The sequence below is a fragment of the Ancylobacter sp. VNQ12 genome (genome assembly GCF_049445835.1).
Classification (GTDB): Bacteria; Pseudomonadota; Alphaproteobacteria; order Rhizobiales; family Xanthobacteraceae; genus Ancylobacter.
Window position 1 is genome coordinate 1 of record NZ_JBMSDU010000027.1, and the last position, 43,807, is coordinate 43,807.

General features: G+C 64.1%; 45 protein-coding genes and 3 pseudogenes. 23 read left to right on the forward strand and 25 right to left on the reverse strand.

The genetic code is table 11. The features are described 5' to 3' along the window. Nucleotides 1–329: 329 nt before the first annotated feature. The 3 genes from ACO2RV_RS22555 to ACO2RV_RS22565 form a co-directional block, all read right to left on the reverse strand. Nucleotides 330–1,058, reverse strand: coding sequence for a hypothetical protein (locus tag ACO2RV_RS22555; RefSeq protein WP_423296483.1), 729 nt, complete (start codon nt 1,056–1,058; stop codon nt 330–332). 52 nt (nt 1,059–1,110) lie between these two features. Further along, on the reverse strand, nt 1,111–1,719 hold the full coding sequence (locus ACO2RV_RS22560; protein ID WP_423296484.1) for a hypothetical protein: 609 nt from the start codon (nt 1,717–1,719) through the stop codon (nt 1,111–1,113). A gap of 72 nt (nt 1,720–1,791) precedes the next feature. Further along, a complete protein-coding gene (locus ACO2RV_RS22565; RefSeq protein ID WP_423296485.1) occupies nt 1,792–2,466 on the reverse strand; it encodes a CerR family C-terminal domain-containing protein in 675 nt (224 codons plus the stop codon). Between the two features lie 120 nt (nt 2,467–2,586). On the opposite strand from ACO2RV_RS22565, the gene ACO2RV_RS22570 reads away from it, so the two are divergent. The 9 genes and pseudogenes from ACO2RV_RS22570 (at nt 2,587) to ACO2RV_RS22610 (ending at nt 9,919) form a co-directional block, all read left to right on the forward strand. Then, the gene (locus tag ACO2RV_RS22570) at nt 2,587–3,669 is read left to right on the forward strand and encodes an efflux RND transporter periplasmic adaptor subunit (protein WP_423296486.1); all 1,083 of its coding nucleotides are present in this window, start codon (nt 2,587–2,589) and stop codon (nt 3,667–3,669) included. Then, entirely contained in the window at nt 3,666–6,989 is a 3,324-nt protein-coding gene (locus ACO2RV_RS22575; RefSeq protein ID WP_423296487.1) for an efflux RND transporter permease subunit, read from the forward strand. The genes ACO2RV_RS22570 and ACO2RV_RS22575 overlap by 4 nt, the downstream gene beginning before the upstream one ends. A 35-nt stretch (nt 6,990–7,024) precedes the next feature. After that, nucleotides 7,025–7,225, forward strand: a complete 201-nt coding sequence (locus ACO2RV_RS22580) for a HAMP domain-containing protein (protein WP_423296488.1) — start codon at nt 7,025–7,027, stop codon at nt 7,223–7,225. Between the two features lie 49 nt (nt 7,226–7,274). Then, a complete protein-coding gene (locus ACO2RV_RS22585) occupies nt 7,275–7,763 on the forward strand; it encodes a hypothetical protein (RefSeq protein WP_423296489.1) in 489 nt (162 codons plus the stop codon). Between the two features lie 352 nt (nt 7,764–8,115). Continuing rightward, a pseudogene (locus ACO2RV_RS22590) lies at nt 8,116–8,397 on the forward strand (DUF736 domain-containing protein); the annotation flags it as partial. Between the two features lie 82 nt (nt 8,398–8,479). Then, nucleotides 8,480–8,677: a hypothetical protein gene (locus ACO2RV_RS22595; protein ID WP_423296490.1), complete on the forward strand. Its 198-nt coding sequence runs from the start codon at nt 8,480–8,482 to the stop codon at nt 8,675–8,677. Nucleotides 8,678–8,943: 266 nt separating this feature from the next. Then, complete coding sequence (locus ACO2RV_RS22600) at nt 8,944–9,108, forward strand: hypothetical protein (protein ID WP_011993093.1); 165 nt, start codon at nt 8,944–8,946, stop codon at nt 9,106–9,108. A gap of 131 nt (nt 9,109–9,239) precedes the next feature. Continuing rightward, nucleotides 9,240–9,509 (forward strand): type II toxin-antitoxin system prevent-host-death family antitoxin, encoded by a 270-nt coding sequence (locus ACO2RV_RS22605; RefSeq protein ID WP_423296491.1) that lies wholly within the window; start codon nt 9,240–9,242, stop codon nt 9,507–9,509. Continuing rightward, nucleotides 9,506–9,919, forward strand: a complete 414-nt coding sequence (locus tag ACO2RV_RS22610; protein WP_011993095.1) for a hypothetical protein — start codon at nt 9,506–9,508, stop codon at nt 9,917–9,919. The genes ACO2RV_RS22605 and ACO2RV_RS22610 overlap by 4 nt, the downstream gene beginning before the upstream one ends. On the opposite strand, the gene ACO2RV_RS22615 is transcribed toward ACO2RV_RS22610, so the two are convergent. The 5 genes and pseudogenes from ACO2RV_RS22615 to traC all read right to left on the reverse strand — a co-directional run bounded on the left by ACO2RV_RS22615 (nt 9,903) and on the right by traC (nt 12,894). Further along, entirely contained in the window at nt 9,903–10,166 is a 264-nt protein-coding gene (locus ACO2RV_RS22615; protein ID WP_203196828.1) for a WGR domain-containing protein, read from the reverse strand. The two genes, ACO2RV_RS22610 and ACO2RV_RS22615, sit on opposite strands and share 17 nt — an antisense overlap. Before the next feature lie 84 nt (nt 10,167–10,250). Continuing rightward, a pseudogene (locus tag ACO2RV_RS22620) lies at nt 10,251–10,460 on the reverse strand (thermonuclease family protein); the annotation flags it as partial. Nucleotides 10,461–10,501: 41 nt separating this feature from the next. Beyond that, complete coding sequence (gene traG / locus ACO2RV_RS22625) at nt 10,502–12,427, reverse strand: Ti-type conjugative transfer system protein TraG (RefSeq protein ID WP_423296492.1); 1,926 nt, start codon at nt 12,425–12,427, stop codon at nt 10,502–10,504. Next, on the reverse strand, nt 12,414–12,629 hold the full coding sequence (traD, locus tag ACO2RV_RS22630; RefSeq protein ID WP_423296493.1) for a type IV conjugative transfer system coupling protein TraD: 216 nt from the start codon (nt 12,627–12,629) through the stop codon (nt 12,414–12,416). Before traD ends, traG begins: the two co-directional genes overlap by 14 nt. Before the next feature lie 4 nt (nt 12,630–12,633). Beyond that, complete coding sequence (gene traC / locus ACO2RV_RS22635) at nt 12,634–12,894, reverse strand: conjugal transfer protein TraC (RefSeq protein WP_423296494.1); 261 nt, start codon at nt 12,892–12,894, stop codon at nt 12,634–12,636. A gap of 249 nt (nt 12,895–13,143) precedes the next feature. Here traC and traA point away from each other — a divergent pair, with 249 nt between their 5' ends. Genes traA through ACO2RV_RS22655 form a run of 4 tightly spaced genes read left to right on the forward strand, consistent with a single transcriptional unit; the run spans nt 13,144 to nt 18,756 of the window. Beyond that, nucleotides 13,144–16,455: a Ti-type conjugative transfer relaxase TraA gene (gene traA / locus ACO2RV_RS22640; protein WP_423296495.1), complete on the forward strand. Its 3,312-nt coding sequence runs from the start codon at nt 13,144–13,146 to the stop codon at nt 16,453–16,455. Nucleotides 16,456–16,505: 50 nt separating this feature from the next. Next, nucleotides 16,506–16,982: a conjugative transfer signal peptidase TraF gene (gene traF / locus ACO2RV_RS22645; RefSeq protein WP_423296496.1), complete on the forward strand. Its 477-nt coding sequence runs from the start codon at nt 16,506–16,508 to the stop codon at nt 16,980–16,982. Continuing rightward, nucleotides 16,936–18,138 carry a conjugal transfer protein TraB gene (locus ACO2RV_RS22650; RefSeq protein ID WP_423296497.1) on the forward strand — a complete coding sequence of 401 codons (1,203 nt, stop codon included), beginning with the start codon at nt 16,936–16,938 and terminating at the stop codon, nt 18,136–18,138. Before traF ends, ACO2RV_RS22650 begins: the two co-directional genes overlap by 47 nt. 15 nt (nt 18,139–18,153) lie before the next feature. After that, nucleotides 18,154–18,756, forward strand: a complete 603-nt coding sequence (locus ACO2RV_RS22655) for a TraH family protein (RefSeq protein ID WP_423296498.1) — start codon at nt 18,154–18,156, stop codon at nt 18,754–18,756. Nucleotides 18,757–18,817: 61 nt separating this feature from the next. Here the strand turns inward: ACO2RV_RS22655 and ACO2RV_RS22660 are convergent, their stop codons facing one another. Together ACO2RV_RS22660 and ACO2RV_RS22665 are read right to left on the reverse strand one after the other, a co-directional pair. Continuing rightward, nucleotides 18,818–19,033: a type II toxin-antitoxin system RelE/ParE family toxin gene (locus ACO2RV_RS22660; protein WP_423296499.1), complete on the reverse strand. Its 216-nt coding sequence runs from the start codon at nt 19,031–19,033 to the stop codon at nt 18,818–18,820. Nucleotides 19,034–19,116: 83 nt separating this feature from the next. Then, nucleotides 19,117–19,356, reverse strand: a complete 240-nt coding sequence (locus tag ACO2RV_RS22665) for a ribbon-helix-helix domain-containing protein (RefSeq protein ID WP_423296500.1) — start codon at nt 19,354–19,356, stop codon at nt 19,117–19,119. Nucleotides 19,357–19,555: 199 nt separating this feature from the next. On the opposite strand from ACO2RV_RS22665, the gene ACO2RV_RS22670 reads away from it, so the two are divergent. Beyond that, a complete protein-coding gene (locus tag ACO2RV_RS22670; protein WP_423296501.1) occupies nt 19,556–19,822 on the forward strand; it encodes a type II toxin-antitoxin system ParD family antitoxin in 267 nt (88 codons plus the stop codon). Further along, nucleotides 19,819–20,115: a type II toxin-antitoxin system RelE/ParE family toxin gene (locus ACO2RV_RS22675; RefSeq protein ID WP_423296502.1), complete on the forward strand. Its 297-nt coding sequence runs from the start codon at nt 19,819–19,821 to the stop codon at nt 20,113–20,115. The genes ACO2RV_RS22670 and ACO2RV_RS22675 overlap by 4 nt, the downstream gene beginning before the upstream one ends. 84 nt (nt 20,116–20,199) lie before the next feature. Here the strand turns inward: ACO2RV_RS22675 and ACO2RV_RS22680 are convergent, their stop codons facing one another. Then, nucleotides 20,200–20,916: an autoinducer binding domain-containing protein gene (locus tag ACO2RV_RS22680; protein ID WP_423296503.1), complete on the reverse strand. Its 717-nt coding sequence runs from the start codon at nt 20,914–20,916 to the stop codon at nt 20,200–20,202. A gap of 337 nt (nt 20,917–21,253) precedes the next feature. Between ACO2RV_RS22680 and ACO2RV_RS22685 the strand changes: the two genes are divergently transcribed. Then, complete coding sequence (locus tag ACO2RV_RS22685; RefSeq protein WP_423296504.1) at nt 21,254–22,258, forward strand: sensor histidine kinase; 1,005 nt, start codon at nt 21,254–21,256, stop codon at nt 22,256–22,258. After that, complete coding sequence (locus tag ACO2RV_RS22690) at nt 22,243–22,956, forward strand: LytR/AlgR family response regulator transcription factor (protein WP_423296505.1); 714 nt, start codon at nt 22,243–22,245, stop codon at nt 22,954–22,956. Before ACO2RV_RS22685 ends, ACO2RV_RS22690 begins: the two co-directional genes overlap by 16 nt. A 27-nt stretch (nt 22,957–22,983) precedes the next feature. On the opposite strand, the pseudogene trbI reads toward ACO2RV_RS22690, so the two are convergent. From trbI to traI, 12 genes and pseudogenes are all read right to left on the reverse strand, one after another. After that, nucleotides 22,984–24,288 (reverse strand): annotated as a pseudogene (trbI, locus tag ACO2RV_RS22695) (IncP-type conjugal transfer protein TrbI). A gap of 14 nt (nt 24,289–24,302) precedes the next feature. Next, nucleotides 24,303–24,767: a conjugal transfer protein TrbH gene (trbH, locus tag ACO2RV_RS22700; protein ID WP_423296506.1), complete on the reverse strand. Its 465-nt coding sequence runs from the start codon at nt 24,765–24,767 to the stop codon at nt 24,303–24,305. Beyond that, nucleotides 24,767–25,564: a P-type conjugative transfer protein TrbG gene (gene trbG, locus ACO2RV_RS22705; protein ID WP_423296507.1), complete on the reverse strand. Its 798-nt coding sequence runs from the start codon at nt 25,562–25,564 to the stop codon at nt 24,767–24,769. The genes trbH and trbG overlap by 1 nt, the downstream gene beginning before the upstream one ends. 59 nt (nt 25,565–25,623) lie before the next feature. Next, nucleotides 25,624–26,286, reverse strand: a complete 663-nt coding sequence (locus tag ACO2RV_RS22710) for a conjugal transfer protein TrbF (protein ID WP_423296508.1) — start codon at nt 26,284–26,286, stop codon at nt 25,624–25,626. A 39-nt stretch (nt 26,287–26,325) separates the two neighbouring features. Continuing rightward, the gene (trbL, locus tag ACO2RV_RS22715; RefSeq protein ID WP_423296509.1) at nt 26,326–27,504 is read right to left on the reverse strand and encodes a P-type conjugative transfer protein TrbL; all 1,179 of its coding nucleotides are present in this window, start codon (nt 27,502–27,504) and stop codon (nt 26,326–26,328) included. Next, nucleotides 27,498–27,707 carry an entry exclusion protein TrbK gene (gene trbK, locus ACO2RV_RS22720; RefSeq protein WP_423296510.1) on the reverse strand — a complete coding sequence of 70 codons (210 nt, stop codon included), beginning with the start codon at nt 27,705–27,707 and terminating at the stop codon, nt 27,498–27,500. Before trbK ends, trbL begins: the two co-directional genes overlap by 7 nt. Further along, on the reverse strand, nt 27,701–28,522 hold the full coding sequence (gene trbJ, locus ACO2RV_RS22725; RefSeq protein WP_423296511.1) for a P-type conjugative transfer protein TrbJ: 822 nt from the start codon (nt 28,520–28,522) through the stop codon (nt 27,701–27,703). The genes trbK and trbJ overlap by 7 nt, the downstream gene beginning before the upstream one ends. Next, complete coding sequence (locus ACO2RV_RS22730) at nt 28,494–30,950, reverse strand: conjugal transfer protein TrbE (protein ID WP_423296512.1); 2,457 nt, start codon at nt 30,948–30,950, stop codon at nt 28,494–28,496. The genes trbJ and ACO2RV_RS22730 overlap by 29 nt, the downstream gene beginning before the upstream one ends. A 2-nt stretch (nt 30,951–30,952) precedes the next feature. Next, nucleotides 30,953–31,252, reverse strand: coding sequence for a conjugal transfer protein TrbD (locus ACO2RV_RS22735; protein ID WP_423296513.1), 300 nt, complete (start codon nt 31,250–31,252; stop codon nt 30,953–30,955). After that, nucleotides 31,245–31,622 carry a TrbC/VirB2 family protein gene (locus ACO2RV_RS22740; RefSeq protein ID WP_423296514.1) on the reverse strand — a complete coding sequence of 126 codons (378 nt, stop codon included), beginning with the start codon at nt 31,620–31,622 and terminating at the stop codon, nt 31,245–31,247. The genes ACO2RV_RS22735 and ACO2RV_RS22740 overlap by 8 nt, the downstream gene beginning before the upstream one ends. Continuing rightward, nucleotides 31,612–32,583 carry a P-type conjugative transfer ATPase TrbB gene (gene trbB, locus ACO2RV_RS22745; protein WP_423296515.1) on the reverse strand — a complete coding sequence of 324 codons (972 nt, stop codon included), beginning with the start codon at nt 32,581–32,583 and terminating at the stop codon, nt 31,612–31,614. Before trbB ends, ACO2RV_RS22740 begins: the two co-directional genes overlap by 11 nt. Nucleotides 32,584–32,593: 10 nt before the next feature. Next, a complete protein-coding gene (gene traI / locus ACO2RV_RS22750) occupies nt 32,594–33,220 on the reverse strand; it encodes an acyl-homoserine-lactone synthase TraI (RefSeq protein WP_423296516.1) in 627 nt (208 codons plus the stop codon). 392 nt (nt 33,221–33,612) lie between these two features. On the opposite strand from traI, the gene repA reads away from it, so the two are divergent. The 3 genes from repA (at nt 33,613) to repC (ending at nt 37,478) form a co-directional block, all read left to right on the forward strand. Next, a complete protein-coding gene (gene repA / locus ACO2RV_RS22755; RefSeq protein WP_423296517.1) occupies nt 33,613–34,827 on the forward strand; it encodes a plasmid partitioning protein RepA in 1,215 nt (404 codons plus the stop codon). After that, nucleotides 34,827–35,858 carry a plasmid partitioning protein RepB gene (repB, locus tag ACO2RV_RS22760; protein WP_423296518.1) on the forward strand — a complete coding sequence of 344 codons (1,032 nt, stop codon included), beginning with the start codon at nt 34,827–34,829 and terminating at the stop codon, nt 35,856–35,858. Before repA ends, repB begins: the two co-directional genes overlap by 1 nt. A 279-nt stretch (nt 35,859–36,137) precedes the next feature. Then, nucleotides 36,138–37,478 (forward strand): plasmid replication protein RepC, encoded by a 1,341-nt coding sequence (repC, locus tag ACO2RV_RS22765; protein WP_423296519.1) that lies wholly within the window; start codon nt 36,138–36,140, stop codon nt 37,476–37,478. 28 nt (nt 37,479–37,506) lie between these two features. Here the strand turns inward: repC and fic are convergent, their stop codons facing one another. After that, on the reverse strand, nt 37,507–38,622 hold the full coding sequence (gene fic / locus ACO2RV_RS22770) for a protein adenylyltransferase Fic (RefSeq protein ID WP_423296525.1): 1,116 nt from the start codon (nt 38,620–38,622) through the stop codon (nt 37,507–37,509). 256 nt (nt 38,623–38,878) lie between these two features. Then, on the reverse strand, nt 38,879–39,928 hold the full coding sequence (locus ACO2RV_RS22775) for a site-specific integrase (RefSeq protein ID WP_423296520.1): 1,050 nt from the start codon (nt 39,926–39,928) through the stop codon (nt 38,879–38,881). A gap of 166 nt (nt 39,929–40,094) precedes the next feature. Between ACO2RV_RS22775 and ACO2RV_RS22780 the strand changes: the two genes are divergently transcribed. Genes ACO2RV_RS22780 through ACO2RV_RS22790 form a run of 3 tightly spaced genes read left to right on the forward strand, consistent with a single transcriptional unit; the run spans nt 40,095 to nt 43,313 of the window. Further along, nucleotides 40,095–41,714 carry a Mu transposase C-terminal domain-containing protein gene (locus ACO2RV_RS22780; RefSeq protein ID WP_423296521.1) on the forward strand — a complete coding sequence of 540 codons (1,620 nt, stop codon included), beginning with the start codon at nt 40,095–40,097 and terminating at the stop codon, nt 41,712–41,714. Continuing rightward, complete coding sequence (locus tag ACO2RV_RS22785) at nt 41,704–42,588, forward strand: TniB family NTP-binding protein (RefSeq protein WP_423296522.1); 885 nt, start codon at nt 41,704–41,706, stop codon at nt 42,586–42,588. The genes ACO2RV_RS22780 and ACO2RV_RS22785 overlap by 11 nt, the downstream gene beginning before the upstream one ends. Nucleotides 42,589–42,617: 29 nt before the next feature. Further along, nucleotides 42,618–43,313: a TniQ family protein gene (locus ACO2RV_RS22790; protein ID WP_423296527.1), complete on the forward strand. Its 696-nt coding sequence runs from the start codon at nt 42,618–42,620 to the stop codon at nt 43,311–43,313. The last annotated feature ends 494 nt before the right edge of the window (nt 43,314–43,807 follow it).

Here is a 43,807-nt window from a genome sequence, read left to right on the forward strand (position 1 = left end):
AGCAGAATGACGAATGGGCGGTCCAGCGCGCCCGCTACATGACGCTGGAAACCATCGCCCCGCTGGGCAATGATCCCCTCATCAGCATGCCCGCCGCGGCATCCTGATCAGCAAGGCCCGCGCCGAACAGCACGGCGACCGCCAGCGCCACCTACACCACTTGGTGGGACACGATCGACGCCCGTCCCATCGTGAGCGACCCTCCACAAGCCGAAACCTCCCCGCCCGCCGCAACATCGACCGCGCCAAACCCGGCCCGCATCCGACTCACAGAGCCGACGCGGATGGAGCCTGAGCAATTACAATTTTCGACGCCGAAACACACATTTTTACTTTGACGCGTCGTCGATCGCCTTTCGAATGGAACGATAGGTCTCGTAAAAGAGAGCCCTGGCATCGGCGTAGCTCTTCTGTACAGCCTTCCAAGCTGTACTCGAGGCTTCTTCGAGCCGCGCGAGCCTGGCCTGAGCGTCATCGACCTGCGCCTTCAGCGCGGCGATGCGCGCCTCGATGGCCGCGCGTTGGTCGTCCGAGACCTTATCTGCTCGTGTGCGCAGGTCCTCGATGGATTGCAGCCAGGCTGTCCGCCGAGCCTCCAATTCCGCCTGGAGCACGGCCCGGCGCGTCGCGAGGTCCGCCTTGGCGGCATCCAGATAGGAATCGCGTGCCGATTGGAATGCCGCCCAGCTCGCATCAAGCCCTTCTTGAGCTGCACTCACCTGCGCATCGGTCCAAGATTTCGCATTGGCTATCGCCGCGTCGGCCTGCGCCCGATAGGCGTCGCGCTGCTCGCGCAGCGCCTTGATCGCAGCATCCACCCTGGCGCGTGCCTCGCCCGTGAGTGCTGCGGCACTGCGCTCCAGCGCGGCGATGGTCGCATCGGCCTCCGCTAAGCGATCCTGGGTCCATTGGATGGCTTCGCGCGCCGCCGAGGTCCTTTCGACGTCCTGTGTCGGCGCCGGCGGCGCAGCGCCCTCGGCAAGCGCACGCGGGGCGGCGAACGCGAGGGCGGGAACCAGGAACACGAGCCCGGCGATAGTGGTGCGCATGTTCTTCATTGTGATCTCCGCAGCAGGAGGAAGGGGCCAGAAAACCCGCACGTCGCGTGCTTCAGAACAGCTTGGCGAAGGCACCCTTAATCTTGTCGATGGTGCGGTCGTGAACGGCCTTCGCCTCGGCGAGGCCGCTCTTCACAGCCTCCCATGACGCATCACGCGCATCCTTGACCTCACCGATCCTGGCCTGAAACGTATCGGCCTCGTCCGACAGGCGCTTGATGGCCGCATCCAGGTCCCCGCGCGCCTGGTCCACCGTCTCGGCGGCCTGATCGCGCAACCCCTTCAGAGAATTGTCCCAGGCCTGGCGCTGGGCCTCGACGCGCGCGGCCACGATGCCGCGCACCGTGTCGGCCTGATCGGCGAGTGCCCCGAGGAAGGACTGGAAGGATGTTTCCACCTCGACCCATTCGTCGTCCAGGGCGTTCTGAACGTCCTCCGCGGTGCGCTTGAGATCCTCCGTTTCGGTACGAAGCGCATCGTAGGATTTCTGCAAGCCGACGCGGGACGCCTCAAGACGCGCAAGCGCGGCATCCGCCTCCGCGCGGACACTGCCGCTCAAATCCTTGGATGTCTTCTCCACCTCGGAGATGATCGCATCCAGCTCATCAAGACGTTGCTTCGCCCAAGCTATGGTTTCGTGAGGATATGATTTATCGCCCATTGGACACACCTTCTCAAGATTAAAAGAGGATTGTCAGCATATTCTGTATATTTACATATTTGTACGTCATTGTTATTGATCTATATTAAAGTCTACCAGAAAATTGCTTCGATACAGATCGCGAACCATCGCCTCGAACTGGGCAACGTGCTCGTCCTGGAAGTCGTCCCACTCGATGCTGCGGAGCACGATTCCGCGGAGAACCCTGAAGCTCATGATCGCGGTCACGATCGCACTCACGCGCAGCCGGATCGCCTCATCCGTCGCCTTCGGGTCGGACATTTCGCGCGCCGCCAGAGCGAGCCGATCCACCAGCGGCTTGATGGCTTCCTTGTGAATGAGTTCGAACGCCTTGTCATTGTCGTACGTGCAACGGGCGAGAAACGACGTCCAGGAATGCGGCTCCGCGTCCTCCAGGACGATGTGCAGCAGATGGATGAGTGCGTCTTCGAATCGGCTCCTCGGCTCGGCATCTACGCGCCCGTCCAACAGGGCGCCGACTTCCTCGAACCGGCTCCGCGCATAGTCGGCGATCATCTGCGCCGCCGCGAGGTAGAGCGCCTTCTTTCCCCCGAAATGATAGGGAATGGCCGACAGGTTCGCATTCGCGGCCTTGGCCAGGATACGCGTGCTCGCCGCCTCATAGCCGACCGATCCGATGACCTCGATCGTTGCCTCCAAGAGGTGTTCGCGGGTCTTGGCGCTGCGGGCGTCATGACCGCTCGGTGCTTTCAGTTTCGATGCCATTGCAATTTCCTCTCTTAAGAATTAGTACATTCGAATGAACTTATCAAGTGGGAAGCCGCGTCGGTCGTGGCCGGCCCGCTCCAGATCGAAAGTTCGAATCTTATTTCAAAAGGATCCGTCATGCGTGACATGGCCGCGAGGCCCCACGCCGCCTGCCTTGCGGCGCTGCTTCTTCTCTTACCGTCAGTCGTCGCCGCCCGGGCGGAGCCTGCCGCCGAACCGTCCGCTGGCCTTTCCGCCGCGCCGGTCGTGGAAACCGAGGTTCCGGTGACCTACAGCGTGCCCGGCTCGGTGGTGTCCGACGGGCGCATCAACGTGTCATCGCGGGTTGTCGGCTTCATCCAGCAGCTCGACGTGCGCGAGGGGCAGAAGGTGTCGCGCGGCGACCTCCTCGTGCGCATCGATCCCTCCGACATCGACGAAGCCATCCGGCAGGCGGAGGCCGGCGTGCGGGCCAGCCGCGAGGATATCAACGACGCCAGGGCGGACGTGGAGAAATATTCCAAGCTCGCGGTCACGGGCGCCATCGCCGCTGAAACCTTGCGCAAGGCCAAGGTGCGCGTGGATGTCGCCCAGGCGGGCTTCGACAAGGCACAGTCCGCGCTCGCCGCCGCCAGGGCCCAGAAAGGCTATGCCGCCATCACCAGCCCCGTGGACGGCTTGGTGGTCGCCGTCACGCGGCGCACCGGCGAGATGGCGACCGCCGGCACACCCTTCCTGACGGTGGAATCCCGCGAAGTTCTCCTGTTCAAGGCTTTCGTCGCGGAGAGCAAGCTCAGTGAGATCAACCCGAAAGCCATGGTCCAAGTGCGGATCGATACGCTGAAGGGCAAGGCTTTCCAAGGCCGCGTGCGCGGCATCGTGCCGTCCGGAGACGACATCACGCGGCGCTACGAGATCAACGTGATCCTGCCCGCCGACCCGGCGCTGATACCGGGCATGTTCGGGCGCGCGGACTTCGTCTTCGGCGCCCGCACGGCGCTGCTCGTGCCACGCGCCGCCATCGTGCGTCGCGGCGGGCTCGACGGGGTGTTCGTGCTGGACGGCAACTCGGCGCGGTTCCGCTGGCTGCGCACCGGCAAGGAGATCGACGAGGCCGTGGAGGTCAATGCCGGGCTCGCGGCCGGCGAGACCGTTCTCGTCGGCGCCACCGACACACTTCGCGACGGCGCGACGGTCAACATGGTCGCGGGGACGAAATGAGCCTGCCGCGTCTCAACATGGCCGGGCGCCTCGCCCAGACCTTCATCACCTCCAAGCTCACCATCGTCTTCATCGTCGCAGTGGCGCTGATCGGCGTCGTGGCGGTGCTGAAGACCCCGCGGGAAGAGAACCCGCAGATCATCGTGCCGGCGGCCCTCATCACGGTGAGCCTGCCCGGCGCGTCGGCGTCCGAGGTGGAGCAACTCGTCGTCAGGCCGCTCGAAGGCATCATGAGCGAGATGTCCGGCGTCGACCATGTGGAGAGCATGGCGCAGAACTCCCTCGCCATGATCCAGGTGCAGTTCAAGGTGGGCCAGCCGAAGGAAGAGTCGCTGGTGAAGCTCTACGACCGGGTCCTGGCGAGCCGCGCCCGCCTGCCAGCAGACGCGAGCACGCCCTTCGTGCGCAGCATCGATGCGGACGACGTGCCTATCGTCACCGTGACCCTCGCCTCCCCGCGCTATGACGACTATGCCCTGAAGCGGCTCGCCGAACGCATGGCGGAGCACCTGCGCAGCACGGACAACGTCTCCGTCGTCTCGGTGAAGGGCGGGCAGACGCGGGAGATCGCCATCGAGCTCGATCCCGACCGCCTTCAGGCCTTCGGCGTGACGCTGAGCCAGGCCTATCTGGCCTTCGGCGCCAGCAACCTCTCCGTGCCCCTTGCGCCCACCGTGCGCGGCGGAAAGGTGGAGGCCATCAAGCTTTCAGCCGACTTCACCTCCGCAGACGACGTGCTGAACCAGATCGTGGCCATCCATGATGGCCGCCCGGTCTATGTGCGTGACGTGGCGACGCTGACCGATGGTCCCCCGCCCGAACTCTCCACCTTGAGCCGCTTTTCCTTCGGCCCCGGCGACCCGCGCTTCGGTGGACCGGACGCGGCGGATCTACCGGCAGTGACCATCGCCGTGGCCAAGAAGAAGGGTGCCAATGCCGTCACAGTGGCCAACGCCGTCATCGACCGGGTGACACAGATGCAGGCGACGTTCGTGCCGAAGGACGTTCAGGCGGTGGTCACCCGCGACGACGGCGAGAAGGCCGATGCCGCCGTGAACCTTCTGCTCGAGCACCTCCTGATCGCCCTCGCCACGGTTGGGCTTGTCCTGATCTTCTTCCTGGGCTGGCGCGAGGCGCTGATTGTGATGGTGACGGTGCCGCTCATCCTGTCCATCACCCTTGCGGCCGACCTTCTCGGCGGCGTCACCATCAACCGCGTGACGCTGTTCGCCCTCATCCTCGCCCTCGGCCTCCTGGTGGACGCGGCCATCGTGGTCATCGAGAACATCCACCGCCACTACGGCGCAAAGCGCTCCCGCGCCAGCAAGGAGAAGATGACGGTCGAGGCCACCAACGAAATCGGCAACGCCACCAATCTCGCCACCTTCGCGGTGATGCTGGTGTTCGCTTCCCTGTTCTTCGTCACCGACATGCCGGGCGAATATTTCTATCCCATCGCCTACAACGTGCCCATCGCCATGGCCGCATCCGTCCTCGTGGCCTACATCGTCACGCCCTGGGCGGCCAACCGGTGGCTCCACCGCCATGAGGTGCAGGAGGAGGACGCCCAAGCGGAAGCCGCGCATCACGGCGAGCCGGGGTGGATGGAGCGCCTCTATCTTCGCCTCATCGCGCCCCTCCAGCACCGGCGCGGCGTCCGCCGTATCTTCGCCGCGGCCGTGCTCGTCCTGATGATCGCCTCCATGATGCAGGGGGCCTGGCAGTTCGTTCGCCCGTCCGGCAGCGACGGCCCGGTCTCGGCGCTGGGGGTGCCCCTCGGCTTCCTGCCGAAGGACAACAAGAACACGTTCAACGTCGTCATCAAGACACCGGAGACGACGCCGATCGAGGTCACCGACCGCTTCGCGCGGGAGATCACGGCGCTGCTCGCGACGGAGCCGCTGGTCGCCAACACCCAGAGCTGGATCGGGCAGGCGGGCGTCGAGGATTTCAACGGCCTGTTCAAGGGCACGGCTGGCCGCGTCGGCAGCAACATCGCCGAGATCCGGGTGAACCTCACCGACAAGCACGACCGGTCGGAAAGCTCCATCGACATCGTGCGCGATTTGCGACCCAAGGTGGAGGCCCTCGCGAGGGCCTATCCCGGCGCCCAGGTCTCCCTGGTCGAGGACCCACCCGGCCCGCCGCTGCGCTCGACCGTCCTCGCCGAGATTTACGGCCCGGATTCTGAGGGGCTGCGGGCGCTGTCGGCCGAGGTGCGCAAGGCCTTCACGGAAACCTACGACGTGGTCGATCTCATCGACACCGAGCCGGAGGACGTGCGGGAGCACCGCATCGTGCCGGACAAGGAGAAGGCCGCCCTTTCCAAGGTCTCCACGGCGCAGATCGCCGAGGCCCTCGCCCTCATCTACGGCGGCAAGGTGCTGAGCCGCGCCCATCTGCCAGACGAGAAGGACCCGGTGGATGTGCGCGCCTTCGTGCCCCGCCGCTTCGAGGTGGACCCGACGCGGCTCAACCGCGTATTCGTGGACAATGCGGACGGCAGGCCGGTGCCGCTTTCCGAGTTGGTGAAGGTGATTCCCGCCGAGGCGGACCGCCCCATCCTCCATCGCGACAACGAAAAGGTGACCTTCGTCGGCGCGGAACTCTCCGCCTCGGTGCCGCTCTACGCCGTGCTGGACCTGCAGCGACGCCTTTCCGGCATCACGGCGCCGGACGGGCAGCCGCTGCGCACCGGCAATCTCGGCTTCGTCCAGGACGTGCCTGACACCATTCGGTGCTACCAACTCCTGTGGGGCGGCGAGATGCGCATGACCCTCGACATCTACCGCGACATGGGCGTGGCCCTGGGCGGCGCCCTGCTCATGGTCTACTTCCTGCTCGTGGCCTATTATCGCTCGTTCCTCATTCCCATGATCGCCATGTCGTCAGTACCGCTCGGCATCATCGGGATCTTCCCGGGCCACTGGCTGGTGGGGGCGGATTTCTCGGCAACTTCCATGGTGGGCATCATCGCCCTGTCCGGCGTCGTGATCCGCAACTCGCTGCTGATCATCGACTTCATTCAGGACAATCTGAAGCACGGCATGCCTCTCGATGTGGCCGTGCGGCAGGCCGGCGCGGTGCGCCTGCGCCCGATCCTTCTCACCACGCTCGCCATCATCCTGGGCTCGGCGATCATGGTGACGGACCCGGTCTTCGGCGGGCTCGCCATCTCCCTGATTTTCGGAACGGTGGTATCCACGGCGCTCACCGTGTTCGTCGTTCCCATCCTCTATGATCTCGACGCTCGGCGGCGGATGCGCGGCACCGAAACCGAAATTCGAACAGACACACCGAAGGTCGAAGCCACACATTGACGGCTCGGACACGCCGGATCCGAATAGGCCAGACAGTGGTCATTCCGGCCGCCTTTGTCGCCGCCGCGCTTGCGGTGCGCAGGAGCATGAGGCCGCTGCGGGCCTTCCGGGAGCGGCTGGAGACCCGGAGCAAGAAGGATCTCGGGCCCGTCGCCTCCGACGACCTGCCCAGCGAGGTCGCCCCGCTGGCTGTCACCCTGAACGCGCTGCTCGAAAGGCTCAGAGCCTGTGAATGAATGTCAGCGGCCCTTCCTGTAGAATCTCGGAAGCGAGTTGGGGGGGCAGATGAGCGACGGGCTTTTTGAGAATCTTCCCGAGGCATCGGCTCCGGCCAAAGAGCGGTGCGGGGTGCCGCGTCTGCGGCAGGCGGAGCGATCGCAGGCCGAGCTTCGGGCGTGCAGCCTGGACGACCTGATTTCCGCGGATCACCCGGCGCGGCTGGTGTGGCGGTTTGTCGAGGGTCTCGACATTTCGGCGCTGCTGGCCGGGATCAAGGCGGTGGAGGGGCATGTGGGCCATCCGCCGGCCGATCCGCGCATTCTGGTGGCGTTGTGGCTGTTTGCGACCATCGACGGGGTGGGCAGCGCCTGGCGCCCGGCGGAGCTGTGCGGCAGCCACGCCGCTTATCGCTGGCTGTGCGGCGGAGTTTCGACCAATCACAAATCCCTGAGCGACTTCCGCACCGGCCATGTCGACTGGCTGGACAGCACCCTGACGGCCAGCGTCGCCGTGCTGTGCAACCGCCTTCTCCCGCATGCGGGAGAGGGACCATAGGTCCAGGCCAAGCCCCTGGCCGGGGTGCAGGGGCGTAGACGCCCCTGCATTCATTCACACGCTCTCAGTCCCGGTTCGGCCGGGACCAGATGAGCTGCAGGCCTTCCTCGCCCTCCACCTCGATCAGGGTGGCGTAGATCCGAGCTTCCCCGCTCCGATCTACGCCACCCTGGTCGAGAGCGAGGATGGGTTCGCCCTCTTCTGGTCGCGCTGAGGCGGCCGACCCTCGGGCGCGGCGCTCCACCTCGGGGCGCCGCGAGCCGGCAAAAGGACACCTTGAAAGTGTCATCCAGCGAATGATGAAGCCAGATCAACGGCTTCTGCTCAAAATGACAGTTGACGGCTGACCTAAAACGGCTTCGTTGGCTCCATCCGGACGCTCTCCCTCAACGTCAAGGCCAAGCTGGTCCGCGTCGAGAATCCGTCCGACAAGGGCCCCCACTTCCGCATCTTCGCCGGCGCGAATGTCGAGCTCGGCGCGGCCTGGCAGAAGACTGCCCGGGACACGGACCGCGACTACCTCTCCGTCAAGCTCGACGACCCTTCGTTCCCGGCCCCGATCTACGCCACCCTGATCGAGGTGGAAGGCGAGGAAGGCCTCCAGCTGATCTGGTCCCGGCCGAACCGGGACTGAGCCTCCGACCAGAGGGCCCCGCCGCAAGGCGGGGCCTTCAGCCTTTTTGGTAGCGAACGGCCGCAGCCAGGAGGACACACACATGACCATCACCACAAATCTCACAGGCGCAAAGGTCCACCGTAGTGACGACATCGCGGTCTGGCCTGACGGAACATCGGCCGAGATCGGCGATGTTTGGAGCGACGAATACACCTTCATGTCGGATGACTACGAAGTGGTTCCGGTCAAGGATCACGCTCGCCTGGATGCCCTCGGCATCGCCGACGAGGTGCTCTAGCCGGCTCCCACGGTGTCGCAGCCGGAAGCAGGCATCGAACCTGCTTCCGGCTTGTCGGGTGCACAACCGGGAGCGGGGATGGCTGCTCAGATCGTCCCAGGATGCCATGGCGGCCCGAAGGCCTCAAGGACGAGCGGTTCCCCCAAAATGCTGGCGCATTTCGGCTCCCCCACTCGCCGGCTCCGGCGGTCGCTTCGCGCTCCTTGATCCCTCCGGCCCGCCATGACCGTCGGTGTCGTCTTTCACCGACATCAAGGAGACGACCAATGTCGATCGATCAGTACATCGAGGAACTGCGCGCCGAGCTGCGGAACGCCGTCGACGCCGTGGAGCGCCGTGAGATCGAGGCCGAGCTGGAGATGGCTCTCGCGGAGCGCGAACTCATCTGGGCCGAACTGGAGGGCCTGCTCAGCGGCGAGCCTCCCTTCTAGGGAGCTTTCGCCATGTCGCGCCGTCCAGGGCGCCACGCCTGGTCGGCGACGGCGCTTCGGACGGCTCGTCGTTGCACAAATGCGGTGAATGCTGTATATGACAGCAAAGGCAGCAATTACGGGAGATCGCCATGCCGCGTTCAGGTGGGTCCTATTCCACGAGCGAATTGTCCCGGAAGTCCGGCGATATCATCGCCGAGGCGCTGCGCCGGCCGGTGATGATCACCCAGCGCAACAAGCCGCGCCTCGTGCTCCTCAACATTGAAGACTATGAGCGGCTGATGCGCCAGTCGGACGCTCGTTCAGCGGGGACCATCGAGACGATGCCCCACGGCCTTCTCGCAGAGTTCGAGAATGCCGTCGACGCCTACGCGCGGGAGGATGAGGCCGGAAAGCCATGAGCTTCGACGACATCCAGACCGCGACTGTCATCCGCTATCCCTATCTCTGGGCGCGGCAGGCTCGTGCCGGCGAGACTGAGGGCCGCAAGGATCGGCCCGTCGCCGTCGGCGTGCGCATCGTCCGGCCGGACGGCGATCTCGTGCTCTTCTTTCCGATCACCACCAAGGAGCCGGAAGCATCGCGGTTCTTTGCCGAGATCCCGGCCATCGAAAGGCGCCGTGCCGGGCTGGATGCCGATCTGCGCCTCTGGCTCATCCTCGACGAATTCAACACCGATCTTGTCGGTAGGTCCTTCTATCTCGAACCCGAGCCGCCCATCGGCCGCTTCAGCAAGGCGTTCTTCCTGCCGCTGCTGCGCCGGTTCATCGCCCGCCGGCAAGCCTTCACCGAGGTCAGCCGTTTCCGTTGACGCCGGCGTCGCCATAGCCGCGACGTCGTTTCGTCCGGGCGAGGCGCGAGAACGCGCCTTCAGCCTGTTCCGGCTGATCGAAGGTCTCCATCATCGACTGGCCGTTCGTGCCGATCCGGCCCCAATTGCGGATGACCGTCGCCCCGCCGAACAGCGTCGGCTGGAGGGAGAGCGTATAAAACCGGCGCATGTTCCGTGCGGGATCGATGCGGCGGAGATGCAATGGGCCTGGTGCCGTTCTTTCCATGGAGCGAGTCTCGCGTCCCAGGGAAAGGACGTCCAACGACTTCCATGAATCGATCCTGCGGGACCGATTCATTCCGATGATGGATCAGCCGCACCAAGGATGCCGGGCCCCGTCCCAGCGGCGGGCCAGGCCCTCCTGCACCAAAATGTTGCCGATTGAGTGCCCCTCGCGCGTGAGCGTCCGCAGCTTGCGCCCGTACTGATCTTCGTCGCGCCAACCGGCGACGCGCGAGAACGGACCGGCGTTCAGAAGCTCCCACAGTCGCCGCTTCGCTACCTCCCCCTTCACCCGTTCCCCCGACGCAATTTCGGCCGCCTCGACACGGACGCGCCTGGTCACGGCGCAGTTTGCTTCCGATGGAAGCGGTTCTCGCCGACGCAGGCCTTCATGTCCGATCGCCGGAACCAGATTGCGCGCCCGCAGCGCAGCGGCGCATTGCCCGCAGTGAAGACGATCTGCTCGTCGGTCCGCATGCGCAGGACCTCATGCGGCAGGATCAGCGGCCGGCGCGTGAGCTGCTTGGAGCGCGTGCGCGACGATCCCGACATCTGCGACGAGCGGCTGAGCTGGTCGACCTCGACCGTGGTATCGCCGCAGCGCTTCGAGATGTAGTCCGCCGTCTCGGGATCGTTGATCGCGGCGAAGGAAATCCAGGATGCGCTCTCGAACCATTTGCTCGTCGCATCGCGCCCGCCATAGGCTTCGCGCATCTGGCCGATCGACTGATAGAGCATCACGAGCGAGATGCCGTATTTGCGGCCTGCATCCCGCGCGGTCTCAAGGATGCGCAGGTAGCCCAGGCGGGCCACCTCATCGAGCAGGAACAGGGTGCGGTCCTTCACCGCGCCATTGCGATTGTAGATGGCGTTGAGCAGCGAGCCGATGATGACGCGCGCGAGACCGGCATGGTTCTCCAGCGTCTTCAAATCGAGGTTGATGAAGATGTCGGTTCGCCCTTCCGAAAGCTCCGCCGTTGTGAAGCTCGAGCCCGACACCAGCGCGGCATAGTTGGCATAGGAGAGCCAGTGCGTCTCCTTCACCGCGTTGGCGTAGACACCCGAGAACGTCTCCGGCGTCATGGCGATGAATGGCGCGACGTTCTCCTTCACGAACTCCGATTCCGAATTGTCGTAGATGGCCTGAAGCCGCTCGCGCAGCTTCGGCTCCGGCTCGGACAAGTTGGCGCGGACCTGGCGCAGATGCTGGCCCTCCCTTTCCGTATGACCCGACAGGCAGACGTCGGCGGTCAGTGCCGTCAGCAACTGCAATGCCGAGGCGCGGAAAAAGTCGTCGCGCGCCGAACCTTGGCGCGGATTGTCGGTGATGACCCAGGAGGCGACGGCGGCGATGTCCTCCTCTTTCGTGGCCCCGTGCTGCCCGATCCAGTCGAGCACGTTGAAGCCGGTTGCCGCTGAGCGCGGATCAAGCACGAAGACTTCGTGGCCAGCGCCGCGCCGATGCGCCGCGACCATTGGCGCGACCTCGTTCGACGGATCGAGGACAACGAGCCCGCCACCCCATTTGAGTGCCGTAGGTACCGTCACCGACGTGGTCTTGAAGCCGCCGGAACCTGCGAACACGATGCCATGCGACGACCCGAACGAGGCGTCGAAGCAGAGGAGGGGAGACTTGCCGCCGGCTCCCCATGTCTCCGCATCCTCGGCGCGGAATGTCCGCTCGGAGACGGCATCGCGATCGACGCGATAGCGCTCGCCGACGACGATGCCGCCCCCATCGGGGAGCAGACGGCCGGCGTCGTTCATCGCCATCCAGTCGGACTCGCCATGGATGGCCCGCTTGCCTCGGATGCGGCGCGGGGCGGCGACCGCGAAGGCCGCATTGCCCTTCACCGCGACCCGAAGCGCGAACACGCTGGCGAGCGCCGCGATCGTCGCGCCGGCGATCGTTGCCGGATCGGTATAGGAAAGAAGCCGCTCCCCCGCCGGCACCGTGTTGGCGAAGGCATGCAAACGTCCGATCTCATGCCAGACAGCGATGGCGGCGACGGCCAAGCCTCCGAGCGCGACACCCCAGCCCGCCGACCGGATCGCCGTCGCTCCCGCCGATGCGAACAGGAAGATGATGCCGACCGTGGCCGCCATCGCATAGGGTAGGGCGATGCCGATCCGGCCGAGCAGCATGCGGGCGCCCGGCGTCGATCCGAGCTTCGAGAGCCAGATTTCGATGCCGGCGCTAACGAGGCACAGGCCCACCATCAGCACGATCGGCGCGATCGCGAGCACAATCCTATTCTCCTTCATGGCCGAATGCTTTCGCGCCGATCGCCGTCAGGCGCTCGCGTTCCGCCTCGCCGCCCTTGAGCCGGTGAGCCGCATCGATCAGCAACCCCAGCAGCAATGCACGCTTCTCGAAGCGAAGTCCGGCCTTGGCGATCAGGCCGCCGAGCTCGATTTTTTCCCGGGTGTCCTTCTTCCGGGCGTCGGAGGTATCGGAGCGGCGCATGCGCTCACCCCTCCTGATCCGCGCCCGCAGACGCGCCAGCCGCGACGGAGGTGGCGGCCTTCGCGGAGCGGCTGCCGTCTTTGCGAAATTTCCCCACCACTTCCTCGAAGGCCGACAGCAGCGCGCCTTCCTCGATCTCGATCTCGCCAATCCCGGCTTTCAGCGCGATGCGGCCGATGCGCTCTGCTTCCCTAGTCTCTGCCTGTTTGAGCTGGTCCTGGAGCCTGGCGATCTCTTCCCTGATCTGTCGCGACGGTTTCTTCATTCCGGATGAGCCTCCTTGTCTGGATCGAACGAAGCGCCAGACAAGCATCGACGGGGAGGGCGCGAAGCGCACCCCCGTTAATTCTACAGTCGGCGGAGCCGATGCCGTTTGAGATCATCCCGCCGTTCCGAAGGAATGGTCCAAGGGCGCAGTTATACGTCGCTGGCGCGACGTGCTGCTTCCCGCCCCGCCGGGTGGGGCCGATCCCGACGAACACCATGTTCGTTCGTCGTCGGGACCGCTCCAGCCGTGGCCATCACGCATTTCACCGTCCAGATCATCAGCCGCGGCAATGGCCGCAGCGCTGTTCTGTCGGCCGCGTACCGCCATTGCGCCCGCATGGAGCACCAGGGGGAGGCGCGCACCGTCGACTATTCGAACAAGCACGGCCTGATCCATGACGAGTTCCTGTTGCCTCCGGACGCGCCGGCCTGGGCACGCGCTCTGATTGCCGATCGTTCGGCCGCAGGCGCGGCGGAGGCGTTCTGGAACAAGGTCGAGGCCTTCGAGAAGCGCTCCGATGCCCAGTTCGCACGGGAGGCGATCATCGCTCTGCCGGTCGAGCTCACCCGTGAGCAGAACGTCGGCTTGATGCGGCAGTTCGTGGCGCAGGAGATTCTTGCGCGCGGACAGGTCGCTGACTGGGTCTATCACGACGAGCCCGGCAATCCGCATGTCCATCTGATGACGACGCTGCGGCCGCTGGTCGAGGAGGGCTTCGGAGGAAAGAAGGTCGCCGTCATCGGTGATGACGCACAGCCGCTGCGCACCAAGGCCGGCAAGATCCGCTATGAGCTGTGGTCCGGCGACAAGCGGGAGTTCCTGGCGCAGCGGGCGTGCTGGGTCGACCTGCAGAACCACCATCTGGCGCTCGCCGGCCTCGACATCCGCGTCGACGGCCGCTCCTATGCCGAGCGCGACATCGACCTCGTGCCGACCACGCATATCGGGGTCGCCGCGAAGGCGATCGAGCGCAAGGCCAAGCGTGAAGGCTGGGCGCCGGGGCTCGAGCGGCTGGAGGCTTTCGAGGACAACCGTGCCGAGAACGCCAGCCGGATTGAGCGGCGTCCGGAGATCGTGCTCGACATCGTCAGCCGCGAGAAGAGCGTCTTCGACGAGCGCGATATCGCCAAGATCCTCCATCGCTATGTCGATGATCCCGGCACCTTCCAGAACCTGCTGCACCGGATCCTCCAGAGCCCGGACGTCGTACGGCTGCAGGCCGAGGGCATCGATTTCGCGACGGGCGCGCGGGCGCCGTCGCGGCATACGACGCGCGAGCTGATCTGGCTCGAAGCCGAGATGGCCAACCGCTCGATCGGCCTCGCCAAGGTCGATGGCTTCGTCGTCCGGGAGAAGGTGGCGGAAGCGGTGCTAGCGCGGCACGCGCATCTCTCGGCCGAGCAGCGCGCGGCGATCGAGCATGTGACGGCGCCGGCGCGGATCGCGGCGGTGGTCGGCCGCGCCGGCGCTGGCAAGACCACCATGATGCGCGCCGCGCGCGAGGTGTGGGAAGCGGCCGGTTATCGCGTTGTCGGCGCAGCGCTCGCCGGCAAGGCCGCCGAGGGGCTCGAGAAGGAAGCGGGGGTCGTCTCGCACACGCTCTCGTCCTGGGAGCTGCGCTGGCAGAACGGCCGGGACCCGCTCGACGCGAAGACGGTCATGGTGATCGACGAGGCCGGCATGATCGCCTCGCGCCAGATGGCGACCTTCGTGGAGGCCGCTTCGCGGGCGGGCGCCAAGCTCGTGCTGGTCGGCGATCCCGATCAGCTCCAGCCGATCGAGGCGGGCGCCGCGTTCCGGGCGCTCGTCGAGCGCACCGGCTATGCTGAACTCGAGACCATCTATCGCCAGCGCGAGCAGTGGATGCGGGACGCTTCGGTCGATCTTGCCCGTGGCCGGGTGGCGCAGGCGCTGTCTGCCTATCGCACTCACGGCCGGATTCTCGGCTCCGAGCTCAAGGCACAGGCGATCACCAGCCTGATCGACGACTGGAACCGCGATTTCGATCCGGCGAAGTCGACGCTGATCCTCGCCCATCTGCGGCGCGACGTCCGCTCGCTGAACGACCTGGCGCGCGCCAAACTCATCGAGCGCGGCCTTCTGGAGGTGGGGTTGGCCTTCAGAACCGAGGACGGAGAGCGCCGCTTCGCCGTCGGCGACCAGATCGTGTTTCTGCGGAATGAAGGCTCGCTCGGCGTCAAGAACGGCATGATCGGCAAGGTGGTGGAGGCGGAACCAAGGCGCTTCGTCGCCGAGATCGGCGAGGGTGAACATCGCCGTCGTGTCGAGGTCGATCAGCGCTTCTACCGCAACGTCGACCACGGCTATGCGACCACGGTTCACAAGTCCCAGGGGGCCACGGTCGACCGCGTGAAAGTGCTGGCGACGCTCTCGCTCGACCGGCACCTGACCTATGTGGCGATGACCCGGCACCGTGAGGATGTCGCGCTCTATTACGGTCGCCGTTCCTTCGGCAAGGCCGGCGGGCTGATCCCGATCCTGTCGAAGCTGAACGCCAAGGAGACGACGCTCGATTATGCGGGCGGCCGCTTCTATCGCGACGCTCTGCGCTTTGCCTCGAACCGCGGCCTGCACATCGTCCAGGTCGCCCGGGTCCTCGTTCGCGATCGCGTCCGTTGGACCGTCCGCCAGAAGGAGAGGGTAGCCGATCTGGCGCAGCGGCTGCGGTTCGTCGGCGAGAAGCTCGGCCTGGTCGAGCCGCGCAAATCAACCGTCACCGCCACGAAGAAGGAGGCCGCACCGATGGTCGCCGGCGTTACCGTATTCCCCAAATCCCTCACCGAGGCCGTCGAGGACAAGATCCTCGCCGATCCCGCCGTGATGAAGCAGTGGGAGGAGGTCTCCACGCGCTTCCGGCTGGTCTTCGCCGACCCGGAAACCGCGTTCCGGGCGACCGCCATGGACGCCATGCTGAAGGATCCCGCTGCGGCCAGCTCGACGCTGGAGCGGCTTGCGGCGAAGCCGGATTCCTTCGGCGCCCTACGTGGCAAGACCGGTTTGCTCGCCAGCAAGGCCGACAAGCAGGAGCGCCAGCGCGCCGAGGTCAATGCGCCAGCCCTGAAGAAGGACATCGAGCGCTATCTGCGCCTGCGCGCGGAGGCCGAGCACAAGCATGAGGCTGAGGAGCGGGCGATCCGTCATCGTGTCGCCGTCGATGTCCCGGCTCTCTCGGCAGCCGCGCACCGAGTGCTCGAGCGCGTGCGCGACGCTATCGACCGCAACGACCTTCCCGGTGCGCTCGGCTTCGCGCTGGCGGACAAAATGGTCAAGGCCGAGCTCGACGCCTTCGGACGCGCGGTCTCGGAGCGATTTGGCGAGCGCACCCTGTTGGTCAACGCAGCCCGTGACGCCGGCGGCAGCGTTTTCGAGAAAGCGGCGGAAGGGCTCCGTAGCATCGAGCGCGAAAAGCTTCGAGAGGCATGGCCACTCCTGCGCACATCGCAGCAGCTCGCCGCCCACGAGCGCACCGCCGCGCGGATGAAGCAGGCGGAGGAACAGCGCTTGTCGCTGCGCCAGAGCCCGGTGATGAAGCCGTGAGGCGCCAACGACTACTCGTCGTCCTGACTGGCGGTGTCGCACTGCCGATCATGATCGTCGCCGCCGGCTGGTTGGGCGGTCTGCGCATCAACACCACCCCGAGCGAACCCCTGGGTTTGTGGCGGATCGATCGGCTGGATCGTCCGGTCGCCATCGGCGATCTCGTCTTCATCTGCCCGCCACGGACTGCCGTATTCGCCGAGGCCCTTGCCCGCGGCTATCTCCGGCGCGGCCTCTGCTCAGGCGGGATGGCGCCGCTCATCAAGACGGTGGTCGCCGCGTCCGGTCAGTGGATCGAAATCGGCCGCGATGTCCACATTGATAGCGAGCCCCTTCCCCACTCCGCGATCCGGGCGGCCGATGCAGCAGGGCGACCACTTCACTCCTCTGCTGGCGGCCTGGTGCCGGCCGGACACCTTTTCCTCCACTCGTCCTTCGCGGGGTCCTATGACTCAAGATATTTTGGGCCGGTGCCGGTCGATGGCCTGCTCGGTTTCGCCCGCCCACTGGTCACCTTCGATCCTTGAGCGCTGGCGATCGCCGATCCTTGTGCTTGCAGCCGTCGTTGTGGGGGCTGTTGGCTGGAGTGGTCATGTGCTCACCTTACCGGTCGCGTTGCTATTCCCTGTTTTGTGGTCGTCGGCGCCGTCACGGATGACGGTTGGACTGATCTCGGCAGGCTACTTCCTCGCCGCCTCGCGCGGCCTTCCTCAGGGTGTTGCGACCTTCTTCGCGTCCGATTTCGGACTGGGCCTGCTGCTTTGGGTTGGCGCGTCACTTTCCTTTGTCGTGGTCCAGGCCGCGCTTTGGATGAAGCGACCGGGAACAGAAAAAGGGCTGCGATTTCTGTTGGCGACGGCTCTGATGGCGGCACCGCCTTTTGGGATCACCGGCTGGGCGCAGCCGGTGACGGCTGCCGGCGTCCTTTTTCCCGGATGGAGTTGGTGGGGGCTGGCAGCGACCGTCATTGGCCTCGTCCTCCTGACGACGGACCGATGGCGGTCGGCGCTTTTCGTTCTCTACGTCGCCTGGCCTTGGTCGGCCGTGATCTGGGTGCCGCCTATAGAACCCGCCAAGTGGAAGGCTGTGGATCTCGACCTCGGTCGAAGCCTCGGTAGGGACCTCGCGCTTGAGCGACAACGCGAGCTGGTCGAGAGAGCGCGGCTGGCCGCAGCCGAGGTCGCGGATGTGGTGGTCCTGCCCGAGAGTGCGCTCGGCTTCTGGACCCCGACCGTCGAGAGGCTATGGCATGACGAGTTCGGCGGCGGCGAAATCACCGTTGTTGCCGGCGCGGCAATCGTCGACGACAAGGGCTATGATAATGCCATTGTCGCAATCTCGGCGGCGGGCAGCCAGATTCTCTATCGTGAGCGTATGCCCGTTCCCGTCTCCATGTGGCAGCCATGGAGGGCCCTGACCGGCCATGTCGGCGGCGCGCGGGCGAATTTCTTTGCCAATCCGGTCGTCGAGCTCGCGGGAGCGAGGATCGCGCCGCTGATCTGTTACGAGCAGCTCCTGGTCTGGCCGATCCTGCAGTCGATGTTGCACGCTCCCGATGTTGTCATCGGCGTCGGCAATGCCTGGTGGACGGCCGGATCGTCAATCACAGATATCCAGCGGGCCAGCCTGACGGCGTGGGCGAGTTTGTTCGGTCTCCCGCTCGTCGTCGCGCTCAACACCTGAGGAAAAGGAGGCGGGATGATCGACGTGGCCCTCATCCACCAATGCGCGGATCCTGATCTCAAACCGGCCATCGTGGAGAGGTTTATCGAGCAGGCGGGATCCCCGGATCCTCTTGCCGTCACGATCCGCACTGGCAATCGCGCCATTCTCGCGCCAAGGCCGACGACGACCGAGGAAGCCTTGGAGCTCGTCCGGCAGCATGTCGGCCGCAATGTCGTACGCGTTGGCATTACCCAGTATCCGGCCGGACTGGGCCTCTCCGATTCGCGCGAGCTGAAGCCCGACCTGCTCGACGCGTGCGCGAATGTCCGAATGGGGACAGCCTTGTTCGCCAAGGTCTACCGGATCGTCGTCAAATGGTATGGCGGCCCGCGAGATGAAGCCGTCGAAGACGCCATTCTCGCCTGGCTGACCGGTACATTCGAGGGCGTCGGCGTGTTCAGCGCGCCGGATCCAGGCTCGATCGGGTCGCAGGAAGTTCCGATGACGCCAAGCGAGCGTGCCGAGTACGCCTCCGACCTGCAGGTGCCGGAGCCTTCGGTGACGACGGAACTGGACGATCCGAACAAGGCTGGGATTCGGGTCGATCTGTCGGGCATCGGTTCCGGCAAGCCGTGAAACTGGTAGAGACGAGCGCTCGCCTTTATGAGGTCGGCTCACCGACGTCCGATCCGGCAAGCTAGATCGGGATATCTCGCGTTCCATGCAGCACGCGCCAGACATCGACATGGTCGGGCCGCTCGACATAAAAGATCAGATAGGGATAGCGCTTGAGGCGGAGGTTCAGCAGATTGGCGATCTGCATCTCAAAGGCGTAGCGCGGTGAGCCGGCATCGGGATGTTGCGCGATCAGGCGATCGACCTGCTCAACATCATCGATCAGGCCGAGAGCCACATGGGGCCGGTTTCCCGGAGATAGTGATCGACGATGTCTTCGATATCCCGGCGCGCGTTCGCGCGGCACAACCGGCTTGCTGTTCATTTGAACGCAGAGCGATTGATATGCGCGCACAGGTCGCTGAAATAGCTCTCATCGATGGGGGTGGTCGCGGGCGACAAGGCACCCTCAAGCAGCATGCTGCGGAGTTTCCCCCGGTCCTGGTCCTGGCGAATCAGTTCGCGGACACATTCGCTGCTCGTCGCATATCCCCGCTGCGCGACCTGCTGATCGACGAAGCTCGTCAGGCCATCGGGCAGGGAGATGTTCATCTTGCTCATGCCGAGAGGATAGAGCTTGGCAAAAATTTGCAAGTTTGACGTTATGCAAACCTGAATGGCGCGCTGCCACGGCACAGCCTTCGGGCGATATGGAGGGTTGTGCGGCGGCGCGGTGCAAGCCGCCGCGTTAGCGTGCTGCAGATCGGGCGTTGATAATAGTTATTGGCATCTGCCATAATGAGCCAAGGAGGATGCCACCATGCCCATCAGCGCTGACCTTGGCCAACAGCTTGAGACCTATGTGACTGCGCTCGTCTCCACCGGACGTTATGGCTCCAAGAGCGAGGTGCTCCGCGAGGGCGTACGGCTGCTGCAGGAGCGGGAGACCCGTCTGGCGGCGCTCGATGCCGCGCTTGCTCGCGGTATCGAGGATGCTGACGCCGGGCGTGTCAGGCCGGCAAAGGATGTCTTTGACCGCCTTGAAGCCAGGTTTCGGGTTGCGGCGACGAAAGCCTCCGGTGAATGATCCTCGTCCTTACTGCGGAGGCCGAGGCCGACCTTGAGCGGATCGGCGATCATATCGCCCGCGACAACCCGCAGCGCGCCCTCTCCTTCCTGCTGGAACTGCGAGAGCGCACCGAGCGGCTGCTCGACATGCCCCGGTCCTATTCGCTGGTTCCGCGCTATGAGCATGCTGGCGTTCGGCGCTGCGTGCATGGCAACTACCTGATTTTCTACCGCATCGGCTCCCATGCCATCGAGGTACTGCACATCCTCAACGGCGCTATGGACTATGAGCGGCTGCTATTTCCCGAGTAGGGAATGCCATGGTCGCGCCTCGCGGCATGCCATGATCATGGCATGCAAATTTGGCATGTGTCGTGGACGGCCAAGCTGCGACCGTCAGTCCGAGCCGATGAAGCCCCGCTCTAGAGCAATCGCGACGGCGTGGGTGAGATTGGTAGCTTTAAGCTTCGCGCGGGCATTGTCGAGATAATGCTGCACCGTCCTGTGCTGGACATTGATGAGGGCGGCGATCTCGGGCATGTATTTGCCCTTCGACGCCCACCTGAGACAGAGAAGCTCCTTCGGCGTAAGCGAGCAATGCTCGGCCGCGAGCGGCGTCTCGGCAAGCGCCCGTAGCCGGTAATGCACGCCAATCGCGGCCTGTGCGGCCCGGCCGGCATCTCCGAGCATGGAGGTATTCACCCGTTCACGCGATGAGGCAAGAGTCAGCATCAGCATGGTGCCGAAGCTGCCACGCACGGGAACCGACACGCCCGAACGAATGCCGTGGTCGATCGCCTCGGAATAGAACAGCCTCTGCGCTTTCGGATTGGATCGCCTGGGACAGTCGTCAGCCGACCAAGTGAACAACTCCATCCGGCGGCGTGCGGTCGTCACGACGGGGTCGATCTCCGAGTACCCCCGATCCAGGTACACGTCCTGCCATTCTTTAGGATAGTTGTTGCAGGTGATGATGCCGGATGCCGCCGTCTGGAGATAGGCGAAGCGGTCGAACCCGCAAGCATGCGCGTAGTTTCGCAAGACCACCGTGACCGAACGCGCGTCCTGGGCAATGTCGATGGCATCGATGAGCGATTGAATCTCGGCATTCACCTCGATCTCCCACAATTTCCGTGTGTCGTTGCACGGCGTCGCGGGTGAGATGGCATTGTGTGCCGGGGAGATCAGCCGACAGCAGACGCCAATTCGATGAGGCAGGCGGAAAACTCGATGACTGCGGCAGATCTTCGTGATTGTCGGGCGGACACCGGTGCCGGGAACGTTGATGTCTCGACTACCATTAGGCAGGGTATCCCGCTATGCAGTGACGAAGCCGACCCTGTCGATCCGCTGGAGTTTCCTTGTGCCGCATGAGCCGCGATCCGCGGAGGTCGCTTTGTCCGATTGCCGGCTCACCCCATGCCGGGCGCTATGGGTAGGCTGGGGACTGTTGGCGATTATCGATGTCGTCGACCGGCTTCTGACCTTCGAGAGTGTGGCCGCTGCGTTGATGCTGACGGCATTCACCTATCCGGCGGCTACGCTGCTCGCGGCTGGCCTGTGCCGGCTTTTCGATCATGCCTTTGCCGATACGCAGCTGACGCTACTCCAGATCGTGATCACGGTCGGTCTGTGTGTCTTGGCGGGGGCTTGCATCGTCACGATGATGACGACGATCCGGGTGGCGATGGGCTGGAGCATGCTGGGTGGGCGCCCGCTGGAAGAATTTGTCATTCCGACCGGGCGGTACTCGATGGCGTTCCTGGCCTGGAGCATCCTGTACTTCTGGATGGCGACGGAGGCGGCCCGGCAGCGCGAGCAGCAGCGCATGGCACAGATTCAGATGGAGGCTCTGCGTGCTGAGATCCATGAACTCCAGCTCCAACTCGACCCGCATTTCCTGATCAATGCCCTCAACGGGGTTGCCGAAGAGACGCATGACAATCCCGAACGGGCCGTCTCGATGATCCGGGATCTCACCACCTATTTGCGGCATGTGCTGGCGGGGCTGCGCACGCCGATCGTGTCTGTGGGCTCCGAAATCGAGGGGCTCAGTGCCTATCTGCGCCTCCAGCAAGCAAGGTTCGGGGAGCGGGTGAATGTTAGCCTTTCGGTCGATCCGGCCGCGGCCGAGAAGCCTGTTGCCAATCTGCTGTTCCAGCCGCTGGTCGAGAATGCTTTCGAGTATGGTGACCGGTCAGTAAGGCTGGATGTGTCGATCCGGATCAGTCTGGACGGCGAGGCCTTGAGGATCGAGATCGAGAATACCGGCCATCTGGCATCGGCCATCAAGGCACGACCCGATCATGGCCTCGGCCTTCAGAATGTCCGCCGGCGTCTCGATGTGCACTATCCTGGTCGGCACCACTTCATCCTCCGTCAGTTGGAAGATGAAGGCGATACGCGCGTGGCGGCTGTACTGCGACTGGAGGGTGAGCCGTGCTCCGTGTCGTGATCGCCGATGACGAGCCACTTGCTCGCCGTGCCATGCGCCGCCTTCTGGCAGTGCGACCGCAGATCGAGATTGTCGGTGAAAGCGAGAGCGTGACCGAGACGCTGGATCTGATTGGTCGACTTCGACCGGACCTGATCTTCCTCGACATCCGGCTCAATGGTGGCGACGGCTTCGATCTACTGGCGGCATTAGAGAACGCGCCGAAGGTGGTGTTCGTCACCGCCTATGCCGAATATGCGGTCGATGCTTTCGGGGTTCAGGCCGTCGACTACCTCCTGAAACCGGTGGATCCTGACCGACTCGATACGGCCATTGAGCGGGTGCAGCACCTTCTGGTGCCGGGTGAGGAGGGACCAGAGCCGCGGATCGAATTGCGGTCAACCGGACAGGTTGTTCTCGCTGCTCCGTCCGATATGGCGGCGGTCATCGCCGAAGGGGATTTCAGCCGGTTCATTCTGTCCGATCAGCCCTCCCTGCTGGTGCTGGGTACCCTCGGTCAGTTCGAAGCAATGCTGCCGTCGCCACCATTGGTGCGCCTGGGTCGATCGATCATGGTGAATATCAACCGTCTACAACGCGTCGAGACCCGTTCGCGCGACGATGTGCGGCTGACGCTGCGGGGAGTGCCAGATCCGATCAATATCGGTCGCGTTGCGGCCACGCGACTGCGTCAGCTGTTGCCTGCTCGCAAGGAATAGGAGAGGTTCGATGTGCCACGAGGCTGTTTAACCCCGGTAGGCTCCGGGGAAGATCATATCCTGATCAACCAGGACGTTGAACCGGTATCCCGGCCGGATCTCCAGCGTCGGCTGGACGTCAAGGTTCTTGTTGATGGTCCGTTCGGCAACCCGGCCAAATGTTTCGGCGAAATTGATCCGCGCAGCATCCGCGGGGGTCATGGAGTTGTCGAAGGAGTTCTGGTTCTGTGGGATGGCGAGGTCGATGCCGGTGCCGATGACGGCGATCAGGATCGCGGCGCCGAAGGTCTGCAGATATTTGTTGTCGACCTGATCCTTGAAGCCGCCATAGCCCGACGCATCCGTGCCGGCCATGCCGCCGATCTGCAGGGTCGAGCCGTTCGGGAAGATGATGTCAGTCCAGACAACGAGAACGCGCGACTGGCCGAACGACACCTTGCTGTCATAGCGGCCAAACAGCTTGGCGCCTTATGGTATCAGCAGGCGGTGTCCAGTTGCTGAATCATAGACGTTCTGGCTGACCTGCGCAGTGATGCGGCCGGGAAGGTCCGAGGTGATGCCGGTGACCAGGGTGGCGGGTATCACCGAGCCACGCTTGAGTTCGAAGCGCGATTGCTGCGGCACGACCTGGTTCGGCAGGTAGCCGAGGTCCTTCAAGTCGGCATTAAGGAAGGCCTCCTTCTGGTCCTGGCCGTTGGGATCGCGGTTCTGCTCGGCAAGGCCGGCCGCCAGTGCCGAGCCGTGGAGATCGACTGTCGCGGCCCGTGACGTCGTGTGGGCAGCTGGTGCTTGAGCGGACGCGACGGTGCCTGCGTTCAGCTTGCTGCGATCGATGGCGAGAGGGGCGTCAAAAGCCGCCTCATTGGCCTGCATGCGCGCCATCTGCTGACGGTGATATTGGCGCATGTATTGCTCTTCCTGCTCACGCTTGAGACGCGCGCGCCAGACGCCATCCGCCTCCAGTGTCGGCGCGTTCTGTGGTTCGGCCCGCTGTGGTTGCGGCGAGAAAGGATTGGAGCCGGTTGCCGGCTTCGTCTCGATCGTGGGCTGTTGCGCCGGCTGCGGCTGGAACGCCGGCACTGGGCTCGGTTCGCCGATGATTCCGTCGCTAACGCCACGCTTGAGTTGATCGGCATAGGTGGAGGCGGGCGCCCCGGACGTCGGGCTGAGCCCGGTACTGCGGCGCGTGTAGAGGCCGCGCGAGGTCAGGCCGTAGAAAATCACGCCGAGGAAGGCGACCACCAGAATGATGACGATGATGACCGGCAGCCGGTTGATGCGGCGAATTTTGCTGTCGGCGTTCGACGGGCCGCCGAGCTTGAGCGATTGCATCCTGTTCGCCTCCCCTATCCGCGCTGCATGACGGAGAGCGGGCTCGCGGGTGCGGCCCCGGCCGATGTGACGGTGTAGGCCCGACCGATCTCGACACTGCTGGTCGACAGACGCGCCAGCATCCGCGCCAGCATCTGGCCGTCGAAAGGCTCGATGACATAGGCGAGGGTAACAAGATCCTGCGCGCTGTCGGTCTTCTGGTTGGTGACGACCGCGTAACCCCAGCCCTTCAATGTGGCCTCCAGTGCCTCGCCGAAGGGGGTGCCGTCCTGCTTCAGGACGACCGTTATCTTGCCGGGACCGACCTGTTCGGCCAAGCGGCTCACCATGTCGCCGGCAATGGCGCTCGCAGCCGGACCGGACATCTCATTCGGCGCCGTGCTGGTCGTGAGGCCACCGGCCCCAAGCGTCTGGCAGCCGGCGAGACCCACAGCGAACACAAAGGCGAAGGTGATTGCACCGACACGGATGATTGTCATCACTCCCCTCCCCGCCGGATTGTGATTTTGTCCTGATTCCAGCCGACACCGGAGACCAGCACCGCCCGGTCGATGGCATAATCGACCACCATCATGTCGCCCCTCATCCGATAGTTGACGATTCGGTTCTGACCTCCGGATGTGACGAAGAGGACCGGGGCGTCCTGGGCCGAGACGGAGCTGGGGAATTGGATGTAGGTCTTGGTTCCGTCCGAATAGACGCGTGTCGGTCGCCATCGGGCGTTGCCTGACAGCGAGTACGCGAAATTCAGCTGATCGGCCGGAACGCCGGCGCCCGGGATGGTGCTCGCCTCGAGGCGAGCATTGATGTCGGCGAGGCTTGCCGAGACGTCCTCGGGGTACTCGAAGCCGACGCGTGCCATGTACTGCGTTGAATGGGACTTGAGCTGGATGTGGTAGGTGCGACGCGAGGTCGTGACCACCATGGAGGTGACGAGGCCGGGCTCGGATGGCTTGACGATGAGGTGGATCGCCTGACCGCCGGCGGCGCCGGAAGTGGCGGGTTCCACCTTCCATCGCACGGTGTCGCCGACCAGCACGTCGCGGACGACCTCGCCCGCCTGGAGCTCGATGTCGCAGACCTGAAGCGGCGAACAGACCACCGAGGGCTGGACCTCACCGTAGAGAAAGATGACCTTGCCGTCGGGGCCGCGGGTCACCAGTCCCCGACCTCCACGCCATTGGCCGGAAAGACCGATACCTTTGGCTTCATTGCTCGTTATGCCCTGGGCGCAGGCGTCCGACGAAAATGAAGCGCAGGAGGCGAGAATCGTCATGGAGAGGAGTGCGGCCCGAGACCGCCGCGTCGAGACGTTCATGTGCGGGTCGATGCCTTTCAGAGCTGCGCCGTCCAGTCGAAGTCGCGCAGGTAGAGACCGATGGGATTGAGGCGAATGGTGGCTTCGTCCTGGGGTGGAGTAAGTGTAACGGAAGCGATGCCGCGGAAGCGGCGAACCGCGGTCTCCTTGCCTTTGCGGTCGCGCTCGAGCTCGGTCCAGTCGATCTGCCAGGACTGAGGTGAGAGGGCGACGATATTGTTGACCTCGATTGCGATGGTCGCGTTCTTTGCCTTTTCGAAAGGCGAGCTCGAGCGAAACCAACCATTGATCTTTTCGGTCGCGGGATCCGAGGTCCGCAGCATGGCGTAAGTGCGGTCGATATACCCCTTCTGCACCACGGCATCGGGCGTGACGGATCGGAAGTTCGAGATGAACGAGCCGAGCGTCGCGCGCACCACGCGCGGGTCCGCATACTCAATCTGCTGCGGAGTACCGGCGCTTACGGCCGTGCCGAGCTTGTCGACCTCGACGATATAAGGAACAAGCTTTACCTGTGTGCTCTGGAACAAGGCATAGGAACTGCTGACAAGTGCCATGACGAGGCCAGTGATGCCGACCACCCGCCAGGCTGCGGCCGCGCGGACATAGGATCCGTAACGCTCGTTCCACTCCTGTTTCGCCGCGAGATAGGGGTTGTCCGGTGTACTACGCGCGGCCATGCGGCCTCCGTGTGTTCGAGCAGCGCTGCAAGTGCATCCCTACTTTCCTCTGTTCCCGGGGGACGACTTCCGGGCCTCGTCGAGCTTGGCGTTGGCGAGGCCGAGGGTGGAGGTGCCGAAGGTGCCGCGGGCGTCCATCGCCTGGTCGCGGGCTGCCGCGGCAACTGCGCCGCCGGCAGCGCCCACGCCGCTCGCCATGCCCTTGAGGGCGGCTCCGGCCATGGAAGAACCTTGCGCACGTGCGTCCGAGTAACCTGCCGCGCCGGCCTTGGCAGCGCCCCAAGCGAGCGAGCCGCCCCCGACCGAAGTGGCGAGGGCGAAGTTCGCGGCTTGAGCGCCGTGGCGAACGGTCTCCATACCGCCGGTGACGGACACGCCCTGCACCACGCCCTGAAGTATCGCAGGCACATACATTGCGATGACGAACACCACGACGGCTATGCCTGCGATGGCGAGTGCCGTCTGGTACTGGTCACCGACCGACGCATCATTGGCGAGGCCGATCAGCACCTCGGAGCCGATGCGGGCGATCATGACCAAGGCCATCAGCTTCATGCCGACGCTGAAAGCGTAGACCAGATAACGGACGGCAAAGTCCTTGGTGAAGGAGGATCCGCCTAGACCGAGCATGATCATGCCGGCGAGCAGGCCGACATACATCTCGACCAGGACGGAGATGAAGATCGCAGCCACGAGCGAGAAGGCGATGACGCTGACGATCATGGCAAGTGAGGCGGAGAGCGCGAGGGCGTTGTCCTCGAACAGCCCGAAGCTAATCTTCTCGGACATCTTCGACGCAACGGTGAGGCCGGCATTGAAGACATTCGCCGGTGAGGCCGATCCGCTGCCGGCGCCGATTTGGAACAGGCTGTCCACGACGGCTTTCGCGATCACCGGTCCCTGATCGAGCACGAAAGCGAAGAGGCCGATGAACATGATCCGCCGCACCAGCTCGGCGAACCAGCTGTCCAGCGAGGCGGCCTGAAGCGCGAGCCAGACGGCGGCGATGCCGATCTCGATCCCGGCAAGGATCCAGAACAATGAGCGGGCGGCGTTCATGACGGTCGTCTCCCAGCCCTTTGCCGCCGTCACGATCTGGTTCTCGAGCGTATCCAGCACTCTTCCGTCCTGTGCCAGCGCCGGATCGCTCAGGAGAACGCAACCAATCAGGACGAGACCAGCGATGCCTAGGCTGGGTAGGAGCTCACGCCTTACCATCGCGGTCGCAACTCCTGGCCGTTCTCCATGTCGTAGCGCTTCCCGCTGCCGAAGAAGTCTTGCGCGCGTTTCTGCGGTGTGGCCTCCGCCTTGAGGGGAGCTGGCCCGGCGTCAGGTGAAGGACGCAAAAACCAGAGTCCGATGCCCGCGAGACCGAGGATCAAGCACAACGCGACAATGATCAGGGATCTGAACATCACCATTTCGGCTGCATCTCCTGCCCGCCCGAAGTGGAGGGTGCGCTCGAGCGGAAGAAGTCCTCGCGTCGGGCCTGGGCGAGGTCCTTCTGAGCCTGCTCGGACTGATACCAGGTGCCCATCATCGTCACTTGTTGGGAGACGAGACCACGCAGCTTCTGGAGCTGTGCCACCTCCTGGGCGGCGATCTGATGGCCGACCTGCAGAGCCTTCATCTGGCCATCGGCACCCTCCGACATTGAGCGAAGCGAGGACATGGTGGACTCTTCGCTTCCGAACTGCTCCGCGGTGAGGCTCGCCGCTTTGAGAGTGCCGGCGATGGTATCGCGGTTGGTATTCGACCATCCCTCATAGGTCGACGAGAAGGAGGCCCCGTTCGGCAGATTGCTTTTGAAATCCGAGAAGGTCTGGAATCGTTGCTTCAGAACGTCGTCGGCATTGCCCATGGAGAAGGCGATGCCTTGTCCCTGTGCGACGATGTTCTGGAGGCGACCGAGATCGTTTTCGATCTGTCCCCAGACATGGTTTGGCAACTGCGCCGTATTCTGCAGCATATTTGAGTAAATCTTCAGCTGGTTCTGAATTTGCTCGGCAAGCTGGGTGATCTGGGTGACCTGGTTGTTGATTTGTTCGGCGGAGTTGCCGACGAGGCTGACGAGCTCGGCATTGTTGGCGATCTGGGTCCATTCGGTGGCGCCACCGGTGATGCCACCGCCGCCGGCGCACGCACTGTCCATGGATGCAAGGCTCGTCCAAGCTGCGAGGAACGCGGCGGCCGCCAGGGCGCGAGGATCAGACGTTCGGGAGGAGAGAGGCGGCATGGGCGATCCCCCTTTGCTCGAGCCAGTGGCGGGGCCAGTCGGTCCCGTGTTCGGAATGGAGGACGCTGATGCGCTTGAGATCGTCCTTGCCGGAGGCGCCGACGAAGGCGAGAGCGACCGGGCCGAGCGCCATGTCGAACAGGCGTCGGCCGACAGGCGAGGCGACGTAATACTCACGCTTGGGTAGAGCGGTCGCGACGATCTCAATCTGCCGGCTGTTGAATCCGATGCGCTCGTAGAATTCTCGCGTGCCCGGCTCTCGGGCCGATCCGTTCGGCAGACATACCTTGGTCGGGCAACTCTCCTTCAGGACGTCGATGATGCCCGAGCGTTCGGCATCCGAGATCGACTGGGTAGCGAGCACCACGGCGCAGTTGGCCTTGCGCAGAACTTTCAGCCATTCGCGGATCTTACTACGGAACACCGGATGGCCGAGCATCAGCCAGGCTTCGTCGAGGACGATCAGGCTGGGTGCGCCGGTGAGGCGCTTCTCGATGCGCCGGAACAGATAGGTGAGGACAGGCACGAGATTGCGCTCGCCCATGTTCATGAGCTCTTCAATCTCAAAACACTGGAAGCTGCCGAGGGCGAGCCCGTCTTCCTCGGCGTCGAGAAGCTGGCCCATCGGGCCGTCGACCGTGTAGTGGCGCAGCGCGTCCTTGAGCTCGCGCATCTGCACACCAGAGACGAAATCGGATAGCGAGCGGCCCTTGGCCTCGGCCAGCAGGCCGATCTGCCGGGAGATGGCGTTGCGATGATCGGGAGTGACGCTCACGCCCTGCAGCGTCACCAGCGTCTCGATCCATTCCGACGCGAAGGCGCGGTCGGCATCGGTGCCGAGCTCGCCAAGCGGGCAGAAGGCGAGCACCCTCCCCTCCCCTGTCGCCTCACCGCCTATCTCATAATGGTCGCCGCCGACGGCAAGGGTCAGCGGCAGCATCGAGCGGCCCTTGTCGAAAGCGAAGACCTGCGCATCTTCATAGCGTCGGAACTGTGCGGCGATCAGCGCCAGCAGCGTCGACTTGCCGGAGCCGGTCGGTCCGAACACCAGCGTATGGCCGACGTCGTCGACATGGAGGTTGAGGCGGAACGGGGTCGAACCGCTCGCCACCTGCATGAGCGGCGGCGATCCGGCGGCATAGAAAGGGCAAGGAGCGGTTGGGTTTCCCGACCAAACCGAGTTGAGCGGGATAAGATCGGCGAGGTTGCGCGTGTTGATCAGCGGCTCGCGGATGTTCGCATACCAATTGCCTGGCAGGCTGCCGAGATAGGCGTCCGTGGCGTTGAGCGTCTCGATGCGGGCGCCGAAGCCTTCCGCCTGGATCAAGCGGCGGATCGCCTCGCAATGCTCGCGCAGACGGTCGGCCCTATCGTCGAAAAGCACGACCACCGGGGTGTAGTAGCCATAGGCGACGAGCTGCGAGGAGGCCTCGGCGATGGCGTCCTCGGTCTCCGCCACCATCATCATCGCGTCCTGGTCGACCGACCGACTCTGGGTCTGGAACAACTGGTCGAAGAATGGCCGCACCTTCTGCTGCCATTTCTTTCGGGTGCGCTCGAGGCGCGCCCTTGCCTCTTCAACGTCGAGGAAAATGAATCGGCTTGACCAGCGATAGGTAAGCGGCATGTGGTCGAGGGCATTGAGGATGCCCGGCCAGCTTTCGGCCGGCAGGCCGTCGATGGCGACGATGCCGAGGAAGCGGTTCTCGACCATTGGTGTGACGCCATGGCGGAGCTCGGCTGTTGCCAGCCAGTCGAGATACATCGGAATGTCCGGCAGGCGAACCGGATGGATCTCGCCGGTGATGCAGAAACGGATGAACTGGAAGAGCTCGTCGTAGCGGGCGACGTGCGTTCCTCCGCGCTCCTCGACTTCCTGCGTCACCATCCGACGCAGCGAGACGACATTTGCGAGATACTGCTCGATCTCGCGGATCGCGGTTTGGAAAGTGTCGAGCGCCGTATCCGCATAGGAGGCGGATCGGCTCCCAGCATCGGAATAGACGTAGCGGGTCAGCCCCGATCGCCGACGCTCCGGCGGCCGAAAGGTCAGGATTATGGCATGCTGGCACTCATAGTGGCCCTGCTCCCGCTCGAAATGCGCCCGCCGTTCGGCGTCGATCGCCCGGGTCACTGAATCGGGGAAGTGACAGACATCATCTACCGGATAGTCCGTCGTTGGGACCCGGACAGCTTCGACCTGGATCATCCAGTTCGACCCGAGCCGCGCCAGAATCGCGTTGATCTGACGCGAGATGTCGTTGCGTTCGACATTGGTCGAACTCTCGCTGTCCGGCCCGGCAAAGTACCAGCCGGCCATCAGACTGCCGTCCTTCAGCAGGATCACGCCGTTCGCCACAAGGCCTGCATAGGGCACGAGATCGGCGAAGGACGGCCCTGAGTGACGGAAGGAGCGCAGCGCGGCCATGCTCAGAAGCGCCGCCAGGGCGTCGAGGTCGCCCGGTAAACGGGGCGATAGCCGATGTGGCGCACATAGACCCGCCGCATCAGTGGATCGGCCTTTGCCATCATCCGCAGGGCTGCGACCGCGACCAGCCAGATGACGAGGCCGAACAGCGCCGCGTACCAGGTCAGCACCACGAAGATGAGGATGGCGCTCGCAAGCCCGGTGAGGAGCACGAGTTCGCGATCGGCGCCCATCAGAAGGTTCGGGCGCGACAGCGCGCGATGGATGCGCGAACGGGCGAGGCTGGAGTCGAGCTCAGCCATGCGCCCCCTCCCCTCCCCGAAGGGTGACACCGTGCGCTGGCGCGACATCGCCAATCGAGGCACCCGTCGAGCCGAACAGGGCGACGATCTGGGTGGCACCGAGCAGAATTCCGGCGACGAGGACTACATACATGAGCCGTCGCGCAAAATCGTTCAGCTCACCGCCGAAGATCAGCATCCCACCGGCGACCGCGACGGCCGCAAGTGCGATGAAGCCGGCGACAGGACCAGTAATGGACTGCTGAATCTGCTGTAGCGGCCCTTCCCACGGTAGGCCGCCGCCGCCAGCCGCCATGGCGGGCTCAGCCAGGAGGCCGAGCGTAAGCGCCAGGAGCGCCCCGGTCAGGAGATGATAGCCGCTACGCGACATGGCGGTCGTCCTCGATCTGAGAGTGATTTTCGGTCTCGTACTGACCGCCAGCGAAGCGTTCGACATGGACGACGTCGCGCACGCGCCGCCCCTTGGGCATACGTTCGATGGAGACGATGAGGTCTACGGCCTCACCGATCACCTCGCGCATGGGCTGCTGGCTTGCCTCGGCGGTAAGCTGCTCGAGTCGGCGCAGCGCCGACATCGCGGTGTTGGAGTGAATCGTGGTGACGCCGCCCGGATGGCCGGTGTTCCAGGCCTTGAGCAAGGTAAGCGCAGCGCCGTCGCGGACCTCACCCACGACGATCCGGTCGGGGCGAAGACGCATGGTGCTTTTGAGCAACCGCCCCATATCGACCGTGTCGCTCGTGTGGAGGGTCACGGCATTCTCGGCCGCGCATCGGATCTCCGCCGTGTCCTCGAGGATGACTAGACGGTCTTCCGGGGCCGTGCGCACGATCTCCGCGATGACCGCGTTGGCGAGCGTGGTCTTACCCGAACCCGTGCCTCCCGAGATCACGATGTTCAGCCGCGCGGAGATCGCGCTGCGGATCACTTGCGCTTGGACCTCCGTCATCACCTTCGACGACACGTAGTCGTCGAGTGGGATCAGGCGTGAGGCTCTCCGTCGAATGGTGAAGCTCGGGGCTGCGACGACCGGGGGCAGCACGCCCTCGAATCGATGACCGCCGATCGGCAGCTCGCCGGAGATGATCGGGCGCTCGTCATCCGCTTCGGATTGAAGCGCATGGGCAACGCTGCCGATGATGATTTCGGCGGTCGCGGCCGTCATCTCGCCGGCCGGCGCAATGCCGTGCCCGAGACGCTCGATGAACAGCCGTCCATCCGGATTGAGCATGATCTCGACGACGGTCGGGTCGTCGAGGGCGATGCAAAGCTGGTCGCCGAGGGCCTCCTGCAATTTGCGCAGAAGCCGAGGATGGGAGCGGAGCTGGGTCACGGCGCGGTCCTCACGCCGCCCGATGCTGCGCCGGCGCGATTGCCGACCGATAGCTGTCCGGACGCAGACGTTCAAAGCTCTGAAGGTCCGCTGGAAGTGCTCCCGCGATCGCCGTCGTGTTTCCGATACGGCGAGGCTCTCCGAGCCTCCGCATGGGCCAGCCGACGCGCCTCAGGATACGTTCGAAACGCAGATCGGTTGCTGTGACGATCTCGCTATAGCCGTTCGCCAGCGACCATTCGATGATACCGGCGAACAGGCTGAGAGTGGCCTCATGGATTGTACCCCCTCCCCGGCCCTCCTCGAGCGCGGTGTTGACGCAAAATCGCGAGCTTTCGACCATACCAGGATGGGGATCGAGCCGCCCGGCAGCCAGCAGTTGGGGAAAGGTCCGTTCCAGCATGTTGGGACCGGTTGCCGGCAACAGCCGGGCGCCGCCGGCGACCGTTCCTTGGTCCGTCAAGGCGAGGATGTAGGTGGGATCGAAGGCGTCGTAGTGATCCTTCTCGCGGCCATCGTGGACGTCGACACACCAGCCGAGGCGACCAGCGAAGACGCGGGCACGGAGTTGATGCTGTTCGTCGACGAGACGTCGATCAATCGCGCTTGAAGCCTGGCGAACGGCGCGCAGCCACATCGAATGCAACCTCCAACGTCATGGTGGGAGGTCGGAGGTCATCACGAAGAGCGGGATCGCTGGAGTGTAGAATAAACGGGGACGTATTTTGGCGAGTCGCACCTCAGCCGGTGACCAAAAGGCAGATGATCGGTTGTCCCAGTTGGCCCAATCGCCCTGAGAATAAACGGGGGAAACAAACAAGGAATACAGAGAATAGCGGAAATTGTAAGTGCTTGATACCAAATCCGAAACTTGGGCGAGATATCGGCGTCGACTGACCGGCGGACCGCTGTCGTTAAGTAGTTGTTAACCTTAAAGCTCTGGACGCAGAACGAGAATCGTGGCCTACCTTTTGTCGGCCAAAAGGCGATAAAGCGCATGTAGGCCGACAACGAGCACCGGAATCGACAATGCCTGCGCACGCCGCAACCAGAATGCAAGGCGAAGACCCGGCCGACAAGATCGTCCGGCACGCCGGCATGCTTTCCGAACATCTGCAGGCCCGGCGCCAGCAGATGTATCCCCCGGACGCACAAAAGAGCCTCAGAACCTTCATGATTCATGAGGTTTCCAAGCTGACGTCGATTCCGGAATCGACTCTTAAGTTGATGTCAAATGAAGGCAAAGGGCCGGTACCCGCCCGGCTCGAAAACAATCATCGTGTCTATACGCTGGCGCAAATAAACGAACTTCGCGAACTGTTCGCGGCTCAGCGTCCGGCAGAGGCGTTGCGGTTCCTACCCCACCGACGCGATGGTGAGCATCTTCAAATATTGGCCGTCGCGAATTTCAAAGGCGGCAGTGCCAAGACCACAACGAGCGCGCACCTGGCGCACTATCTGGCCCTTCATGGCTACCGCGTATTGGCCATCGACCTCGACCCTCAGGCGTCTTTGTCGGCGATGTTCGGCGCGCAGCCGGAAATGGACGTCCAGCAGAACGAGACGATTTATGCAGCGCTACGATACGACGGTGATCGCCGACCAATCGCAGAGGTTATCCGACGCACATACTTCACCGGAATCGACCTGATACCGGGAAATATCGAAGTCATGGAATATGAACACGAGACCCCGCGCTTCCTTTCGAAAGGTCAGAGCGGCACCGACAGCATTTTTTTCGAGCGACTGCGTCTGGCATTGGCGGAAGTGGAGGACGATTACGATGTCGTCATTTTGGACACCCCCCCTTCCCTCGGCTTCCTGACGCTCGGTGCCATCTACGCGGCGACGGGCCTTTTGGTGACCGTCCATCCGGCGATGCTCGACGTTATGTCGATGAGCCAGTTTCTCCTGATGATGGGTGACCTGATTTCGGTCATTCGGGATGCCGGCGCGACGATGAATCAGGATTTTCTCCGCTACGTTGTGACCAGGCACGACCCGATGGATCAATCCCAGGTCCACGTCGTCACGATGCTTCGGCACCTGTTCACAGAGGATGTGCTTACGTCGACGGCTATCGAGAGTGCAGCAATCGAGACGGCGGGTCTGGCGAAGCGCACTCTTTATGAGCTGGAATCAGGGAACATTTCTGCCGCGACTGCCAAGCGCGCGCGAGAGTCCATCGACGCCGTGAACGATCAGATTCTGGCTTTGATCAAGCAAAGCTGGGGGCGCGTATGATGGCCAAGCGTCCTGGTGGGAAATCCATACTGGCCAGCTTTGGATCCTTCACACAGGCAGAATCCAACCACCCGGATGCTGCCGCGTCGGAAGGCCAGAAGTCGCCGCCACCGGCGCAGCCTCTGGCCCGAGTCGGAGCGGGTGTTATTGGAGCAACGCAGCGATCGCTATCGGAGTTGCGAGAGGAACGAGACAACCTTCGCGCGCTTGTGGAAGCAGGCGGCAGCTCTGAGCTCGATCCGAAGCTTATCGATCCGTCGCCTTTCCCTGATCGGTTGCCGGATGACAACGACGCCGACTTTGACGCACTGAAGAAGATCATTCTGGAAGAGGGCCAAAAGGTTCCGATCCAGGTTCGTCGCCATCCGGTGGTAGAAGGTCGATATCAAGTTGTCTACGGGCACCGCCGCTGGCGCGCGGCGTCGGATCTCGGCATCAAGGTCAAAGCGACGGTCCTGGCATTGTCGGATCGCGAACTCGTCGTGGCGCAAGGCATCGAGAATGCCGCTCGACAGGACCTCAGCTGGATCGAGCGCGCTCTCTTCGCTTCGCGGATGGAGATTGCCGGCATCAAGGCACGCGATATTCGCGCGGCGTTGTCGATCGACGACCCGGAATTGGCACGCTTCAGGTCTGTCTGCCGGGCGCTTCCGGAGGATTTGATTGAGGCGATTGGACGTGCGCCGAGGGTTGGCCGTCCGCGGTGGGTGTCCTTCGCGACTGCGATAGGTGAAGACGGCGCTGCGCTCACACGGGTGCGGAAAACCTTGTCAGATGACAAGGTTTTGGGTCTGCCGTCCGATGATCGGTTCAAGCGGGCCTTGGCTGCGGTGAAAAAACCTGCGGATCGATCCCGCAGCGATATTGAAATCAAGAGCCCCGGCGGGAAAGTGGTCGGAAAGGCGACGTTCTCGGGCCGGGACGTCAAATTCTCGGTCACGGCCGAGCAAGCGCCTGCATTTCGCGCTTTCGTCGAAGAGGAACTGCCGGCGCTTTTGGAGAGGTTTTTCGCCCGCGAGGGGGAAGGATGATTTCAGCGCTGGGCATAAAACCTTGTCAGCTGACAAGGGTAGGCCGGGTGCTGGAGGGGGCGAAGACTTCGGTCAACGCCAGATGTAGATGCAACAAACATAGAGGTCGCATGAGGTAAAAAGAAAGGCCCCCGAAACAGTGTCCCGGAAGCCCCTCTCGTTCGTTTGGCGACAACGAGAATCCCACTTCCGCGAATCACAGTCAAGAGTCTTCGCAAGAAGATTGGACACCGTTTTGGTGAGCGCTTTCGCTTTGCCTGAAAGCTGAAGGGCGAAACCATGACGGAACAACTAGCGACGACGCCCTTCGGGCGGCGACCGATGACGCTTGGCCAAATTTCAAGCCAGCTCAGAGCAAAAGCGGTGGCGAAGGAGGCCGTCGCTCATAAGTGGCAGGTGTTCCACGACATAAGGAACGCACGCGAAGTCCTCGGCGCCACAGATCGTGCGCTCGCGATCCTCGAGGCGCTGCTGACGTTCCACCCGGAAACGGCGCTCACCCCCGACAGCGGGCTTGTGGTGTTCCCGTCGAACGAGCACCTGATCAGCCGGGCCAATGGCATGTCGCCGGCGACGCTTCGGCGTCACCTCGCTGTCCTGGTGCAATGCGGATTGGTCATTCGCCGCGACAGTCCGAATGGCAAGCGCTACGCCCGGAAGGGGCGGGGGGGCGGGATCGAGCAGGCCTACGGCTTCGATCTGACGCCGATCCTTGCGCGCGCGGCCGAGTTCAAAGACCTGGCCAATGCTGTCGAAGCCGAGAAGAAGGCGTTCAAGCGCGTTAAGGAGAAGCTAACCATATGCCGCCGCGACATCGTCAAGATGATCGAAGCTGGGGTCGGTGAGGACGTTCCCGCCGATTGGCGGAGCTTCAGGCGCGCCTACGAGGCGATTATCGACCGGCTGCCCCGGACAGCTCCCAGGCAAGTGTTGGAGGTGATCGCACAAGACCTCGAAGTGCTCTGGCTTGAGATCAACAGGGCTTTGGAATCCTTCGTAGAATCACAAAATTCGAACGCCAATGAGTCTCATCGTGAGCGCCACAAACAGAATTCAAATCCAGACTCAATTTATGAAATTGAACAGGGCTTACGAGAAAAGAAGGAAGCGAGCGGCAGCGTTGCGGAAACCGACAACGTGCGGAGCTTGCCGAAGCGGGATCTGCCCCTGGGAATGGTGCTGAGCGCCTGTCCGGATGTGCTGGACTACGCAAAGGGCCGGGAAATCCGGACTTGGCGCGATTTTGTCGCCGCGGCTGAGCAAGCCCGGCCGGCCCTGGGCATCAGCCCGAGTGCCTGGATGGAGGCGCGGGAAGCGATGGGGCCGGAAAATGCGGCGGTCACCGTTGCGTCGATCTTGCAGCGGGGCGAGCGCATCAGTAGCGGCGGCGGCTATCTGCGGAATCTGGCAGAACGCGCCCGGGACGGGAAATTCACGGTCTGGCCGATGGTAATGGCGTTGCTGCGAGCGAAAATCGAGGAATCGAAGCCGTCTGCAAGCGCCGGCAGGGCAGGGGATGGCGAAATCACGCGGCCCGATGACAGCAGCGCTGGCGGAAACTCGTCCTGGACGGTGTCCCCGGCACTCCTGAAAAGCCTTGAGAAGCCGAGGCGGCCATGACGTTCGCAATCTTTGCGTCGAACGGTGGTCAGGTGGCGACGAGCTTGCTGTGCTCCGCTGGCGGCCGGTCGCTGAGAAGCGCCAGCAGCGCGGGATTGATGTAGAGATTTTCCCGGCCGGCCTTTATCTCCTGCAGCAGGCCGTCCTCGGCGAGGGTCTTCAGATAGACCGACGCCGCCTGTCGCTTGGCGATGCCGGCCGACACCAGGTCGCCAATCCGGCAATAGGGGTTCACGAAGATCACCTCGGCCAACTCGCGCGAATAGATCCTCGGCAGATCGCGTCGAATTTGGTCTGCGGTCTGATCCAGCAAGTCGCGAATTGCGCGAATGCGCGCCGTCGACCAGTTGGCGGTCTCGCGGACCGCCTCGAGCATGTAGAGGATCCAGTCCTGCCACGCGGAGTCGGTCGTGACGGCGAGGAGCCGGTCGTAATAGGCGCGCTTGTTGCCGATGATGTAGCGGCTGAGATAGAGCACCGGAATGTCGAGCAGGCCCTTGTCGACAAGGTAGAGCAGGTTCAGCACCCGGCCGGTCCGACCGTTGCCGTCGGTAAAGGGATGGATCGCCTCGAACTGGTAGTGCATCACGGCCAGCCGGATCAGCGGGTCGATATCCTCCGCCTCGTGGATATAGCGTTCCCAGTTTGCGAGTTTCTCCCGCAGCAGAGCCTGTCCTTCCGGAGGCGTATAGACGACCGTGCCCGTCACCTCGTTCATCAATGCCGTACCGGGAGTCGCCCGGATATCCAGTTCGACGCCCTTGATGGTCCGGCAGACGGCAACGGCCGTGGATGTCGACACGGGCCGCTGCTTGAGCGTCTGGAAGCCTTCGCTGAGGGCTGTGCGATAGCGCAGCGCCTCCTTCGTCGCCGGATCGGCCTGGTTGCCGGCCTCGTTGGCGAAGCGGAACAGCCTGTCGGTCGTGGTGACGATGTTCTCGATCTCGGAGCTCGCCTGCGCTTCGAGCAGCGGGATAGAATTGATCAGGACAGCCTGATTGGGAATGAGCTGGCCGGAAACTCGAAGTTCGGCCAATGCCGCACGCGCTGCGATACAGGCTTTCAGCACCGCCTTTGTCTCCACATCCTCGCGTGGGGGCAGGGGAGGGAGGTCGTTGTAGGGGCGGTCTGGGCGAAACGACATGTCGATCAATCCTCGTGCGATCGACATGTCGGCTGGATATGTCGTCGGTATCGACAGATCGTCAAATCATGTCGATAGAATCGCAACTTATCGACATATCTTGCATGCCGCAACCGCACTAGCCCCATGGAGCGCAACGCGCCAGCCGCGCCGCACACTCCAAGGTCCCGAGCCCGATCAGGCCAATCGCCAACCCTTGAAGGTCGTGCCGTCCAATGTCCAGTCGACGGGGAGGGGGCGCCCGCCTGTCGGCGGCTTACAGCCCCGCCGCCTTGGTGAGGTTGACCCGAAAGCGGTCGCGCCGGCGCTGGTAGCGTCGGGTCATTTCGGCCGAGGCATGGCCGAGCTGCTTCTGGACATAGCGCTCATCGACCTCGGCGGAGGAGGCGAGACCGGCGCGAAGGGAATGGCCGGCGAACTTCATCTCACGCTCACCCTCGGTGAGATCCGCCCGCACGCCGGCCGCGAGTGCGGCACGCTTGACCAGCCGCGCCACCTGTTGGTCGGTGAGGCGGTCCGGGCCGACCTCCTTGCCTTGGCCGGTGACCCGGCGGAACAGGGGACCGTGACCGATCTTCGCCAGCTTGAGCCAGGTCTGCAGCGCGACAACCGGGCAGGTGGAATCCGACGAGCCTCGGCCGATCTCCACCTCGCGCCAGCCGTTCTTGCCGCGCAGCGTGACCAGCATCCCCTTGTCGAGGATCTCGACCCAGCCCCGGCCGTCCTCGGTCTGATCGCGACCGGCATCGAGGGCGACGATCTCGGAGCGGCGCAAGCCCCCGGCGAAGCCCAGCAGCAGCATGGCGCGGTCGCGCAACCCTCGCAGTGTGCCGCGATCGAGCGTTTCCAACATCGCAATGAGATCTTCCGGCAGCACCGCTTCCTTCTGCAGCGGCGGCCGTCCATGGGTGTTGCGAATGCCGGCCAGCACGGTGGCAATATGGCGGTCCTTACGGTCGAGCGGCTGGCCGCGCTGGGCAAAATTCCAGCTCAGGGCTGAGAGGCGACGCTCAATGGTGCCCACCGAACTCGGCACTCGATCCGGCGTCGCGGCGCCCGAAGCACAGGCGGTGATGTAGAGCCCCACCAGCTGAGGATCCACATGCAGAGGCTCGAGGTTCTGCCGCCGGCACCAGGCGGAAAAGTGCTTCCAGTCCGAGGCATAGGCGCGCCGGGTGTTAGCGGAGGAGGCGGCCTCGACATAGTCCCGAGCACGATCGGCGAGAGGCGCCAAATGCGCCGGCAAGGCAGCGGCTTCTGCCTGCGTCGAAATCACGACGGGTAGCGGCGCTGCGGCTGGGGCCAAAGCAGCATCCTCTGTCGGACTACCGGGGTTGATGAGACTGGCGATGCGCAATTTCAATGACTTGGCCGTGTCGTCATTATGAGACCGATTCAAGGTAATTGAGACTGGCGACGGTATTGAGTCGGTAGTTGTGAGACCAGCTTGCAGCCAGACGGCGAGGCTGTCCATGAACGATGATGGCATCGATCCTGAGGCCTGGGCGCAGGCGCGACATCGCGCCGAGATCCTGTCGAACCTATCGAAGCACCCTGGCGATGCGGAAGTCCGCGACGCCCTGAACGCGCTTGGCGTCAGCCGGGCAACCTTGTTTCGCTGGCTGAAGCGGTTCCGGCAGGATGACCGCACCAGCACACTCCTGCCGCGCCGGCGTGGCCCAAACGCTGGCATGCAGCCTCTGGATCCGGTGGTGCTCACGATCGTCGAGCAGCATTTCCGGAAGCTCTATGCGATGCGCCGCAAGCCCACCCTGACGCGCTTTCAGCAGGAGGTTGCGGCGGACTGCCAGCTTCAAGGCCTGCAGCCGCCATCGATCCGCCGTCTCGGCCGGTGGCTGAAAATGAAAGATCAGGCCGATCTGATGCGCCGACGGGAGGGCGCCGGCAAATCGGAGGCGGTGTTTCTGGCGACGCCAGGCGGATTGGAGGCGGCGGCTCCGCTTGAAATCCTCCAGATCGACCACACCAAGGTCGACGTCACGGTCGTCGATCCGGTAACCCGATTGCCGATCGGCCGGCCGACGCTCACGCTGGCCGTCGACGTCAACACCCGCATGGCGATGGGCTTCTACCTGTCGCTGGAAGCGCCGTCCCTGGCAGCCGTGGCGTTGTGCCTGACCCATGCGGTGATGGACAAGACGGCCTGGCTGACCTCACGGGGGATCGTGGCGGAGTGGCCGGCGCACGGAATTCCTGGGACCATTCATGTCGACAACGGCGCCGAATTCCATGCGCGCGCCTTCGAACGCGCCTGCGGCGAGCATCGCATCGACCTGAGCTATCGTCCACCTGGCACGCCGCGTTTCGGCGGTCATATCGAGCGGCTGATCGGCACGATGATGGGTGCCGTTCACCTCATTCCGGGCTCGCATTTCTCGAACATCGACGAACGCGGCGACCTCGATCCGGAGGCCGAGGCGGTCATGACTTTGCGCGACCTGGAACGCTATCTCGCCCTCGAGATCATCGGCTCCTACCATGCCCGCATCCACAAGGCCCTGGATCTGCCGCCGGCGGCCGCCTGGCAAGCCCGCATCGGCGACGTCACGGTGCGGGTTCCGTCGGATCCGCGGCGGTTCCTCATCGATTTTCTGCCTTTCGAGCAGCGCACTTTGCAGCGCGACGGGCTGCACCTGTTTCACATCCGCTACTGGTCGGACGAGCTGCGTTGGCTGATGGGGCGCGACCGGCAACGACTGACCGTCAAATTCGATCCGCGCGACCTGTCCTGCGTGTTCGTGGCGACAGGGCAGGGGTATCTGGAAGCGCGTCCAGCCGATCGGACCCGCCCGCCCATTGGGCTGTGGGAGCACCGGGCTGCCGTGCGCGCCTTGCGGGAAAAAGGCCGCGAGGCCGTCGACGAGGAGCTCATCTTCTCCACAATCCTCGCCCAGCGATCCCTGGTCGATGAGGCAACGCGCCTGACCAAGGCGATGCGAAGGGATGTCGCCCGGCGCGCGCATCTCGCACCGGACAGGATCATCGACGTGACACCGGAGGTGGTGCCGAACAAGGACGAAAGGCCCCTGCAACTGCCTTATTTCGCGGTGGAGGAATGGGATGATGACTGAGGCGTTCTCGCATCTCTTCCCCGCTAGCCGGCCGATCGCCGCGCTGAGCGCGGACGAGCGCATCCGGCGCATTCGCGCCGACCGCTGGATCAACTATCCGCGCGCCGAACAGGCGCTCCAGAAGCTCGAAGCCCTGCTTGCCTTCCCGCCACGGGCGCGCATGCCCAACCTGCTCATCGTCGGCGCCAGCGGCATGGGCAAGACCATGATCGTCGAAAAGTTCGCCCGCGACCACCCTTCGCAGTTTGATACGGTGACGGGGCGCATGCATATGCCGGTCATCGCCGTCCAGATGGTGCCGGGCCCCGACGAAGCCCGCTTCTACAAGCGGCTCCTGGCGGCGATCGGGGCACCTGAACCGCCGCGGGCGACGCTGTCGGTACTGGAAAGCCTGACGCTGCGCCTGCTGTCCGAGATCCGGCCGGGGCTGCTGGTCATCGACGAGGTGCACAGCCTGCAGGCCGGCACCGTGCGGGAGCAGACCCGCTTCCTGAACATGCTGCGCTTTCTCGGCAATGAGCTGCGGATTCCGCTCGTCTGCGTCGGTACGCAGCAGGCGCGAAACGCGCTGCGCACCGATGATCAGCTGGTGCGCCGGTTCGAGGCCTTCGCGCTGCCGCCCTGGCAGAATGACGAGGATTTCGGCGGTCTGATCGGCAGCTTGCAGCGCAGTTTGCCGCTGCGGCAGCCCAGCGAGTTCGCAGACGCGACGCTGAAGCGCCTCATCGAGGTGACGGGAGGGATCACGGCCGGCATCTTCTCGCTGGTGAGCGCGCTCGCCATCGCCGCGATCGAGAGCGGCGAGGAAAGGATCACGCCCAGCGCGGTCGCAGACAAGCGCAGCGTGCTGGCTCTCGTGGGAGAGCCCGTGTGAGGGACCCGCCGGCACCGGCTCCGTTGCCGGTGGTGCCGCGGCCGGGCCCCGACGAGCGTCTGTCGTCCTGGCTGGGGCGGCTTGCGCGGCTCTACAGCATGCCGGCGGAGGCGCTTCTGGCGCATTGCGGCCTCCGCCGCTTCAGCGTTCGCGAGCTCGAATGGCGCCTCGGGGCAGGGGAGGGGGCCGTGCTGGCTGGCCGCACCGGCATGACCGTTGAGGGGCTGCGGAGGCTGACTTTCGACGAGATCACGCCGCAGGCGCGCCTGATGATCGCCGCGGCAAGCCGCTATATCTGTCCGCGTTGTCCGGCCGGGCTCCACCGCAAGGCCACGGCCTTTCCCTGGAATTTCTGGTGCGATGAACACGGTGTCCGGTTCGGAGGGAAGGCTGGGACAGGACTGGATGCGCGGCTGACGCAAACACAGTTGACCAGGCTCGATGCCAGTGCGCGGAGCGGAGCGCTGCGGCTGGCCGATTGGGCGCAGGGGAAGGAGGAGGGCGCGCCCGCGGTGCCCGCGCTGCTGGACCTCCTGACGACGCGGCATCGCAGGTCCTCGCCCCCGTCGCTGGCCGAGCAGCCGATCCTGTCGCTCGCCGCGCGCCGGGCCAATCACGATTTCCTCACGCGGCCGATTGCCCGGCAGGCACTTCAGGTCGTCGTGCCCGAGTACGATCGGGTGGCGCCTGTGCTCGCCAAGCCGGTGCGCCCAGGCCTGTTTTAGCTCGCGCAAGGCTCGCTGCTGCAGAACTATGCCTTGGCCGTTGGCGTCGGGCGGCTGTGCGCGGATCCCGTTGGATGCGCCGCTTCGGTGCTGCTGGCGAGCGATCAGGAAGGGGACGAGCGGCTGCGGGAGGTCCTGCGGGCGTGGCCGCCGGCGCTGCGGCGGTGCATCTATGCCCGGCTCGGGCGCCTCCGTGTCGCCAGAGACGCCGCCTCAGCGGTCGTCGCAACGGCCCGGCCGTCCCGGAAAGCCCGCCAGTCTCATAAATTCCGACTGAGCCAGTCTCACAAGGGTGCTCCGGGAGTCTCATAATTATGCGCGAGATGTCCGCCCAAGCCCTTGAGTCTCACAAATTCCGCCTATCCGATGTCAGCCGACCGTTTTTCATGAGACTGGCGATCGCTTATTTTCAATGGGTTAGCCGATTCAGAATTTGTGAGACCGAGTCGGATCTGCTGAGACGGAACCGTCACGCGATTCAGTTATGGTGAGAC

Bases quoted from the DNA above. Each gene is read 5' to 3' on its own strand.
- ACO2RV_RS22605 (WP_423296491.1), top strand. From the start codon at position 9,240: ATGCCGCGTTCAGGTGGGTCCTATTCCACGAGCGAATTGTCCCGGAAG.
- traF (WP_423296496.1), top strand. From the start codon at position 16,506: ATGATCGTCGCCGCCGGCTGGTTGGGCGGTCTGCGCATCAACACCACC.
- ACO2RV_RS22655 (WP_423296498.1), top strand. From the start codon at position 18,154: ATGATCGACGTGGCCCTCATCCACCAATGCGCGGATCCTGATCTCAAA.
- ACO2RV_RS22670 (WP_423296501.1), top strand. From the start codon at position 19,556: ATGCCCATCAGCGCTGACCTTGGCCAACAGCTTGAGACCTATGTGACT.
- repA (WP_423296517.1), top strand. From the start codon at position 33,613: ATGCCTGCGCACGCCGCAACCAGAATGCAAGGCGAAGACCCGGCCGAC.
- ACO2RV_RS22730 (WP_423296512.1), bottom strand. From the start codon at position 30,950: ATGGCCGCGCTGCGCTCCTTCCGTCACTCAGGGCCGTCCTTCGCCGAT.
- ACO2RV_RS22710 (WP_423296508.1), bottom strand. From the start codon at position 26,286: ATGGCCGCGCGTAGTACACCGGACAACCCCTATCTCGCGGCGAAACAG.
- ACO2RV_RS22785 (WP_423296522.1), top strand. From the start codon at position 41,704: ATGATGACTGAGGCGTTCTCGCATCTCTTCCCCGCTAGCCGGCCGATC.
- ACO2RV_RS22735 (WP_423296513.1), bottom strand. From the start codon at position 31,252: ATGGCTGAGCTCGACTCCAGCCTCGCCCGTTCGCGCATCCATCGCGCG.
- repB (WP_423296518.1), top strand. From the start codon at position 34,827: ATGGCCAAGCGTCCTGGTGGGAAATCCATACTGGCCAGCTTTGGATCC.
- ACO2RV_RS22740 (WP_423296514.1), bottom strand. From the start codon at position 31,622: ATGTCGCGTAGCGGCTATCATCTCCTGACCGGGGCGCTCCTGGCGCTT.
- trbL (WP_423296509.1), bottom strand. From the start codon at position 27,504: ATGGTAAGGCGTGAGCTCCTACCCAGCCTAGGCATCGCTGGTCTCGTC.
- trbJ (WP_423296511.1), bottom strand. From the start codon at position 28,522: ATGCCGCCTCTCTCCTCCCGAACGTCTGATCCTCGCGCCCTGGCGGCC.
- ACO2RV_RS22780 (WP_423296521.1), top strand. From the start codon at position 40,095: ATGAACGATGATGGCATCGATCCTGAGGCCTGGGCGCAGGCGCGACAT.
- ACO2RV_RS22665 (WP_423296500.1), bottom strand. From the start codon at position 19,356: ATGAGCAAGATGAACATCTCCCTGCCCGATGGCCTGACGAGCTTCGTC.
- trbH (WP_423296506.1), bottom strand. From the start codon at position 24,767: ATGACAATCATCCGTGTCGGTGCAATCACCTTCGCCTTTGTGTTCGCT.
- ACO2RV_RS22555 (WP_423296483.1), bottom strand. From the start codon at position 1,058: ATGAAGAACATGCGCACCACTATCGCCGGGCTCGTGTTCCTGGTTCCC.
- trbG (WP_423296507.1), bottom strand. From the start codon at position 25,564: ATGACGATTCTCGCCTCCTGCGCTTCATTTTCGTCGGACGCCTGCGCC.
- ACO2RV_RS22600 (WP_011993093.1), top strand. From the start codon at position 8,944: ATGTCGATCGATCAGTACATCGAGGAACTGCGCGCCGAGCTGCGGAAC.
- ACO2RV_RS22565 (WP_423296485.1), bottom strand. From the start codon at position 2,466: ATGGCATCGAAACTGAAAGCACCGAGCGGTCATGACGCCCGCAGCGCC.
- ACO2RV_RS22615 (WP_203196828.1), bottom strand. From the start codon at position 10,166: ATGGAAAGAACGGCACCAGGCCCATTGCATCTCCGCCGCATCGATCCC.
- ACO2RV_RS22595 (WP_423296490.1), top strand. From the start codon at position 8,480: ATGACCATCACCACAAATCTCACAGGCGCAAAGGTCCACCGTAGTGAC.
- fic (WP_423296525.1), bottom strand. From the start codon at position 38,622: ATGTCGTTTCGCCCAGACCGCCCCTACAACGACCTCCCTCCCCTGCCC.
- ACO2RV_RS22570 (WP_423296486.1), top strand. From the start codon at position 2,587: ATGCGTGACATGGCCGCGAGGCCCCACGCCGCCTGCCTTGCGGCGCTG.
- traC (WP_423296494.1), bottom strand. From the start codon at position 12,894: ATGAAGAAACCGTCGCGACAGATCAGGGAAGAGATCGCCAGGCTCCAG.
- ACO2RV_RS22560 (WP_423296484.1), bottom strand. From the start codon at position 1,719: ATGGGCGATAAATCATATCCTCACGAAACCATAGCTTGGGCGAAGCAA.
- ACO2RV_RS22575 (WP_423296487.1), top strand. From the start codon at position 3,666: ATGAGCCTGCCGCGTCTCAACATGGCCGGGCGCCTCGCCCAGACCTTC.
- trbK (WP_423296510.1), bottom strand. From the start codon at position 27,707: ATGGTGATGTTCAGATCCCTGATCATTGTCGCGTTGTGCTTGATCCTC.
- ACO2RV_RS22610 (WP_011993095.1), top strand. From the start codon at position 9,506: ATGAGCTTCGACGACATCCAGACCGCGACTGTCATCCGCTATCCCTAT.
- traD (WP_423296493.1), bottom strand. From the start codon at position 12,629: ATGCGCCGCTCCGATACCTCCGACGCCCGGAAGAAGGACACCCGGGAA.
- traG (WP_423296492.1), bottom strand. From the start codon at position 12,427: ATGAAGGAGAATAGGATTGTGCTCGCGATCGCGCCGATCGTGCTGATG.
- ACO2RV_RS22650 (WP_423296497.1), top strand. From the start codon at position 16,936: ATGGCCTGCTCGGTTTCGCCCGCCCACTGGTCACCTTCGATCCTTGAG.
- repC (WP_423296519.1), top strand. From the start codon at position 36,138: ATGACGGAACAACTAGCGACGACGCCCTTCGGGCGGCGACCGATGACG.
- ACO2RV_RS22585 (WP_423296489.1), top strand. From the start codon at position 7,275: ATGAGCGACGGGCTTTTTGAGAATCTTCCCGAGGCATCGGCTCCGGCC.
- traI (WP_423296516.1), bottom strand. From the start codon at position 33,220: ATGTGGCTGCGCGCCGTTCGCCAGGCTTCAAGCGCGATTGATCGACGT.
- ACO2RV_RS22675 (WP_423296502.1), top strand. From the start codon at position 19,819: ATGATCCTCGTCCTTACTGCGGAGGCCGAGGCCGACCTTGAGCGGATC.